The 50,905-nt window shown below is 46.1% G+C and carries 57 protein-coding genes and 1 tRNA gene; 33 read left to right on the plus strand and 25 right to left on the minus strand.

Annotation, left to right across the window (positions count from 1 at the left end):
- Positions 1–187: 187 nt before the first annotated feature.
- From RYZ26_RS16945 to RYZ26_RS16960, 4 genes are all read left to right on the plus strand, one after another.
- Entirely contained in the window at positions 188–1,321 is a 1,134-nt protein-coding gene (locus RYZ26_RS16945; RefSeq protein ID WP_317684435.1) for an OmpA family protein, read from the plus strand.
- Positions 1,322–1,354: 33 nt separating this feature from the next.
- Positions 1,355–2,491, plus strand: a complete 1,137-nt coding sequence (locus tag RYZ26_RS16950) for a flagellar motor protein MotA (RefSeq protein WP_317684436.1) — start codon at positions 1,355–1,357, stop codon at positions 2,489–2,491.
- Between the two features lies 1 nt (position 2,492).
- Complete coding sequence (locus tag RYZ26_RS16955) at positions 2,493–3,665, plus strand: peptidoglycan -binding protein (protein WP_317684437.1); 1,173 nt, start codon at positions 2,493–2,495, stop codon at positions 3,663–3,665.
- Between the two features lie 80 nt (positions 3,666–3,745).
- Entirely contained in the window at positions 3,746–4,942 is a 1,197-nt protein-coding gene (locus tag RYZ26_RS16960; RefSeq protein WP_317684438.1) for an MFS transporter, read from the plus strand.
- Positions 4,943–5,046: 104 nt separating this feature from the next.
- On the opposite strand, the gene RYZ26_RS16965 is transcribed toward RYZ26_RS16960, so the two are convergent.
- Entirely contained in the window at positions 5,047–6,051 is a 1,005-nt protein-coding gene (locus RYZ26_RS16965) for an asparaginase (protein ID WP_317684439.1), read from the minus strand.
- Positions 6,048–6,356, minus strand: a complete 309-nt coding sequence (locus tag RYZ26_RS16970) for a frataxin (RefSeq protein WP_317684440.1) — start codon at positions 6,354–6,356, stop codon at positions 6,048–6,050. The genes RYZ26_RS16965 and RYZ26_RS16970 overlap by 4 nt, the downstream gene beginning before the upstream one ends.
- Before the next feature lie 191 nt (positions 6,357–6,547).
- On the opposite strand from RYZ26_RS16970, the gene rpmE reads away from it, so the two are divergent.
- From rpmE to RYZ26_RS17005, 7 genes are all read left to right on the plus strand, one after another.
- The gene (gene rpmE / locus RYZ26_RS16975) at positions 6,548–6,769 is read left to right on the plus strand and encodes a 50S ribosomal protein L31 (protein WP_317684490.1); all 222 of its coding nucleotides are present in this window, start codon (positions 6,548–6,550) and stop codon (positions 6,767–6,769) included.
- A gap of 163 nt (positions 6,770–6,932) precedes the next feature.
- Positions 6,933–8,180 (plus strand): DUF2336 domain-containing protein, encoded by a 1,248-nt coding sequence (locus RYZ26_RS16980; protein WP_317684441.1) that lies wholly within the window; start codon positions 6,933–6,935, stop codon positions 8,178–8,180.
- Between the two features lie 175 nt (positions 8,181–8,355).
- A complete protein-coding gene (locus RYZ26_RS16985; protein WP_317684442.1) occupies positions 8,356–8,814 on the plus strand; it encodes an Hsp20 family protein in 459 nt (152 codons plus the stop codon).
- Positions 8,815–9,025: 211 nt separating this feature from the next.
- A complete protein-coding gene (locus RYZ26_RS16990; protein ID WP_317684443.1) occupies positions 9,026–10,141 on the plus strand; it encodes a GMP reductase in 1,116 nt (371 codons plus the stop codon).
- A 329-nt stretch (positions 10,142–10,470) separates the two neighbouring features.
- Positions 10,471–10,752, plus strand: a complete 282-nt coding sequence (locus tag RYZ26_RS16995; RefSeq protein ID WP_317684444.1) for a type II toxin-antitoxin system RelE/ParE family toxin — start codon at positions 10,471–10,473, stop codon at positions 10,750–10,752.
- A gap of 8 nt (positions 10,753–10,760) precedes the next feature.
- Entirely contained in the window at positions 10,761–11,054 is a 294-nt protein-coding gene (locus RYZ26_RS17000) for a HigA family addiction module antitoxin (protein WP_317684445.1), read from the plus strand.
- Positions 11,055–11,087: 33 nt separating this feature from the next.
- Positions 11,088–11,321, plus strand: a complete 234-nt coding sequence (locus RYZ26_RS17005) for a hypothetical protein (RefSeq protein ID WP_317684446.1) — start codon at positions 11,088–11,090, stop codon at positions 11,319–11,321.
- A gap of 21 nt (positions 11,322–11,342) precedes the next feature.
- Here the strand turns inward: RYZ26_RS17005 and RYZ26_RS17010 are convergent, their stop codons facing one another.
- Positions 11,343–12,737: an MFS transporter gene (locus RYZ26_RS17010; RefSeq protein WP_317684447.1), complete on the minus strand. Its 1,395-nt coding sequence runs from the start codon at positions 12,735–12,737 to the stop codon at positions 11,343–11,345.
- 95 nt (positions 12,738–12,832) lie between these two features.
- On the opposite strand from RYZ26_RS17010, the gene RYZ26_RS17015 reads away from it, so the two are divergent.
- Complete coding sequence (locus tag RYZ26_RS17015; RefSeq protein ID WP_317684448.1) at positions 12,833–13,258, plus strand: hypothetical protein; 426 nt, start codon at positions 12,833–12,835, stop codon at positions 13,256–13,258.
- On the opposite strand, the gene RYZ26_RS17020 is transcribed toward RYZ26_RS17015, so the two are convergent.
- Positions 13,255–14,190 (minus strand): pseudouridine-5'-phosphate glycosidase, encoded by a 936-nt coding sequence (locus RYZ26_RS17020; RefSeq protein ID WP_317684449.1) that lies wholly within the window; start codon positions 14,188–14,190, stop codon positions 13,255–13,257. The genes RYZ26_RS17015 and RYZ26_RS17020 overlap by 4 nt on opposite strands.
- A 117-nt stretch (positions 14,191–14,307) precedes the next feature.
- On the opposite strand from RYZ26_RS17020, the gene RYZ26_RS17025 reads away from it, so the two are divergent.
- Positions 14,308–15,195 (plus strand): formylglycine-generating enzyme family protein, encoded by an 888-nt coding sequence (locus RYZ26_RS17025; protein WP_317684450.1) that lies wholly within the window; start codon positions 14,308–14,310, stop codon positions 15,193–15,195.
- Between the two features lie 6 nt (positions 15,196–15,201).
- Here the strand turns inward: RYZ26_RS17025 and RYZ26_RS17030 are convergent, their stop codons facing one another.
- From RYZ26_RS17030 to RYZ26_RS17045, 4 genes are all read right to left on the minus strand, one after another.
- Entirely contained in the window at positions 15,202–17,166 is a 1,965-nt protein-coding gene (locus tag RYZ26_RS17030; protein WP_317684451.1) for a methyl-accepting chemotaxis protein, read from the minus strand.
- A 160-nt stretch (positions 17,167–17,326) separates the two neighbouring features.
- Positions 17,327–17,779, minus strand: a complete 453-nt coding sequence (locus RYZ26_RS17035; protein WP_317684452.1) for a (deoxy)nucleoside triphosphate pyrophosphohydrolase — start codon at positions 17,777–17,779, stop codon at positions 17,327–17,329.
- The gene (gene argJ / locus RYZ26_RS17040) at positions 17,776–19,011 is read right to left on the minus strand and encodes a bifunctional glutamate N-acetyltransferase/amino-acid acetyltransferase ArgJ (protein ID WP_317684453.1); all 1,236 of its coding nucleotides are present in this window, start codon (positions 19,009–19,011) and stop codon (positions 17,776–17,778) included. Before argJ ends, RYZ26_RS17035 begins: the two co-directional genes overlap by 4 nt.
- Before the next feature lie 90 nt (positions 19,012–19,101).
- Positions 19,102–19,956: a peptidylprolyl isomerase gene (locus RYZ26_RS17045; RefSeq protein WP_317684454.1), complete on the minus strand. Its 855-nt coding sequence runs from the start codon at positions 19,954–19,956 to the stop codon at positions 19,102–19,104.
- 197 nt (positions 19,957–20,153) lie between these two features.
- Here RYZ26_RS17045 and secA point away from each other — a divergent pair, with 197 nt between their 5' ends.
- From secA to RYZ26_RS17065, 4 genes are all read left to right on the plus strand, one after another.
- Positions 20,154–22,868 carry a preprotein translocase subunit SecA gene (gene secA, locus RYZ26_RS17050; RefSeq protein ID WP_317684455.1) on the plus strand — a complete coding sequence of 905 codons (2,715 nt, stop codon included), beginning with the start codon at positions 20,154–20,156 and terminating at the stop codon, positions 22,866–22,868.
- Positions 22,852–23,202 carry a c-type cytochrome gene (locus RYZ26_RS17055; RefSeq protein ID WP_317684456.1) on the plus strand — a complete coding sequence of 117 codons (351 nt, stop codon included), beginning with the start codon at positions 22,852–22,854 and terminating at the stop codon, positions 23,200–23,202. Before secA ends, RYZ26_RS17055 begins: the two co-directional genes overlap by 17 nt.
- A gap of 105 nt (positions 23,203–23,307) precedes the next feature.
- Positions 23,308–23,703 (plus strand): hypothetical protein, encoded by a 396-nt coding sequence (locus RYZ26_RS17060; protein ID WP_317684457.1) that lies wholly within the window; start codon positions 23,308–23,310, stop codon positions 23,701–23,703.
- A 2-nt stretch (positions 23,704–23,705) separates the two neighbouring features.
- Positions 23,706–24,980 carry a tetratricopeptide repeat protein gene (locus RYZ26_RS17065; protein WP_317684458.1) on the plus strand — a complete coding sequence of 425 codons (1,275 nt, stop codon included), beginning with the start codon at positions 23,706–23,708 and terminating at the stop codon, positions 24,978–24,980.
- A gap of 30 nt (positions 24,981–25,010) precedes the next feature.
- Here RYZ26_RS17065 and RYZ26_RS17070 read toward each other — a convergent pair whose 3' ends face one another.
- Entirely contained in the window at positions 25,011–26,021 is a 1,011-nt protein-coding gene (locus tag RYZ26_RS17070) for an amino acid ABC transporter substrate-binding protein (RefSeq protein ID WP_317684459.1), read from the minus strand.
- A 211-nt stretch (positions 26,022–26,232) separates the two neighbouring features.
- Here RYZ26_RS17070 and RYZ26_RS17075 point away from each other — a divergent pair, with 211 nt between their 5' ends.
- From RYZ26_RS17075 to RYZ26_RS17135, 13 genes are all read left to right on the plus strand, one after another.
- Positions 26,233–26,457: a hypothetical protein gene (locus RYZ26_RS17075; RefSeq protein WP_317684460.1), complete on the plus strand. Its 225-nt coding sequence runs from the start codon at positions 26,233–26,235 to the stop codon at positions 26,455–26,457.
- A 336-nt stretch (positions 26,458–26,793) separates the two neighbouring features.
- A complete protein-coding gene (locus RYZ26_RS17080) occupies positions 26,794–27,003 on the plus strand; it encodes a cold-shock protein (RefSeq protein ID WP_317684461.1) in 210 nt (69 codons plus the stop codon).
- 77 nt (positions 27,004–27,080) lie between these two features.
- Complete coding sequence (locus tag RYZ26_RS17085) at positions 27,081–27,281, plus strand: hypothetical protein (RefSeq protein WP_317684462.1); 201 nt, start codon at positions 27,081–27,083, stop codon at positions 27,279–27,281.
- 22 nt (positions 27,282–27,303) lie between these two features.
- The gene (locus RYZ26_RS17090) at positions 27,304–27,483 is read left to right on the plus strand and encodes a hypothetical protein (RefSeq protein ID WP_317684463.1); all 180 of its coding nucleotides are present in this window, start codon (positions 27,304–27,306) and stop codon (positions 27,481–27,483) included.
- A 162-nt stretch (positions 27,484–27,645) separates the two neighbouring features.
- Positions 27,646–28,125: a UPF0262 family protein gene (locus RYZ26_RS17095; protein ID WP_411576880.1), complete on the plus strand. Its 480-nt coding sequence runs from the start codon at positions 27,646–27,648 to the stop codon at positions 28,123–28,125.
- Positions 28,126–28,135: 10 nt separating this feature from the next.
- Positions 28,136–28,582 (plus strand): arsenate-mycothiol transferase ArsC, encoded by a 447-nt coding sequence (locus RYZ26_RS17100; RefSeq protein WP_317684464.1) that lies wholly within the window; start codon positions 28,136–28,138, stop codon positions 28,580–28,582.
- A gap of 74 nt (positions 28,583–28,656) precedes the next feature.
- Positions 28,657–29,874: an aminotransferase-like domain-containing protein gene (locus tag RYZ26_RS17105; RefSeq protein WP_317684465.1), complete on the plus strand. Its 1,218-nt coding sequence runs from the start codon at positions 28,657–28,659 to the stop codon at positions 29,872–29,874.
- Positions 29,875–29,888: 14 nt separating this feature from the next.
- A complete protein-coding gene (locus RYZ26_RS17110; protein ID WP_317684466.1) occupies positions 29,889–31,340 on the plus strand; it encodes a sensor domain-containing diguanylate cyclase in 1,452 nt (483 codons plus the stop codon).
- Between the two features lie 107 nt (positions 31,341–31,447).
- Complete coding sequence (gene infA, locus RYZ26_RS17115) at positions 31,448–31,666, plus strand: translation initiation factor IF-1 (protein ID WP_317684467.1); 219 nt, start codon at positions 31,448–31,450, stop codon at positions 31,664–31,666.
- Between the two features lie 20 nt (positions 31,667–31,686).
- Positions 31,687–32,256: a Maf family protein gene (locus RYZ26_RS17120; RefSeq protein ID WP_317684468.1), complete on the plus strand. Its 570-nt coding sequence runs from the start codon at positions 31,687–31,689 to the stop codon at positions 32,254–32,256.
- 15 nt (positions 32,257–32,271) lie between these two features.
- Positions 32,272–33,618 (plus strand): ribonuclease E/G, encoded by a 1,347-nt coding sequence (locus RYZ26_RS17125; RefSeq protein WP_317684469.1) that lies wholly within the window; start codon positions 32,272–32,274, stop codon positions 33,616–33,618.
- A gap of 5 nt (positions 33,619–33,623) precedes the next feature.
- The gene (locus RYZ26_RS17130) at positions 33,624–33,824 is read left to right on the plus strand and encodes a DNA gyrase inhibitor YacG (protein ID WP_317684470.1); all 201 of its coding nucleotides are present in this window, start codon (positions 33,624–33,626) and stop codon (positions 33,822–33,824) included.
- 135 nt (positions 33,825–33,959) lie between these two features.
- Positions 33,960–34,035 (plus strand) — tRNA-Phe (locus tag RYZ26_RS17135).
- A 159-nt stretch (positions 34,036–34,194) separates the two neighbouring features.
- On the opposite strand, the gene RYZ26_RS17140 is transcribed toward RYZ26_RS17135, so the two are convergent.
- From RYZ26_RS17140 to RYZ26_RS17180, 9 genes are all read right to left on the minus strand, one after another.
- Positions 34,195–36,015, minus strand: coding sequence for a DUF4365 domain-containing protein (locus tag RYZ26_RS17140; protein ID WP_317684471.1), 1,821 nt, complete (start codon positions 36,013–36,015; stop codon positions 34,195–34,197).
- A 92-nt stretch (positions 36,016–36,107) separates the two neighbouring features.
- The gene (locus RYZ26_RS17145; protein WP_317684472.1) at positions 36,108–36,326 is read right to left on the minus strand and encodes a hypothetical protein; all 219 of its coding nucleotides are present in this window, start codon (positions 36,324–36,326) and stop codon (positions 36,108–36,110) included.
- 32 nt (positions 36,327–36,358) lie between these two features.
- A complete protein-coding gene (locus RYZ26_RS17150; protein ID WP_317684473.1) occupies positions 36,359–36,646 on the minus strand; it encodes a hypothetical protein in 288 nt (95 codons plus the stop codon).
- A 1-nt stretch (position 36,647) separates the two neighbouring features.
- On the minus strand, positions 36,648–36,914 hold the full coding sequence (locus tag RYZ26_RS17155; RefSeq protein ID WP_317684474.1) for a hypothetical protein: 267 nt from the start codon (positions 36,912–36,914) through the stop codon (positions 36,648–36,650).
- 491 nt (positions 36,915–37,405) lie between these two features.
- Positions 37,406–37,885 (minus strand): hypothetical protein, encoded by a 480-nt coding sequence (locus RYZ26_RS17160; protein WP_317684475.1) that lies wholly within the window; start codon positions 37,883–37,885, stop codon positions 37,406–37,408.
- Complete coding sequence (locus RYZ26_RS17165) at positions 37,872–38,390, minus strand: hypothetical protein (RefSeq protein ID WP_317684476.1); 519 nt, start codon at positions 38,388–38,390, stop codon at positions 37,872–37,874. The genes RYZ26_RS17160 and RYZ26_RS17165 overlap by 14 nt, the downstream gene beginning before the upstream one ends.
- A 4-nt stretch (positions 38,391–38,394) precedes the next feature.
- A complete protein-coding gene (locus RYZ26_RS17170; protein WP_317684477.1) occupies positions 38,395–39,774 on the minus strand; it encodes a MobA/MobL family protein in 1,380 nt (459 codons plus the stop codon).
- Positions 39,774–41,861, minus strand: a complete 2,088-nt coding sequence (locus RYZ26_RS17175; protein ID WP_317684478.1) for a DotA/TraY family protein — start codon at positions 41,859–41,861, stop codon at positions 39,774–39,776. Before RYZ26_RS17175 ends, RYZ26_RS17170 begins: the two co-directional genes overlap by 1 nt.
- Positions 41,854–42,435, minus strand: a complete 582-nt coding sequence (locus tag RYZ26_RS17180; protein WP_317684479.1) for a hypothetical protein — start codon at positions 42,433–42,435, stop codon at positions 41,854–41,856. The genes RYZ26_RS17175 and RYZ26_RS17180 overlap by 8 nt, the downstream gene beginning before the upstream one ends.
- Positions 42,436–42,605: 170 nt before the next feature.
- Here RYZ26_RS17180 and RYZ26_RS17185 point away from each other — a divergent pair, with 170 nt between their 5' ends.
- Both RYZ26_RS17185 and RYZ26_RS17190 read left to right on the plus strand, forming a co-directional pair.
- Complete coding sequence (locus tag RYZ26_RS17185) at positions 42,606–42,896, plus strand: hypothetical protein (RefSeq protein ID WP_317684480.1); 291 nt, start codon at positions 42,606–42,608, stop codon at positions 42,894–42,896.
- Complete coding sequence (locus RYZ26_RS17190) at positions 42,893–43,342, plus strand: hypothetical protein (protein ID WP_317684481.1); 450 nt, start codon at positions 42,893–42,895, stop codon at positions 43,340–43,342. The genes RYZ26_RS17185 and RYZ26_RS17190 overlap by 4 nt, the downstream gene beginning before the upstream one ends.
- 11 nt (positions 43,343–43,353) lie before the next feature.
- On the opposite strand, the gene RYZ26_RS17195 is transcribed toward RYZ26_RS17190, so the two are convergent.
- The 7 genes from RYZ26_RS17195 to RYZ26_RS17225 all read right to left on the minus strand — a co-directional run bounded on the left by RYZ26_RS17195 (position 43,354) and on the right by RYZ26_RS17225 (position 49,426).
- On the minus strand, positions 43,354–43,515 hold the full coding sequence (locus RYZ26_RS17195) for a hypothetical protein (protein WP_317684482.1): 162 nt from the start codon (positions 43,513–43,515) through the stop codon (positions 43,354–43,356).
- A gap of 145 nt (positions 43,516–43,660) precedes the next feature.
- Positions 43,661–44,221 carry a hypothetical protein gene (locus RYZ26_RS17200; RefSeq protein ID WP_317684483.1) on the minus strand — a complete coding sequence of 187 codons (561 nt, stop codon included), beginning with the start codon at positions 44,219–44,221 and terminating at the stop codon, positions 43,661–43,663.
- Positions 44,222–44,288: 67 nt separating this feature from the next.
- Positions 44,289–44,978, minus strand: coding sequence for a recombinase family protein (locus tag RYZ26_RS17205; RefSeq protein ID WP_317684484.1), 690 nt, complete (start codon positions 44,976–44,978; stop codon positions 44,289–44,291).
- Positions 44,971–45,309 carry a hypothetical protein gene (locus RYZ26_RS17210; protein ID WP_317684485.1) on the minus strand — a complete coding sequence of 113 codons (339 nt, stop codon included), beginning with the start codon at positions 45,307–45,309 and terminating at the stop codon, positions 44,971–44,973. The genes RYZ26_RS17205 and RYZ26_RS17210 overlap by 8 nt, the downstream gene beginning before the upstream one ends.
- 100 nt (positions 45,310–45,409) lie before the next feature.
- Positions 45,410–45,745: a hypothetical protein gene (locus RYZ26_RS17215; protein ID WP_317684486.1), complete on the minus strand. Its 336-nt coding sequence runs from the start codon at positions 45,743–45,745 to the stop codon at positions 45,410–45,412.
- Positions 45,746–46,064: 319 nt separating this feature from the next.
- On the minus strand, positions 46,065–47,264 hold the full coding sequence (locus RYZ26_RS17220) for a hypothetical protein (protein WP_317684487.1): 1,200 nt from the start codon (positions 47,262–47,264) through the stop codon (positions 46,065–46,067).
- A 527-nt stretch (positions 47,265–47,791) separates the two neighbouring features.
- Positions 47,792–49,426, minus strand: coding sequence for a tyrosine-type recombinase/integrase (locus RYZ26_RS17225; protein ID WP_317684488.1), 1,635 nt, complete (start codon positions 49,424–49,426; stop codon positions 47,792–47,794).
- A 291-nt stretch (positions 49,427–49,717) separates the two neighbouring features.
- Between RYZ26_RS17225 and RYZ26_RS17230 the strand changes: the two genes are divergently transcribed.
- Positions 49,718–50,824: a DUF6538 domain-containing protein gene (locus RYZ26_RS17230; protein ID WP_411576881.1), complete on the plus strand. Its 1,107-nt coding sequence runs from the start codon at positions 49,718–49,720 to the stop codon at positions 50,822–50,824.
- Positions 50,825–50,905 lie beyond the last annotated feature (81 nt).

Genomic DNA, 50,905 nt, shown 5'->3' on the forward strand with positions numbered 1-50,905 from the left:
AACGCCAAACCAAATGCACAGAAAAGCCCGCTGCCAAAAGCAACGGGCTTAACCTAAAACCGTCAACGTATTTTAGGACGGGTCATTCTTTTGTTGTTTGAAAGGCCAAGCTTGGTTATCTTGTTCGCTAACTATATCTATTGGTAAACGGGAGTGCCTCTGAAAGAGGTCTTGATTGATGGTTAAAATGGCTGATTTTCGTAAAGTTCTTATGGGCAGCGCCTGCGCGTTAGGCCTCATGATCACGACACAGGCAGATGCACAAGTTGCAAGCCTCTACGATAACAACGTGATGATCGATCTTTCAGTTCTGGAAGATAACGGGCTGAATACGTCAGGTCCGTCTGCCGCTATGCGCACCCCACAAGCGGTTGGCAAGATGCCACCACTGGCGATGCCAAAATCAACCTTCCACGGCCTGCCAAGCGGGGTTGTGTCCAAACGTTCCGGTGCGGCCCAAATGCCTGTACCGGGTCAGGAACCAACCTCTCGCATCGTGTTACGCAAGCCAACAATGACAGCACCTGCTGCGCCAAGCCTGCCCAGCACGCGCCTTGCCAAAACAAACGACATCAAGCTGAAAAAGCCCGAAGCACCAAAACCAATGGAAAAGAAAGCGGTTGTTGCCAAAGCAGCACCCAAGCCAATGGTCAAGGTCGCGCCAAAGCCGACACCCGTTCCAAAAGTCGCGAAAATCACCAACACACCTGCGCCTAAGCCAGTCATGGCAAAAGCACCGGAAGCACCAAAACCAGTCGCAGCTCCTGTGAAACCAGTGGAAGTGGCAAAGGTTGAACCTGTAAAGGCCCCAACCCCACCAGCGCCGCCTGCACCGAAGAAAATGGAAAAGCGCACACCGCCACCAGCCCCTGCTGCACCCGCCAAAGTGATGGCCGAGGCACCACCGCCCCCACCGCCATCCGCGATTGAGCCGAAAAAAGTCGCTTCCGCGATGAAGAGCGAAACCAAGGATAAACCCCCGACACAAACATCCGCGCTTCCTTCTGTCAGCGAAGCAACTGTGCGCGTGACCTTTAAATCCGGGGCTAGCCAATTGCCAGAATCATCAAAAGACAGCCTGAAGATGCTGGCTGATGAACTGCTGGCCCGCCCGGGTGATCGTGTGCAGTTGCTGGCTTATGCCGGTGGTGAAGATGTTTCTTCGTCCAAAGCACGTCGTCTGTCTTTGTCTCGTGCTCTGGCTGTGCGTTCCCACCTTCGTGACCTGGGGATCAAGAGTACACGCATTGACGTTCGTGCCCTTGGGAACAAAACCAATGAAGAGCCATTTGACCGGGTAGACGTTCAAATCACACCTTAAATATAAATCCATCTTTTTCGGTCTGGAGCTAACATGACCCGTCCACAACGTTACCTCATTCGGATGGTTTTATTTCTTGCCTGTGTTGGCGTTGCAGCCTTTCTGCTGTTTAGTCAACTGCAGGACGCGTTCTTTGCCAACCCGGCCCTGAACGGTTTGATCCTTGGCGTCTTGCTAATCGGGATCATCAACAACTTCCGCCAGGTTCTATTGCTAAACCCGGAAGTCCGCTGGATCGAAGAATTCAAGTCAGACCGTGCGAGCACCAGCAGTTCATCTGCGCCGCGCCTGCTCGCGCCCATGGCCGTGATGCTGGGCGAACGTGAAAGCGGGCAATTTACTCTGTCTGCGCTATCCACCCGTTCCCTGCTGGACGGCATTGCCACACGGCTTGAAGAACATCGTGACCTGTCGCGCTACAATGTCGGCCTTCTTATCTTCCTTGGCCTTTTAGGGACCTTTTGGGGTCTTTTGACCACCGTTGGGTCCGTCGGTGACGTCATCAGCAACCTGACCATCGGCAGCGGCGGTGATCTGGCTGTTGTGTTTAATGACCTGAAACGTGGTCTGGAAGCCCCGATTGAAGGTATGGGAACCGCGTTCAGTTCCTCCCTCTTCGGTCTGGCAGGCTCCCTCGTTCTGGGTTTTCTTGATTTGCAAACCGGGCAATCACAAAACCGTTTTTATACCGACCTTGAAGATTGGCTGTCTGCACAGACCCGCCTGTCAAGCGGTGCATTATCTGATGCCGCAGGTGACCAGTCCGTGCCCGCATACGTTCAGGCCTTGCTGGAACAGACCGCTGACAGCCTTGAAAAACTGCAACGCACCATGACACGATCTGAAGAAAGCAAGGCAGCGTCTAACGCACAGTTTATGGAACTGACATCTAAGCTGGGGGCGCTAACTGACACCATGCACACCGAACAAATGCTGATGCAGAAACTGGCCGAAGGTCAACTTGCGCAAAAAGGATTGTTGGAAAAGATCGCACATGGCAGCGGCGGTGGGGCTGGTTTGGATAACACCAGCAAGACCCATCTTCGCAACATCGATGTCTACACCCAGAAACTGGTGGAAGAAATCGGGGCAGGTCGCGAAGAAAGTATTTCTCAGATCAGGCAGGAAATCCGCCTGTTAGCACGCACCATCGCAGCCAAGGACGCTTAAGATGGCGTTGGGGCGACGCAGACGAATTCATCAGGACAACATCTGGCCGGGCTTTGTAGATGCGCTCGCAACGCTGTTGATGGTGATCATCTTCTTGTTGATGATCTTCGTGCTCGCCCAAATCTTTTTATCAGAAACACTGTCGGGTCGTGAAAACACCCTGGACAGGCTTAACACCCAGATGTCGGAACTGACCGACTTGCTTAATCTGGAACGCAAAGCCAACGAAGACCTGCGCGATAATATGAGCAATCTCTCGACCGAGCTTCAGGCCTCGGTCAAATTGCGCGATGACCTAAGTGGACGGCTGGAAAGTCTGGAAAAAGACAACGCCCAGATTAATGAAAAACTCGCTGATGCCTTCAAGACGATTGAGGCAGATCGGGAAACACTGGAAGTCAAACTGGCTGAACTTGCCAAGATGCGCGAAGATGTCGCAGCCCTTGAAGCCCTGCGTGATGATCTGACCAAAGAGATCAGAGAACAAGCCAGCAAACTGGACCAGAAAGACGGTCAACTAATCGAAGAACGTCAACTGGCAGAGTCAGAGCGTGCCCAAAAGGCCCTGATGAACAAACAACTTGCAGCCCTTCGTCAGCAGCTTGCGGCCATTCAGGAAGCTTTGGATGCTTCTGAAACCCTGAATGAAGAACAGAAAACACAGATTAAATCATTGGGTAAACGCCTGAATGCCGCCCTTGCAACCAAGGTGCAGGAACTAAATAAGTATCGTTCTGAATTTTTCGGCGAACTGCGTAAAGTACTGGGCAAACAATCCGGCGTGCGCATTGTCGGCGACCGTTTTGTCTTCCAATCCGAAGTGTTGTTCCAGTCTGGGCAGGCCAAACTGGGGGCTGAAGGGGTAATCCAGCTGAAACATCTCGCCAAACAGCTTAAAGAAATCTCAGCCAAAATCCCCAACAAGGTAAACTGGATTTTGCGCGTCGATGGCCATACCGATGACATTCCGATCAAGAACATCAAGTTCCCCTCCAACTGGGAACTCTCCACCCAACGTGCCATTTCGGTTGTGAAAGCCCTGATAGAAGAAGGCATAGCACCGGAACGTCTGGCCGCAACAGGCTTTGGGGAATTCCAGCCGATTGATCCCAAGAAAGATGAAATTGCACGCCGTCGCAATCGCCGTATTGAATTAAAGCTGACACAACGCTAAAACATCATTGCCCTTATTCAGCCAAATTTTATGGTCATAAGGCATGCATGCCGTAAACCAGCCTTAGGAAGTCGCCCAACATGTTCGTGTTATTTCTTGTTGTCTTTATCGACCTTGTTGGCTTTGGCATTGTGATCCCTTTGTTGCCATTTTTTGGGGAACATTTTAACGCCTCACCCGATGTGGTGACCCTGTTGCTGGCAACCTATTCCATCACCCAGTTGATCTCAGCCCCTATTTTAGGGCGCATGAGTGATAAATATGGCCGCCGCCCGATCTTGCTGTTTTCGCTGCTGGGTTCAGTCATTACCTATATCTGGCTGGGCTTTGCAGAAACGCTGATGATGCTGTTTATCGCACGCGCCTTTAACGGCCTGATGGCGGGCAATATCGCAACGGCCTTTGCCTATATCGCCGACATCACAACGCCTGAAAACCGTGCCAAGGGCATGGGGGTGATCGGTGCCGCCTTTGGGCTGGGCTTTATCGCAGGTCCGGCAATCGGTGGCATTCTGGCTGGCCCGGACGCGGCCAATGCCAACTTCCAACTCCCCTATCTGGTGGCAGCCGGACTTTCAGGCCTTGCGCTGATCATCGCCATGGTGAAACTGAAAGAATCTCTATCCGAAGAAGCCCGCGCCAAAATTGCAGGCATGCCGCCACGCAAACACTGGCAATCCTTCTTTGAAACACTGATGCGCCCGCGTCTGGGGCTGCTGATCGGTCTTTCTTTCCTGTGCACCTTTGTGTTTGCCGGGATGGAAACCACCTTTGCCATGTGGACACGTCGCGAGTTTAATTGGGGACCGGAACAAAATGGTTACCTCTTCGCCTTCCTGGGTATCATCAGCGCCATGATCCAGGGCGGCATGATCGGTCGGTTGTCCAAGAAATATGGCGAAGGCAAGCTCGTGATTATTGGTAGTTTGCTCTTAGGCCTTGGCATCGGCATGATCCCCTTCAGCCATAATTTGCCGCTTCTGTTGGTCGCAACCACTATCCTTGCCATCGGCTTCGCGCTTTCCACCCCATCGCTGAACAGCCTGATTTCTTTTGAGGCAGGCGAAACCGAACGCGGCGGGGTTATGGGCGCCAGCCGATCTGCTGCAACGCTTGCACGCGTGCTGGGACCGATCCTTGCAGGTATCCTGTTTGCCAATATCAGCCGTGATGCGCCTTACTTTACAGGTATGGTGGTGATGTTTATTGTGACAGCCATTGCGCTTGTAAAACTAAGTTCTGAACGTGCACCCAAGGTAGCTGAGGCTTCTGAGTAAGCTACCCTGTCATCCCGACACACTCTTTCGTCATCCCTGCGAAGGCAGGGATCTACTAAACGCTTGACATAAATTCCTGCCTTCGCAGGGATGACAAGGTCTAGTTAAAAGGCGCGGCGCACAACACCGACCTCTGTGCCATTGCGATTTAGCAGCGGTTTTTCATATAAATCCGCCACACCAGCGCGATCAAAGTCTTCTTTGCTAAAGACACCCAGCTCAACCAGAATCGCACTGACAATCATTTCAGCCCCGCGGTAGGTGCCGTCATCGCACTTGACCGCAAAACCATACCCCTTTTCAGGAACGAAAGCTGTAAAGACCCCCTCTGCGCCAAGCTTGATAAATACCTTTTCAGGAAAAGCCGTCATCATCCGGGTGCAATAACGATCCGTCCCTGCCACCATAAACGGTGCGGCAAAGATGGCCTTGGTCAGTTTCTTCATGGCTGCTTCACGATCCGCACTCACCCGACCAGCCGGATTAGCGAACTTTGAAAAACCAAGTGCCAGGTTCTTTAACGGAAAAGCCCATGTTGGGATGGCGCATCCATCAATCCCCACTGGCGCATCGCTTAAATCCACTTCACATAAGTCTTCCAGTGTCTCACGGATTAGAACCTGTAAAGGATGGTCCGGTTCGGTATAGCCAACCGGGGAAACCTTATTGTGTTTCAAGTAAGCCAGAAACCCTGCGTGCTTGCCGGAACAGTTGTTATGCAACACAGAAGGTGTTTCACCTTCCATGGCAAGGCTGCGCCCGGCTGCTTCATTCATAGGCCAGTGTGAACCACATTTTAAAAGTTCTTTAGACAGCCCCATCTTGTTCAGCATGGACGTCACCGCCCCCACATGCTGCACTTCCCCGCCGTGGGATGAACAGGCAAGGGCCAGTTCTTCGTCGCTAAAGCCAAAGGCATCAGCGGCCCCGCTTTCCACAAAGGCAAGCGCCTGGATAGCCTTGATGCTGGAACGGCCAAAGACGTCCTGATCGATATCGCCCTTGTTCAAGACGACATCACCGTTCGGATCGATCACACAAAAAGCCCCGCGATGGCGGCTTTCCACAATCCCCCCACGGGTGACTTCGACCAGAACAGGGTTACTCATGACAAAGGCGCATTCAGTTCAGCCGACAGACGCTCAAGGAAGTTTGCGTCATCACGTGTACCGATCCACTGACCATCTTTATAATCATAATGGGTCGCCCCGCTTTTAGGCGATGCCATCCAGATTTGTTTGTTGGGCGCATGCTTGTTGATGATGTAGGTTCCGCCTGCATCCAGTTCAATCTCAAGAATCCCGTCCTGCAAATCAACGTCCGCAGCATCGCCAATGGCGTCTTCCAGCTGATCAAACAGACCGTCCAAAAGTTCATCAGCAATTTCGTGGAACTGGCTTTCATCAAAAGACATGCGTTTTTTCCTTTAATTCGTCTAAAGTTTCATGGGATATAGCAATGCAGTGGTTGATCCACAAGGTCAATTACAGAAATATGAAAAGAAGGTCTTGCACAGTCTTTGCAATCTCGTTATATAAGCGCCTCGTTTTCCCGACAACTTAAGTCGTGGGCCCATTATTGCGACTAGATTTATTGAGACGAAAAATGCAAAAAGATATCCATCCTGACTACCACGAAATTACCGTTCAAATGACTGACGGCAGCACGTTCACAACCCGTTCCACATGGGGTAAACCGGGCGACGTGATGAAACTCGACATCGATCCTAAATCTCACCCAGCTTGGACAGGCGTTCACCGTCTGCTCGACTCTGGTGGGCAGCTGGCGAAATTCAACAAGCGTTTCTCCAACTTCGGCATCAAATAAGGCGCGAGCTCTCTCGCTCCCTTGTCGGGATAAACAGTTCAAAGGCGACAAACCTTCAGGGTTCTGTCGCCTTTTTCTGTTACGGTATATTACGTGGTTGAACTTACCGCCAAGGCGTTGCACAATTAATCTAACTTGAAGTTTTTAAAATAAGAAATCGGCAATGAGCAACGCAGATAAACGACTCGTCACCAAAGACACCCTCTCTTACGCAGAGATGCAAAAACTCGCCTCCCACGAGAATTTAGCGATTCGGTGTCAATTGGCAGAACGTCAGGATTTGAAACCGGAAATCCTCTATTTCCTTGCCGAAGACGACAATATGGAAGTGCGCCGCCGGATCGCGGTGAACCCGACGACTCCGCGTCAAGCTGACCTTTTGCTGGCGCGCGACAAAGATGAAGCTGTCCGTCTTGAATTGACCGAAAAGATTGCCAACCTCGCGCCCGATGTCAGTGCAGCCGAACAAAGTAAAATCCAGACCCTGACCTATGACGCCTTAAAGCTCCTGTCACAAGACCAGGCAACCAAAGTTCGTCAGATTCTGTCTGAAACTTTAAAAGATGTGGTGGATGCGCCCGGCGATATCATCAAGCATCTGGCACGTGATATGGAAGTGGTGGTTGCAGGCCCTGTGCTACAATTCTCCCCGGTGCTGACCGATGATGACCTGCTTGAAATCATCGACTCCACCCATGCCAAGGGCGCGCTAAATGCGATTTCCAAGCGTGAGAGTGTTTCTGAAAGCATTTCTGAGGCCGTGATCGCCACCAATGTGGAAAGCGCGATTGCAGACCTTCTCTCCAACAACAGTGCCCAAATTCGTGAAGACACGCTGGACATGCTGGCAGAGAGTGCTGAAAGCGTTGAAGCATGGCATGCCCCCCTGACCCAACGCCCCAAACTCAGCGCCAAAGCCGCCAACCGCATGGCCCATTATCTGGCCGATAACCTGCTAACAACCTTGCAGGAACGAAAAGACCTGCCCGACGAAGTTCTTGATACCGTCAAAGAAGTGGTAAAGCAGCGCATTGATGCAGATGAGGCCGAAGAAGAAGAAACCGTCGATCCCATTGATGAGGTTCGAGAACTCAAAGAAAAGGGCGAACTGACAGAAGAACGTCTGGGGGATTGGCTGGATAACAGTGAATGGCTTTATGCCACATCTGCTTTGGCCGTTATGGCCGATATGCGCCGGGTGACGATTAAAAAAGTCCTAGCTTCCCAAAGCGGCAAAGGGCTGATGGCTTTGGCATGGAAAGCCGGGTTAAGCGCCCAAATGGGGGAAAGCATCCAGTTTAAACTGGCAAAGGTTCCCGTCAAAAACCTGCTCAAGGCAACCGAAGACGGCAACTATCCGCTGGATGAGGATGAACTTTCCTGGCATCTGGAACTTTTCGGCGACAGTTAATTTTTTTCAAATCGCCCCCTTGCGTGTCAAAAAACACCTTCCTATTTCCTGTGCATGCTTGATGACAACAGGCGCCGCCAAGCGGGTCTGACTTTGTATCAAACATATGAACATAGCCTGGCCCATGTTGGGGAGGCTGCATTTTAAATCATGTTGCTCATAGGAGAATATGAACATGTCCAATTTTGACTTATCGCCACTTTTCCGTTCCTCTGTTGGTTTTGAACGTATGCAACGCGCACTGGATGCCGCTGCACATCTGGATAACGCCGCAAACTCTTATCCGCCTTACGATATTGAAGTTTCCGGTGAAGACAGCTACCGCATCACGCTGGCCGTTGCAGGCTTTGCAGAAAATGAACTGGATATCACGGCGAAAGAAAACTTCCTTGTCGTTTCAGCAGAAGCCAAAACCGATGAAACACAGGAAAAAGAATACCTCCATCGTGGCATTGCCCGCCGTGCATTTGAGCGCCGCTTCCAGCTGGCCGATCATGTGAAAGTCACGGGTGCAAGCCTTGATAACGGTCTTTTGAATATTGATCTTGTGCGTGAAGTGCCACAAGCCCTGAAACCCCGGAAAATTGAAATTTCCACAACAGACGTCAAAACACTAGAATCGAAAGCAGCCTAACCTGCGCAAACACTCCCCCTCCCTGTTCTAGTGTAAACTCGGGAGCTCGCTAAAGGCTCCCACGGTGTGTCATCAGTCACTCCCCCCCATTACCCCGGATTGATGACACACCTTTTCTTTTTTCCAATTTCTTTAAAAAACTTGTCCAATCAGTCAAGTCAGTGATAGTCTTTGAAATCGGTGCCATTATCAAAGGAAGGGCTTAGGCCGCATGCGTATCGATACCGAAGTCAAACTTGACTATAAAAACGTTCTTATCCGTCCCAAACGATCTGATCTTTTGTCACGTTCCGAAGTTGATATGGAACGCGAATTCCGTTTTCCCCATGCATCCGGAACCTGGAAAGGCGTGCCCATCATCGCCGCCAACATGGATACCGTCGGCACATTCGAGATGGCAAAGGCGCTCGCCAACCACGGGGCCATGACCGCCCTTCACAAATTCTATCAGCTTGATGATTATCAGCGCTATTTCATGGAAGATGCGCCTGCAGCCAACATCAATCCATGGACACGCACCTTCCTGTCTTTTGGCATTACAGAAACAGATGTGGAAAAGCTGGATCACGCCCTGACGATGGCAGAACAACGCCCGGGCGATGAACCCGTCTTTGTCTGTCTCGACGTCGCCAACGGCTATAGCGAGCGTTTTGCCCGCATCGTTGAAAAAATCCGCAAAACTCACAAGGACGCCGTCATTATGGCGGGCAATGTGGTCACAGGCGAGATGACCGAACAGCTGATCATCTCCGGTGCCGATATCGTCAAGGTCGGCATTGGCCCCGGCTCCGTCTGTACCACCCGAAAAATGACTGGCGTGGGCTTCCCGCAGCTTTCTGCCGTTATCGAATGTGCAGATGCTGCCCACGGCCTGAAAGGCCTTGTCTGCGCCGATGGGGGCTGCACGGTCCCCGGTGATGTCGCCAAAGCCTTTGCAGGCGGGGCAGACTTCGTCATGCTCGGCGGGATGCTCGCAGGCCATGATGAATGTACCGGACAGGTGATCACCCGACGTTACCTCACCAACGAACTGGATGAAAACGACAAACAGATCGTGCGCGAAGAAAAGTTCCACGAATTCTACGGCATGTCTTCCGACACCGCCATGAACAAACACTACGGCGGTGTCGCCAAATACCGCGCCAGCGAAGGCAAACGCGTCGAAATCCCCTATCGCGGAGCTGTCGATGGCACGCTCATGGAAATCCTCGGCGGCGTGCGCTCGACTTGTACGTATGTCGGGGCACAGAGTTTGAAAGAACTATCCAAACGCACGACGTTTGTGACGGTGAGCCAGCAGATTAATGAAGTTTTTGGGAAGTTTTAATTTCATTTGCTTCCCTTGGCACAATACTGATATCAACTACGATTGTAAGACGAACGTGAGGCTATTTAGCATTTAACCGCTAAAGGTTATCATCGAACGTCCACTAATTGGAATATTAGCAGGGACATTGTTCATGCCTATCGGCCTAATGATCATTATCGTTCTCGGAATGCTTTTTCTGTGTATCGCAAAAAGCTGTTGGCGATATTTCTCATATAGAAGAAAACAAAAAAGACTCAAAAAACACTCATAAACCTCGTCGCAACAATCTGTATCCATACGTCATACATTTATTGACACCTGTATCCCTAATGGATACAATGCTTAAGATGATTAAGAACTTTGGAAATAAAGAAACCGAATACCTTTTTGAAAGTGGTAAAAGTAGGAAAATTCCTTCCACCATTTTAAAGGTTGCCAGACGTAAGCTGGATATGATTGACGCGGCAAAAGAACTTGCTGATTTAAGAATTCCACCTGCTAATCGTTTGGAGGCACTGGTCGGTGATTTAATCGGTTTCCATAGTATTCGCATCAACAAACAATGGCGTGTCATTTTTGAATGGAAAGAGGATGGCGCGCATAATGTTGAAATTGTGGACTATCACTAGGAGGTAATATGTCTCGCATTAGAACACATCCCGGCGAAGTATTGCGCGAAGAGTTTATGGAACCTCTCAATATGTCTGCTGGAAAAATTGCAAAAGCCATTGGTGTCCCCCGTGACAGAATTGAAAAATTGTCTCGGGAGCAAAAGGGCATGAGCGCTGATACCGCTTTGCGCTTGAGTAAACTGTTTGGAACAACGCCTGATTTCTGGATGAATTTACAGTCTTCATATGAGTTGTCTGTTGTGAAATCTCAGAACAATTTTGATGACATTCACATGCTGGACTCTTTGCAGGTCCAATAATAATTTTTAGGTAAGCCTACAAAGGAAATGAATGTGTCAGATAAAAATGATTTTTCAGATTTAACAGACCATGAATTAGTTCAAGCATATTGCCAAACGGGCGACCCTTGGGTTTTTGAAATGCTTAAAGCAGAAGAAAGACGCCGAACAGCAGAGAAAGCCATTAAACAGGCTACGACATCAAACAAGATTGCTATTGCGTCTTTGATCGTAGCTACAGGCAGTTTAGGCGTGGCCGTTTTGACAATGTTGTCCGTTTTTGAATAAGTTTTTCGTAAAACAATACCCTCACCGCTCCGGCCCCGGCCAGTGCACGTGATGCGCATCAATGGCGAAGGGATGCGCGTGACGGACTTCTTTATGGCGATGTTCGTGGATGTGGGGTTCGGGGCCTTCCCAGCCTTCGTGGTCGTGATCGTGGTGGTTGTCATCATGGGTGTGGGGATGGTCGTGGTGATGGGCGTAGTGGGTATGGGCCACCACCACCGGATCATTTGTCGGCCAGAGCTTTAGGGCCCAGAGCGTCATCAAGAACGCGATGGCCGCCATGATGGTGAAGGTTTGAGCGAGACCAAGGCTTGCCCCCAGCCATCCGGCCAGCGCATAACCCAAGAACCATGCCCCATGCGATAAAGCGAAGTTGGCACTGAAATAGGCCGCACGGTCGCCGTCCGTTGTGGAACGGGTCACCACGCGCGCGGCTGGCGTCTGGATGCAGGACCAGCCGACACCGAGTAAAAACCAGATACAGGCGACACCGAACAATCCCGGCAGGGTCATGCCCCACAACAGGGCAGAGGCTATGATACTGCCGCCTGCGACCATCAAGGGGCGATCCGGCAGACGTTCCAGCAGTTTGGGCAGAAAGAGTGCGACCAGCATAGAGCCACAACCCGACGCCATCATGATATAGGCGGTTTCTGTTTCCCCAAGGCCCAGATGGGCACGCACATAGACCACACTGTTGACAATCACCATCGCTCCGCCCGCGGCCACACAGGCATGAAGCGCCAGAAGCCCACGCAAGCGTGGGGTTTTAAGGTATGCCACCACCCCGAAGGTGATATTTTTGATGATGGAGGCTTCACGTTGAGCGATGGCTGATTTTGGCAGGACCGTGATCAACACCAAAAGGGCAGAGACAAGGAACGTCACCCCATTGACCATAAACAACAGATCAAACGACCAGATGGTCAGTAAAAGCGCCGCCAATGTGGGGCTGAGCAGATTTTCCAGATCGTAGGCCAGTCGCGAATAAGACAGCGCCTTGGTGTAGCGTTGCTCGTTCGGCAGAATATCCGGGATGATGGATTGAAACAGCGGGGTAAAACAGGCTGAACAGACATTCACCCCAAAGATCACCCCGTATAGCTGCCACGGTTCGGACAGAAACGGCAGGGTGAGGATCAATCCGGCACGCACCAAATCAAGTACGATCAAGGTGGCTTTTCTGGGCAGCAAATGTGCAAAACCGCCTGCGATGGGGGCCACACAAACGTAAGCCACCATCTTGATGGCGAGCGCGGTGCCCAAGACCTGCCCGGCATTATCTCCTGCCATATCGAAGGCCAGCAGGGCCAGCGCAATGGTGGTCAGGCCTGTACCGACAAGGGAGGTGACTTGCGCCAGAAAAAGGTGGCGGTAAGCAGCATTCTTAAGGGGGGAAGCGACAGATTGGCTCATGAAAATGATTTTAAATTGTTGAAATCGGCTATTTGGTTCAAATATATCTGCAAATAAGATATGGTCAAACGATTGAAGTCTAAAACCTTATTCACATGCAGTTACTTTTTATCATCGCTTTTGGTTTAACGGTTCTCGCCTCCCTCTTTATCGGGAGTGCCATGTCCAATGGCTATGCGCCTTACAGTGCGGCTGTCGGCGCGTTATTTTCCTTGTTGGGGCTGTTTATGCCGTTTATGAGCGAATATAGCGTGCTTCACCGCGGTTTTTCCAAAATTGGTGATAATTTCAAAAGTCTGATGGGCACGGAAGCCCCGGTCAAGGGCGAGGTGGAAATCATCATGCCCGGCCAATCACGCGCACCTGCCGAACAATATAATCTGCAGAAAAAGACCCAGTCGCGCTTTGGCATTGTCTTTGTGCTGGTCATCGCCTTTGGTCTGATTTCCTATGATGCCGTCAGTTTTTATATTCTGGGCGATGGGCTTGAATCCAATAACGGGCCGATCAGTAACTTCTAGAGTTTCTCTGCCAAATCAGCCGCGATTTTTGCCGACAAGGCCGCATTATTTTTAATCAGGGCCATATTGCTGAGCTTGCTTTTGCCTTCAGATAATTCTCCTACTCGCTTTAACAGATAGGGCGTGACGTCCTTACCCGTTACCGTCATTTCATCCAACGCCTGTGTGATAAAGGCTTCGATTTCTGCACGTGGGATTTCATCTTCTGCCGGGATGGGATTGGCAACCAGCACGCCGCCTGCAAATTCCATACTGTCGGGCCAGCGGGTCAGGTTCCATTTATGCAGAAGAACTTCACTGATCTGATCCACCTCATCCAGTCGCACCGTATTGGATAGCCCGCTGTTTCGATAATAAAAGGCAGGAAACTCATCACAGCCATAGCCAATGACCGGAACCCCTTTTGTTTCCAGCACTTCCAATGTCTTGGGCAGATCCAGAACGGCTTTTGCGCCTGCGGAAACCACACAGACGGACGTGCGCCCCAACTCTTCCAGATCAGCGGAGATATCAAAAGTTTCCTCACCGCCACGGTGCACGCCACCGACCCCGCCTGTTGCAAAGATACGAATACCTGCGTGATGGGCGATGATCATGGTGGTGGCAACTGTTGTGCCGCCCGTTTGTTTAAGCGCTAATGCCAAGGGAAGATCACGGCGGCTGAGTTTCTTTGCGCCCTGATCCTTTGCCAGCCGTTCCAACTCGTCCCGGTTTAAGCCCACCCGGATTAACCCGTCGATCACAGCAATGGTTGCTGGGACCGCGCCATTTTCTCGCACGGTTTCTTCCAGTTCCAGGGCGGTCTGTAGATTTTCAGGATAGGGAAGCCCATGGGTGATAACGGTACTTTCCAGCGCCACAACGCCTTTTCGCGTACTAAAAGCCTCGCGGACCTCGTCAGAGAGAACCTGTCTGCGATAAGTCTTTCTCATGACCCCATATCCTTATCTAAAACCAGCGGTGGAACAGCCTAACAAAAGATTTAAGCTTGCGTCTATCTCAATCCTAAGAGATTGTAGAAGAAAGCGTTTCAAAGGGGATAAAGACACATGGCTTTTCATCGCTTCAAAGGAATTTCAATCGGGCTTTGCCTGTTGCTGCTGTCGGCTTGTGCCAATCAGCCAACACCACAGGAAGCCGCCCAACTAAAAGAAATGCCTGATCTTGTCCCCATTCCGGCCTCTATCTTTTTTATGGGATCGGGCGATCCGGAACGTGAAACGGCATATCGTGCAGATGAAGCCGCGTATCATACGGCAGTGACGCGAAATCAGGGCTGGTATGAATATGAATTGCCCTCTTTCAAGACACGCCTGCCCAGATTCTTTATCACCAAATATCCCATCACCAATTATCAATATGCCGCCTTTATTCGCGAAACCCGCCGCGAAGCCCCGGATGTGGATGTAGTGGACTGGAATAGCTATGGGCTGAACCATCCGTTTGAAAGCACACGCAAGTATGCCTGGGATGAAGATGGCTTCCCCCAGGGGCGCGAAGACCATCCGGTCGTTCTGGTCGATTATAATGATGCCCGGGCCTATGCGGAATGGCTGAGCCTGAAGACCGGACGATATTGGCGCCTGCCAACGGAAAGTGAATGGGAACTGGCGGCACGTGGTCTGGATGGTCGGGCCTATCCCTGGGGACAGAACTTTAATCCGGCCAAAGCCAACACCGCCGACCTTGGCCCACACGATACCATGCCCGTCGGGTCTTTCCCACGTGGGGCCAGCCCGTTTGGCGTCATGGATATGGCAGGCCAGGTCTATGAATGGACCAGTACACCGGGGGAACGCGGCCGCATGACCGTCAAGGGCGGGGCCTGGGATGATCGCGGCTGTGGCGTCTGTCGGGCAGCCGCGCGTCATCACCGCCGTGCCGATATGAAGCATACCCTGATCGGTTTCCGCCTGGTGCAAGAATTCGCGAAATAGCGCCCGCTAGACCGCACGGATTTTTTCGATAAACCCGTGGATAAAGCTACTCATACTCTCTGCCTGTGATTTCACGTCACCGGAGGCCTGATGGACGTTGTCAGCGGCACCTTCCGTATCAGTGGCAAGTGTGCTGACGCCTTCTATATTTTGCGTCACATCACTGGTCCCGCTGGAGGCCTGTTCCACATTGCGGGCAATTTCCTGCGTTGCCGCCATTTGTTCTTCTACAGCAGCGGCTATGATGGAGGCAATTTCATCCATCTGATTGATCACACCGGAAATCCCGCCAATGGCTTCCACCGCATTGTCGGTTGAGCTCTGTACATCCCCGATCTGGGCAGAAATTTCTTCAGTCGCTTTAGCCGTTTGGGTCGCAAGATTTTTAACCTCGCTTGCCACAACTGCAAACCCTTTGCCTGCTTCACCTGCGCGTGCTGCTTCAATCGTTGCATTCAGGGCCAAAAGGTTGGTCTGATCGGCAATGTCATTAATCAGATTGATCGCATCACCAATGCGTTGCGCGGCCTGAGACAGGCTTTTCACCGTGTCATTGGTCTCTTGCGCCTTGATCACAGCCTGGCCTGCAATTTTAGTGGAATTTGCCGCCTGTGTGCCAATCTCCTTAATGGACGCCGCCAGTTCTTCAGACGCAGACGCCACGGTCTGCACATTGCTGGAGGCTTCGGTGGCCGCTGTTGAAACTGCACTTGATCGCTGGTTCAACTGGTCGGCTGCGGATTTCATCTGATCGGCGGTCGAACTCATCTGTGAGATTGAGGCATGAACCGTGGTCAGCACCTGATCTGAATCTTCTTCAAACCCTTTGGTCAACAGGATGATCTGACGGGCACGTTCCTGCTGGACTTCCTGTTCTGCAGCCTGTTCTTCGGCAAGTTGGTCCGCACGGATCATATTTTCTTTAAAGACCAGAACACTGCGGCCCATATCACCCAGTTCGTTGCGCCGTTTGGTAATGGGGATATCAATGGTCTTATCCCCACCTGCCAAAGTGGTCATTACATTAGTCAGGGTATGAATAGGGCGCACGATCTGGCGGGCAACATAGGTCGCTACGACAAAAACAACGATTACCGTCAGGACAATGGTCCAGATGATGGAGCTGGATGTTTGCGCAAGGGTCGTCTGCATAGATTGATTGGCTTTGATCGTGCGCTCTTCAATCTGATGCAGCAGCTTATCAAAAGGATTTTGCGCCTTGGCAAACACAGCAGACAGGGTTTTACTATTTTCCTGAACTGACAGGCGTTTCGCCGCCAACAGTTTGAAATCAGCATGATAGGACTTCATCAAAGACATGATCTGATCCTGATCGCCCTTCGGAATATCACTCTGGATCAGGTCGGCTGAAAATTCTGCCATCCGTTTATCCATGCGATCAATATATTTGGGCGCAAGACGCAGCAAAAAATCTTTTTCATGACGGCGCATCATCAACATGGTCACTGTCAGTCGATCTTTTTCAAATTCCTTAAGCTTGGTCTCAACCGCATGGACCGATCCACGCAACCGTCCGCGCAGACCTTCTTTTTCATTCAGGCCAATCTCCTGCCAAGCATCTGAAACACTGACAAAGGTCTTTTCATACTCCTTCAACATAGCTGTGATATTGTCCAGCACAGCGCGTTCCCCGGATAAAATGGGGTTCTGGACCAGTTGCTTCATCTGGCTGTCAATCAACGCCATAACTTCAGCATGTTTCTGGATATATTTTTCATCAAAACGCAGCAGAAAATCTTTTTCCCGCCGCCGGGCATTCAAAAATTCATAATGGACATTATCGGCCACTTCCATCGCCTTCAGGTCATGATTCATTTCTTCCTGAAGCTCTTCAATGTGTTTTTCTCCGAAAAGAAAGCTCACACCAATAACCAGAAATCCGACAAGCGCGATCAGGCCAATCAGATTAATCTGAACAGCCACTTTTGCATTCTTAAACCAGTTCAACATAGGGATCAGTCCCTTAATTATGTTTCCTCGACACAAGAAATATAATCATTCAGCCCCGGCTTTTTAACCTCTAAGATATTTCTAATTCTTTCCCATCACCCATTAGTTGAAACAGCAGGAAATACTGCAGAAACATTTCGAACCAGAAAGGTGATTTAAACTAAATCAAATCTCGCAAGAGCGAAATAAGCGGGATATCAGCTTCCGGCATGGGCAGTTCACGCATCTTCATCGGATAGACCCATTTCAGCTTCTGCCCCTCTGCCCCATGAGGTTCACCCTTCCAGACACGACAGGCAAACAGGGGCATGAACAGATGGAATTTTTCGTAAGAATGGGACGCAAAGGTTAATGGGGCAAGGCAACTTTCCGTGATATCCACGCCCAGTTCTTCTTTAAGTTCGCGCACTAGTGCGGTTTCCGGTGTTTCACCGTCTTCCACCTTGCCACCTGGGAATTCCCACAGCCCGGCCATGGATTTCCCTTCCGGGCGTTGTGCCATCAGGATACGACCGTCCGTGTCAACCATGGCAACGGCAGAAACAAAAACAACGGGCAGGCCCGGCTTGATGATTTGCTGGCCAAAACAGCCCTGATCTTCTTCGATGTTCATGAACGATAATCCGCGTTGATGGTGATATAACCATGGGTAAGATCACAGGTCCAGACGGTTGCAGAACCATTGGCAATCCCGACATGCACATCAATGTCGATATTTTCACCCTTCATATGGGCCGCCACCGGGGCTTCGTCATAGCCTTCTACAGCTTCGCCTTCACCCGCAATCACCGTGCCGCCAATGGCGATCTGCAGCTTATCACGGTCCGCCTTTTCCCCTGCTTTACCAACCGCCATGACAATCCGACCCCAATTGGCATCTTCGCCTGCAATAGCCGTTTTTACCAACGGAGAATTGGCAATCGCCAACGCAATAGTCTTTGCTGCCTGATCGGTTTCTGCGCCCTTCACCGTAATGCTGACAAATTTAGTTGCCCCTTCGCCATCACGCACGATCTGCTGAGCAAGATCAATCATCAGGGCCTCAAACGCTTCTTTGAACGCAACAAGATCAGCATCTGACAAAGAGGTAATTTCATCATTGCCCGCCTGCCCTGTTGCAGCCAAAAGAACCGTATCACTGGTCGAGGTATCACTATCCACCGTAATGGCGTTAAATGATTTATCGGTTGCGTCCTTCAACAAAGCCTGCAGCACATCCGAAGAAATCGCCGCATCGGTAAAGACAAAAGACAGCATGGTCGCCATATTTGGTGCAATCATGCCGGACCCTTTGGCAATGCCGGAAATGGTCACATCCACATCACCGATCTTTACCTGAGCGCTTGCCGCTTTCGGGAACGTATCGGTGGTCATGATGGCACGCGCGGCATCTTCAAAGCTGCCATTGCCCAGATCGTTTTTCATACCCGCCAGCGCACCTGTGATTTTTTCATCCGGCAGCGCTTCGCCGATCACCCCTGTGGAAGCGGTGAAAATCTCATGTTTGGAACAGTCAAAAATTTTGGTGGATTCCGCAACGATATTTTCAACCGAAGCAATGCCCTTTTTACCGTTAAAGGCATTGGCATTGCCAGAATTCACAATAATGCATTTGGCCTTACCATGACCTTCAACCAAAGCTTCGCGACAGGCATCTACCGGGGCAGAAGCCGTCAACGATTGGGTAAAAACCCCTGCAATGTTTGAACCTTCGGCCAGATCACAAACCATCAGGTCGGTGCGATCCGCGTATTTCACCCCAACGCCACGGGTGGCAAATCGCACGCCCTTTACCGGATGGACATCGGGAAATTTTGCGGGTGCCAGAGGGGAAAGATCAGTCATGGTTTTCTCTTCATTCAAAAAAAAATCGTCATCTGCATCACTTAAGACGCAGATGACGATATAACGCTTAAATATGGATCAGGTAAATCCTTATTTATCCATCTTCATTTCTTTGCCGTCTTTGTCCAGCAAAACGATCTTTGCGTCTTTGCGCAGTGTCTCAACATACGCCCCCACAGATTCATTGCCAATCTGGCTTTCAAGTTCGTGTCTGATGGCATCCAGTTTTGGTGGCTGTGTATCACGGATATCTTCAACCTTGATCACATGATAGCCAAACTGTGTTTGCACTGGTTCTTTTGAAATCTCACCTTTTTTCAGGCTAAAGACAGCTTTATCAAAGGGTGGAACCATCGCCCCTGGGCCAAAATACCCCAGATCACCACCGTCGCGGCCACTCGGACCTGTTGATTTGGCTTTCGCCAGCTCTGCAAAATCAGCACCGCCTTCAAGTTCCTTGATGATCGCTTTTGCTTCTGCTTCTTCTTTCACCAGAATGTGACGGGCATTCACTTCCTGCGAGGGTTTAAAACCCTTGATATGTTCTTGATATGCAGCATTCACACGTTCATCCGTCATCTGCTTTTTGGCATAATCTGAAATAAAGTCACGGGCCAAAACCTGCGCTTCAATGTCTTTCATACGTTTTTTGAACGCGTCTGTTTTATCAAACCCAGCCTTGCGTGCGGCTTGCGACACTATGATACGGTCTGCAATTGTGTTGATCAACATGCCCTGAATACGTTCCAGCGGCATCTGCATTGCCTGCTGACCCATCGCACGTTGCGCTTCAGCAACTTCTGAAAGATAAATCTTTTCCCCATTCACGGTCGCAACAACGTGATCTTCGGCAACCTCGCTTTTGCCATGGTCGTGGGCAATTGCCGCAGTGGAAATAGACAAAGCACCAGCCAGTGCAAGCGCGCGAAATGTGGTTTTGAACATTGTTATAAGACCTCTAAATGGGTGTCGTAAAAATTTGCTAATAGCATAATGCACATCCTTATAGGTGCGTCTATATCTTTTAGGTAACAGCACTGTAACTGTTATGTGCAATTGACATAACAGGCTAACCATTCTATCTCTGTCCGGTTCGTGAATTGTCACGCACCACGAGTGACTAAAATACCTAGGGGATTACCATGTTTGGCGCTATTGCCCGTAAGCTTTTCGGCACAGCTAATGATCGATATATCAAAGGCCTGCAAAAATACGTTGATGCCATTAATGCACTGGAAGCCGAGATCGAGCCGTTAAGCGACGACGATCTGCGTGCACGCACTGACTGGTTGAAAAAGCGTGTTGCTGAGGGTGAAACCCTGGACGATGTACTGGTAGATGCCTTCGCCACCGTTCGCGAAGCCGCCAAACGTTCCCTCGGCCAGCGCCATTACGATGTGCAGCTGCTGGGTGGGATCGTTCTGCACCGAGGACAAATTGCCGAGATGGCAACAGGTGAAGGTAAAACCCTGGTGGCCACATTGGCAGCCTACCTCAACGCCTTGGAAGGCAAAGGCGTGCATGTGGTGACCGTCAACGATTATCTGGCCAAGCGTGACAGCGAATGGATGGCCAAGGTCTATAACTTCCTGGGCATGTCCACCTCCTGTATCCTCAATCAAATGAGCGACCCGGAACGTCAGGAAGCTTACGCGTGCGATATTACATATGCGACCAACAACGAACTTGGTTTTGATTATCTGCGCGATAACATGAAATTCAGTCTGGAAACCATGGTCCAGCGCCCCTTCAACTTTGCCATCGTGGATGAGGTCGACTCCATCCTGATCGATGAAGCGCGTACCCCACTGATTATTTCCGGCCCCAGTGATGACAGTTCCGAACTTTACGGCGTTGTGGACAGCATCATTCCAAATCTGACGGAAGCTGACTATGAAATGGATGAAAAAGTAAAATCCGTTTCTCTGACAGATGTCGGTGTGGAACATGCCGAAGACTTGCTGCGCGAGGCAGGTATTCTGGAAAATGGCGGGATCTATGATCTAGCGAACGTATCACTGTTACACCACGTAAACTCGGCCCTTCGTGCGCACCATATCTTCACCAACGGTGTGGATTATCTGGTCAAAGACGGCAAGGTCATGATCGTGGATGAATTCACAGGCCGTGTGATGGAAGGGCGACGTTATTCTGATGGTCTGCATCAAGCCCTTGAAGCCAAGGAAAAAGTGGCGGTTCAGCAGGAAAACCAGACGCTGGCGTCTGTGACCTTCCAAAACTACTTCCGCCTCTATCCAAAACTGTCCGGCATGACAGGTACAGCCATGACCGAAGCGGGCGAATTTGCCGAAATTTATAAGTTAGAAGTGGTCGACATGCCGACCAATCGCGTCATTGCCCGTATCGATTCAGATGACGAAGTTTATCGGACACGCGTTGAAAAGACTGATGCTATCATCAAACAAATTATTGAATGTAGCAAACGCGGCCAGCCAACACTGGTGGGTACCGTTTCCATCGAACAATCCGAAGAACTGTCGCGCGCTTTGAAAAAGGCCAAAGTCAAACACGAAGTTCTGAACGCCAAGCAACATGAACGCGAAGCCTATATCGTTGCCCAAGCCGGTGTCCCCGGTGCTGTAACCATCGCCACCAACATGGCTGGTCGTGGTACAGACATTCAGCTGGGTGGTAACCTGGACATGCGTGTCTCCACCGAACTGGGTGACAATCCAAGCGAAGATCAGATCAAAAAGATCGAGGCAGAGATCGCAGAAAACAAGAAAACTGCATTGGAAGCAGGTGGCCTGTTTGTTCTGGGTACCGAACGTCACGAAAGCCGCCGCATTGATAACCAGCTGCGTGGTCGTTCCGGTCGTCAAGGTGATGTGGGTGCATCCAAATTCTTCCTGTCGCTGGAAGATGACCTGATGCGTATCTTCGGTTCTGAACGTATGGACGGTATGCTGCAAAAGCTTGGTCTTGAAGAAGGCGAAGCCATCGTTCACCCGTGGATCAACAAAGCTTTGGAAAAAGCCCAGCAGAAAGTGGAAGCGCGTAACTTTGATATGCGTAAACAGCTGCTGAAATTTGACGATGTGATGAACGATCAGCGTAAGGTGATCTTCGAACAACGTCGTGAAATGATGTCCACCGAAGATGTGTCTGATCTGATCAAAGACATGCGCGCCGAAGTCATCGACGATATCGTTGACAAATGCATCCCTGAAAAAGCCTATGCTGAACAATGGGATATGGACACACTGCATGAAGAAGTCCTGCGCGTCTTTAACCTGGACCTGCCTGTGCAGGAATGGGCGAAAGAAGAAGGTGTGGCGGATGAAGAAATCCGCGAACGTCTGATGGATGAAGCGGACCGCAAGATGGCCGCGAAGGTTGCCAACTATGGTGAGGAAGTCTGGCGTTCTGTGGAAAAGAGCGTGCTTCTGCAATTACTCGACACCATCTGGAAAGAACACCTCTTGTCGCTTGACCATCTGCGTCAGGGCATTGGCCTGCGTGCCTATGCACAGCGCGATCCGCTGAATGAATATAAGCGTGAAGCCTTCAACCTGTTTGAAGAGATGATTTCCATCCTGCGTGACCGTGTGATCACCCTGTTGGCGCATGTTGAACTGCAACTGGAAAATGCCGAAGAAGAACTGGAAGCTTACAACCGTCATGAAGAACAGGAAATGACGGCAACGCATGAAAATGCTTCTGCGTTGGCGAAAGATCAGTCTCAGGAATACGGTTCCGCCACTGTTCGTACCAACAAGCCGGCTGATCATATCGATCCGAACGACCCAAGCACCTGGGGCAAAGTGTCACGTAACGAGCCTTGCCCCTGCGGATCCGGCAAGAAATACAAGCACTGCCATGGTAAAGCTTCTTAATCTGAGCGCAGGCTTCCTGCTTTTCAGCACAGCTGCATTTGCCGATGGGCATTTGGTGGAAGAAGGCAAAGAGCTTTATCTCACCCATTGCGCCAACTGCCATGGGACAGATGGTTCCGGGAATGGGACGGCGGGTCAAAACCTGACCCCGCCGCCTGCTGACCTGACTGAAGCCCTTAAGAAGAAGATCATTTCAGATGAGTATCTTCTCTGGACCATCAAAGAAGGCGGACGCAACGTCCACACCCAAATGCCGTCTTTCGAGGAAAGTGGCGAGATTGACCAGAATGATGCCAAAGCCATCATCAACTATCTCTGGTCTGCGTTTAAATAAGCCCCTTACTTCAGCTTATGGAAATTCATTTAACATTTTAAAAATAAATGCTAATACTACTCTGAGATTTTTTCTAGCTCAATAGCTTACGCAGGAACATTCTGAATGCCCAAGAAGCTTACCAAGTGGTTATTTTTTAGTGTTCTTGTTTCACTTACTCCCCTGCTATTCAATGTACTGATACTAGTTTCAAAAAATAAAACATTTGATCTAAACGCCATACTAGGTAGTGGTGAATTGCTTTTGATCGTCGCAGCAATGTGTGCTGCCTCTATTGGCGAAGTTATTGGGTCGGGAAACAGACTCCAAATAGTAAAAATCATCGCAGGTGGCGCCAGTGTTATTGTTCTAATGGTCTCAGCCCTCTACTTCTCATCAATTGCAGAAGCTAAGTTGTCCCAACAGCCCATGGATGCTGATATTGTCAGCTCAACATCTATAAGTCTTTTTTTAATATCGTGCATTACTTCTTCAATCTGTATAGCTATTTCGGAGACATAATCATGGACCCCTTGTTTATTTCGAAATTTGCTATTTGGGTTTCAGCGTTTGCGGGTGTAATTAGCGCAATTGTAGCTGGCTTGTTCTATGTACGGACCCACAAAGAACAAAAGAAAAAAAAAGCTTCACTCCTAAGAGCCAATATACCTTCAGACATTTTTGATATTTATTTGTCTCCCATGTATAAGGCCATTGCATCCTACGAAAAAACAGGTGACAAGGAATCGAAGGCCTCAACACTTGGTCAAATTGCTGATGTACTTCAACAACAAGGGCAAATTGAAGAAGCTCTGCACATTTTACAAGAGGAGCAACTTCCTTTATATGAAGAACAAAATAATCTCAAATTAAAAGCTCAAACTTTTGGCCAAATTGCCAAACTTCTTTTCAAAAAGGGTCAAATTGAAGAGGCCTTGCGTATCAGATATGAGGAACAGATCCCCATTTTTGAGCGGCTCAATGACGTTAGATCAAAAGCCCTCACAATGGGCAAAATTGCTGACATTCTGGAGCAACAAGGACAAATTGAAGAAGCCCTGCGTATCCGATATGAAGAGCAGCTTCCAATTTTTGATCAACTTGGTGACCTCAGGTCAAAAGCAGCAACATTAGATCAAATAAGCAAATTACTTCTAACTATGGGTAATTACGAAGAGGCTTTGCGAGTTTTGAGGAATGAACAACTTCCTATTTTCGAATACATTGGAGATATAAGATCCAAAGCTATTGCTATGGGAAGCATTGCGAAAGCGCTTCAACAGCAAGGCGACCTTGATGAAGCTTTGCATATTATCCTAGAAGAACAAATTCCAGCATTTGAACAACTCGCCGATGAACGAGACAAAATCTCCTCACTACAACAAGTTGCAGAAATTAAAATGCAGCAGGGAAGGTGTGACGAGGCTTTGGCACTTCAAACAGAACAAATCTTACCTAGTTTGCGTAAAATCCAGGATGCTCCAAATACAGGTATGATACTGTTTTCGATCGCACAAAATCGTTTAACGAATGGCGGCCTAGAAAAAGGAGAAGCACAATTAATCTATGATGAATTATCTGAGAGTTTTCAAATCAACCTTCAACTTAATCATGCAGAAGGCATTGCTGCTTCCGGTGCGTTATTAGGACAGTTGTTGACCATGGGCGGTAACTTTAATAAGGCCCTGGAAGTACTAGAAATATCAAAAAAAGCAGCCTCAAATTTAGAATACTCTAATATAATGCAGCAAATAAAAAAACTTGAAAACCAAATACATCAAATTCAAAACAATGAATAAATCAACACTATGAAATGTAAATAAGTGCATTCACCGGATCGGCATACTGTACATCAGCCCGCCGTTGCGCCACAGCGCGTTGAGGCCACGCTCCATCTTGATCGTACTGGACATCCCCAGATGGCGTTCAAAGATTTCACCATAGTTCCCGACTGCGCCGATCACATCAGCGAGCCAGCTATCCTGTAGTCCAAGTTTGCGACCAAATCCGGGCGTCACCCCCAGCATGAATTTGACGGACCGCAACTGGCTGCGTTTCATGGCTTCCACATTCAATTTGGAAATGCCGCGTTCTTCCGCTTCGATCATGCCGAAGATCATCCATTTAACCAGTTCGTACCATTCCCGGTCGTCTTCGCGCACTACAGGACCCAGCGGTTCTTTGGACAAAGATGTTTCCAGGAAATAATAGTTGTCCGGCTTGGGGGCCGTGCCCATCACGATGGATTTAAGGGCAGAATGGTCCGCCGCATAGAGGTCGCACTGGCCTGAAAAAAAGAAATTATTCAACCCCTCGCGCGAATTAAACACCTTGATGCGGATCGGTTTGCCTGTGCTTTCCACATACTCACGCACAGTCTCTTCCGTCGTTGTGGAATTTGCCACACAAAGCGACGCCTCAATCACATCATCCAATCTCTTCACTCCAACCGATTTGTGGGCGAGAATAGCGAGATGGTCATAGAAAGTCACACTGGGGAAATCAAACCCAAGAGTTGCATCGCGGGTATAAGTCCAAGTCGTCGATCGCAACAGTACATCGATTTGTCTATTCTTCAGCGCAGTAAAACGAGTCTGCGCATTCAGTGGAACAAAGAAAACTTTGTTGGCATCCTGAAAAATCGCAGCCGCCAAGGCCCGGCAAAATTCCACTTCAAACCCGGTCCATTCACCAAATTCATCCAGATAGGCAAAGCCATAATGCTGTTCATCCACACCGCAATTGACCACACCACGCGCACGCACATCTTCCAGCGTTGTCGCCGAAGCGGAGGCAGCTATAAAAACAGATAAACAAAAAGCAACTAAAAACTTAACCATCGATTTCCAAAGGCCAACAAAACGAAACACGTACCTGACAGTATAGAAGTCAGCCAAGGTTGCAAATATACATTCTGACAATATTCGGTAATTTTTGCATATTGTGAAAACACAAAATTCAATTATTGATACTATTTTTCCACAACCTACAAATAACAAAGGTTGATTTAACAGGAAAGAAATAACCATAGCTCTTGAGTGGCGCGATCAGATGTCAGTTGGTTCAGAAATCATCGACAATGACCATAAAAACCTCCTGAACCTGATTGCGGAATATGAGAAAACCATTCAGCTGAAAAGTATCAAGCGTCTGAACATTGTCTTTCGCGAGCTGGAACACTATGCCGAAGAACATTTCAAACGAAGACCTGCAATTCAAAGCCTATGTAGATGGTTCGAAAAAATAAATTGTTGCTTTGCAGCATTTTCGCGATAGAGTCTTAAACATTCCTGAAATTCAAACCTGAATGCCAAAATGAATAAAAAATTTATCGCAGGTGTCGTTCTGCTTGTCGCTCAAATTGCAATCGTCGCCTATTTTTTTGTTGTGAACAACTGACATCGGCGCAGCCTCCATCCTCTTTTTCTCGAATCAATTGACTTTTGTCGGTTCGCAGGTTATATGGTGGGTTCAATATTTCGCACAGTTCGCGTTTCTATAGTTTCGGCGTAGCCGATTTTCCAAGTTTCTCTGTACATTGTGATTTTAATTGAACGTGTCACCGCACGTTGCGGGATGCGTAGTTTCTCTTTCCAATCAAAGGACAATGTTATGGCTGTTGGAAATGTAAAATGGTTTAACTCAACTAAGGGCTACGGTTTTATCGAGCCTGAAGACGGCGCACAGGACGTATTCGTCCATATCTCTGCTGTAGAACGTGCTGGTCTGCAAGGCCTGAATGATGGTCAAAAAGTTCAATACGAACTGGAAACAGGTCGCAACGGCAAGACATCTGCCACGGACCTGTCTCTCGCTGGCTAATTCGCACTGGTTTGACTGTCCCTGTGGAATAACCATAGGGACAGCATACTCTTTGAACAGATACGTCAGGAAGACCAATGCGCAAAACCACCCTGTCACGTGCCGAAGAACTGGCACGGATCAGCCAGGAAGAAACAGATCAGTTTCTTGAAGATAAAGTCTCGGCTGAAAATGAACGCAGTGCTCAAATTGCTAACCTGAAAGCCTTGCGCCTTGCCAAAGAGGCAAAAGAACGCAAAGCGACAAAAAAGCTGGCGAGGGCTGTGCTTAACAAATAGATAAACAAAAATAAGGAATAATATGACACAAACACAAGAATTTCTAATTAGATACGGGATCCACAACTTTGTAAGTTGCCAGAACACTGGCCCCACCCCGGTCTTTTCCATCAAATCATCGGTCCATCACAAAATGGCCCGCCATGCAAAGAAACTGATTAAAGGCGCCTATGGCGACGCCACCGACATTCGATTTGAATAGCAGGCTCACAAGTTTCTTTTCTTTAAATGCAAGATGCCCCCTGGTTTTGCCTCGGGGCTTTTTTAATGGTTTGCCTTCAACAACGATTCACATTGTAACGCCCCCATTGATATGCTTTTATGGGGCAAATCGAAGTGCCGTATCTTTGAGGGGGATAAGCCCGTGCATCAACTGCAGAAAATAGCAAACATCAATATTGAAGGGCTTGATGCCATTCGTTTGAAACCCGAGATCGAACATGAACGCAAAGTCGCCATTTTTGATCTGCTGGAAGAAAACTATTTTGCCCCCGTCGGTGACGAAATAGGCCCCTATGACGTCAATCTCTCCATCGAAGACGGCAAACGTCTGGTGCTGGATGTCTCCAAAGAAGGTGAAAAAGAAGTCTTCACCCAGATCAAGGTGCCCTTGATGCCTGTGCGCAAAATCGTGAAAGATTACTTTCTCGTTTGTGACAGCTATTTTCAGGCGATCAAAACCGCATCGCCTGCGCAGATCGAAGCCATTGATATGGGCCGTCGCGGCCTGCATAACGAAGGGTCTGTCATCCTGCGAGAACGTCTGGAAGAAAAGGTTCAGATTGACCACGATACGGCCCGACGCCTCTTTACCCTTGTTTGTGTCCTGCACATCCGCCAGTGAGGGATAAAGGGTGAGCGAGCTACCTTCTGCGATTCTGTTTTGCTGTACTATGAATGCCATCCGCTCTCCCATGGCGGAAGGGATCATGAAGCTAATCCACGGCCGCCGCATCTATGTTGATTCCTGCGGCGTACGCCTGGGTCAGGAAACGGACGGCTTTGTCATCGAAGTCATGGATGAAATTGGCGTGGATGTCACAGCCCACGAACCCAAGACCTTTGATATGCTGGAAGACAGTTTCTACGACAAAATCATCACGCTGTCGCCAGAAGCCCAGCACCATGCCATGGATATGACCGCCTATATGGATTGCGAAGTTAATTTCTGGAACACCTTTGACCCCAGCCTTGCCAGCGGCAGCCGGGATCAGCGTCTGGATGCCTATCGCGCCATCCGCGATCAACTGATGATGAAAATCAAGCGGGAATTCCCGCGCCACGGTTTGTCCGACGTCTAATTTGTTACATTTGTGAATTGACGCCACGCCCAAGAAAGGTCAATATCTCTGACCTTAAAAATCTGGGGACGACTATGACTTGGGACGATAAATTTTCAGCCGATGCAGGCTCTATTGATGCTTCGGAAATCCGTGAGCTACTAAAAATTCTGGCTGATCCGGAAATTCTGTCTTTTGCAGGCGGCATCCCCGACCCTGCCCTTTTCCCCATGGAACAGGTCCGACATTTTCGCGAACGTATGATTGATCAGCCCGATCAGGACCGCCAATTGATGCAATATTCCCAGACCGAAGGCTATGCCCCTTTGCGTGACTGGGTGGCAGAAACCTGTTCCTGTGCTGATAACACACTAAGCCGCGACAACATCCTCATCACCAATGGCGCGCAGCAGTCGCTTACCTTGCTGGCTTCTGCGCTGATTGATGCCGACACACCCATCGCGGTTGCCAATCCGACCTATCTGGGGGCCTTGCAGGTCTTTGGCTGTCGTCGCCCCAACTACATCACCATTGAAACCGATAACAACGGTTTGATGCTGGATGGTGTGGAAGCGGCTTTCAAGCAAGGCGTGAAATTCCTCTATACCGTTCCTGACTTCCAGAACCCGGGCGGCATGACCATCCCGCTGGAACGTCGCCAGAAAATCATTGAACTGGCCCATGAATATGACGTGATCATTCTGGAAGATACGGCGTACCGTGCCCTTTATTATGATGCACCACCGCCTGCGTCTTTGCTGGAAGTGGAAAGTACGTTCCTGGGTAAAGATAACTGGAACGACAAAGGTCTGGTTATTCAGCTGGGCACAGCGTCCAAGACATTGATGCCTGCCCTTCGTGTTGGCTGGACCATCGCCCCAACAGGCGTGCTGGATAAACTGGTTCTGCTGAAACAGGCAAATGATCTTCATACATCGACCGTGAACCAGACCCTCACATTCGAACTTGCCAACGCCATCATGGAACCCCATCTGGAAGAATTGCGCAACGTCTATGGGGAACGCTGCAAAGCCATGATTGATGCTTTGACCCAGAACCTGCCCAACAGTGTGAACTTCACACCTGTTACGGGTGGCATGTTCGTCTGGCTTGACCTGCCAGAAGGCATGAATGCGCGCAAACTGCTGGAAAAATCACTGGCCGAAGAAAAGATCGCCTTTGTTCCAGGAGCCGCGTTCCACGCAAACGGTGGCGGGGATAACACGCTTCGCCTGTCATTCTCCACCTGCACACCAGAAGTCATTCATGACGGGATGAAACGTCTGGCCAATCTGATCCGAAGCGAACTGTAAGGACTAAACCGAGTATGAAGCAAAACAAGCTGCGTTTTATCATCGTTCTGGCTGCACTCATGATCTTTGGGTTCATGATGACCAGCCTGACCAGCTATTACGCAGCCCATGATTCGCTCTCAGAACAAATCTCGGAAACCGCCCTGCCGCTGACCAGCAACAATATCTATAGCGAAATTCAGCGCGACCTGTTGCAGCCGATCTTTATCTCATCCCTGATGGCCCAGGACACCTTTGTGCGTGACTGGACATTACAGGGCGAGAACGACCCAGGCAGACTGGTCAAATATCTGCGTGAAATCCAGAACCGATATAACACGGTCACCAGCTTCTTTGTGTCTGAACAGACCAAAAAATATTATCATTCCACGGGTATTCTAAAAACCATCAGCGACATCGATCCGCTGGATGACTGGTATTATAAATTCGTTAATTCCGGTGAGGAATATGAAATCAATCTGGATTTTGATACGGCAAACCCCAGCAGTCTGACCGTATTCATCAATTACCGGGTCTATGATTACGCAGGCAACTTCATCGGAGTAACGGGCGTCGGCCTGTCGGTCAGCAAGGTGCAGCAACGTATCGTCACCTATCAGAAACGTTATGGTCGCCGGGTCAGTTTTATTGACCGCGACGGCACCATCATGCTGTCCAACACTGATGATTATCGCGGCAGTTCTATCCGCAAAACACCGGGCCTTGATAAAATCGCGACCAACATCCTGTCCCAACCCAGCGGGTCCTTCAGTTATGAACGCGACGGCAAACTGATCTATCTGAATTCCCGCCTGGTGGACGAGTTCCAGTGGTATTTGCTGGTAGAACAGGAAGAAGACAGCGTTAAAGCCAAAATTACCGACAATCTGATGGTCAATCTATTCGTCAGTCTGGTGATTTCCATCGTGGTCATTTTAATCGCCAACCTGACCATCAGCCGCTATCAGCGTAAACTGGAAGATATGGCAACAACGGATAAACTGACTGGTGTGCCCAACCGCAATGTATTTGACCCGATTTTTGATCAGATCAGCAAATCCGCCAAACGCCATCATCATCCGGTCTCTGTCGCCATGCTGGATGTGGATCATTTCAAAAAAATCAACGACACCCACGGCCATCTGTGCGGCGATGTGGTTTTGAAAGATATCGCCAAAATCATTCAGGAACGACTGCGCGAATCTGATACCGTCTGTCGCTGGGGCGGCGAAGAATTCCTCATCCTGCTACCGGAATGTGATGATGCGCGTGCCATAAAGATCGCCGAAGACATCCGCAAATCGATTGAAAATCGAACCATCATGCATGGGAATCTGGATTTAAAAGTCACAGCATCGCTCGGCGTAACCCAGATGATGCCTGAAGAAGCCGCCCTGCCGCTGATCAACCGGGCCGATCAGGCACTGTATCAGTCCAAACGCACAGGGCGCAATAAAGTGTCTATCACCTACCCGTCACCATCCTGATCATTGCCTAAAGACAACGCAGATGCAAAAAACTCTTGACCTGAAAGGGATTCACGACCATTTTGCCTGCCAAATCAAGCTTGTTTTATATTTAAAAGGATATATCCGTGGCCAAAGAGGACATGATTGAATTTTCGGGCGTTGTAACCGAACTTCTTCCTAACGCTATGTTTCGTGTAAAACTGGAAAATGATCACGAAATTCTGGCTCATACTTCCGGTAAAATGCGCAAGAACCGTATCCGCGTTCTCGCAGGTGACAAAGTTACTGTTGAAATGACGCCATACGACCTGTCCAAGGGTCGCATTACTTTCCGTTTCAAATAAGATCGGTTGGGACTTTTCTTTTGAGTCTCGTACTTGCATCGGCCTCTCCCAGAAGAGTCTCTCTTCTGGCGCAAATCGGCATCACGCCCGATGAGATTGTGCCTGCCCATATTGATGAGACGCCCTTAAAAAACGAATTGCCGCGAAAACTCGCACTGCGTTTGGCCATTGGTAAGGCACAGGCCATTGCCAATGATCACCCGGGCAAATTCGTCATTGGCGCTGACACGGTCGTAGGTCTTGGTCGGCGCAACCTGCCCAAACCTGAAAATGCCACACAGGCGCGCAAGTTTCTGGAAATGCTGTCGGGTCGTCGCCATCATGTTTATGGCGGCATCTGCGTTGTGGCACCTGACGGGTCCGTCAATACCCGCCTGATTGACACCGCCGTCAAATTCAAACGCCTGTCTTCTGAAGAGCTCAGCGACTATATCGCAACAGATGAATGGGACGGCAAGGCTGGCGCTTATGCCATACAGGGCTTTGCCGGCGCGTTTGTTGAAAAGATCATCGGATCTTACAGCAATGTGGTTGGCCTTTCCCTTTTCGAAGTAAAAAGCTTATTATCCGGACTTGGCTATCGTCCCTGACCCATAGGAATGACCATGTCGGACAGCGCTTACACCTTACTGATCGACCATATCCCCGGCGAAACCCGCTGGGCTGTTTTGCGTGACGATATCCTGACGAACCTGCATATCGATCGCGCAGGCACCACACAGGCCCGTGCGAACGTGCAGATCGGTGATATCTATAAAGGCCGCGTCGTCAATATCGTTGCCTCCCTGCAAGCAGCCTTTGTCGATATTGGCGGGGATCAAAACGCCTTCCTGCCCGTCAGTGCCACTTTTGCCGACGACATCAGCAAGGCCTTTCATCAGGGTGAACAAATCCTCGTTCAAGTTCGCCAAACTCCTCAAGGCGATAAAGGGGCCGTGCTGACCTGCAAGATTGATCTGAATGCCGACGATTGCGTCCTCACCCCCAACCGCCCCGGCATCAATGTCTCGCGCAAATTCAAAGACACAGACAAACGATCGGCTTTCAAGGCCCTTCTCACGGATCATCTGCCAGATGACTGCGGATTAATCGTACGCACAAGTGCTGAAAATCAGGAACCTGACGCCATCTTGCATCAAGCCCAGAGCCTGATCTCACAATGGGCTTCCATTGAAAGTTCTCAAGACAAAGCCCCCAGTCTGTTGTTAGCTGCACAAGGTTTTCTGGAAAGCCAATGGGACCGCTATAAGCACCTCTGTTTTGACCGCATTATCGTTGAAGGTCTCAGTGCCTATCAAGAAATGCAGCGCCTGACTGAACAGACTGAATTTCATAATGATGCCAGACTGCTGTTTGAAGCCGAAGGGGTGGAAAGCCAGATTGAAGAAGCTGCCCACAAAACCGTCGCGCTGCCCGGTGGCGGCAATATTGTGATTGAGCCCACAACCGCCCTTATTGCGGTCGATGTGAATATGGCGGAACGCACAGATAACCGGAACCTGGATGAAAACCACCTGCGCACCAATCTTGCAGCCCTTGATGTTCTGGCAGATCAAATGGTTTTGCGAAACCTCAGCGGGCAGATTCTCATTGATTTCATTTCGCTTAAAAACAAGAACCATAAACACAAGCTGGAACAGGCGGTCCATCAGAAACTTAAAGACAAACGCACCACCTTTCACGGCTTGACCAAACTGGGCTTGGGAGAAGTTTCGCGCAAACGGAAAGGCACAGACCTGCCAAGCCTGCTCAATGCCCCTGAAAACACCTTCTACGCCCTGTTGCGCCAGCTTTCCAAAGGCACCACACACAGGCGTGTCTCACTAGGCTCACACCTTTATGCCATTTGGATGGCCCATCCACCCACATGGCTTTCCGACCGCCTTGGCTTTGACTTGAAGCCGATAGAAGACAAAACCCTCAAGCCCCTTGCCTATCGCCTGGAGGAATAAACAAAATGACCGTCGATAAAACCGTCACCACCATGGCCCTGACCAAAGGTGCAAAATGTCCGACCTGCGGCAAGCCCAGCACGATGAAATACCGCCCGTTCTGTTCCAAACGCTGCGCAGATATCGACCTGGGCCAATGGCTGAACGAGGGCTATAAGATCGAGTCTGACGAAGAAAGTGACTTCGACGAATACGAGCCAGGCTAAGGCTGAACAGCCAGTCAATGAAGCGCTTGTTTTATTGTGACAATTTTTTTTAAAAAAGAGTCTAGACAGGCCCGTATCAAAGCTCTATAACCCCTCCCACGCAGCGGGTACCGATGCTGTGTCACATACTGGTAAGCCCGGGTAGCTCAGTCGGTAGAGCAGCGGATTGAAAATCCGCGTGTCGGTGGTTCAAGTCCGCCCCCGGGCACCATTTTCTCCAAGAAAATCAATTACTTATAAATAAAAACAAGCCTCCATCTTTGGGGGATTTTTTTTGTTTCGTTAATTGCAACGTTGCACATATTTTTTAAAGTGCTTTATCGTGCCTTTTGAAAGGTAGAAAAATCCAAGTTTTGATCAGCAGGAAGCGTTAAAACTTATATCTACCCAAAAGCTCTTTATTTTCTTCTACCGCCTCTTGATACCACATAAGGCTCCATACCCAATCTTTCTCTCTAGGCTGACAATCCAAGCAACTCTCACAATGGTATTGCTTGAAGCCTCGCAAAAATTCTTGATCGCTATGACGGTCATACAATTCAGATAAGAGATTTCCAGTTCCTTGAGCATGTCCATGCTTTAAGCAAATCAGAAGGTGCATCCCCCCAGCTGAATGCATACCAAGAGATTGAGCTATTATTCCACCAGGTCTATAATGGACAAATAAGCTCTCGCAATTCTTCATAATATCGGTTGGATCGTAATTCTTTAGTCCAGTTTCGATAATGTGGCCATACTCTGCCTCTGGATCATCAGGGTCCATTCCTAGATTTTTAGCCTTTATGGTAAAAAGAGCTTTTTGTTCTTCAATTGGTAGGCTGAAAAAGTCTCTGTTTTCTATAGTCTCTTTGACGGATTTTTCGATATGATCCAAATAGCTCTTAAATTCCGGCAAGCTTGATAAGATATAATTTCGAGCCTTTTGTCGCAGGGCATTATTTTCATGAAACTTCAAACTAATTTCCAGATAAAGCTTTTTAAGTTTGAAAACATCTTTAGTGATTAGACAATATGATAATACAAGAAACAGCGTGCTTTCATGCCAACCCTCTAAAAATTCAACAGATTCTTTTGCACCTCTAGCGGTGTGAACGCTTTGAAAAGTACCAATTAATCCACAGATATCAGCATACACCCCAGCAAGAATATCGAACTGATCATTAAGCGTTAGACGGTTACATAGATGAATGATTTTTTGCAGTGATAAACAGCAGTCTTTGTACATTTCATGAGTTTGGCTGTTAAAGATGAAGTGCTCTAAGCTGTTTTTTTCAAAATGATTAATTGAGTGATGTGTTGCATAAAGCTGATCTAATTGAAATTTGAATTTCATGCTTCGTGACTTGCCAATCGCAATAAGCCTATGAGCCTTGCTTTTCTGCTCTCGTGCAAGATGGATCAAGAGATTGCAAATCCCAAAATTCTCTTCAAGAATGTCTTTAGTCGCCTGCTTGAATGGGGCGATCTGGAATGCTTGCCAGTAATATAAAAGTGCAATGAACCTATCACTGGCGGGAACGATTGGTGATTTGAGAATCTCTGATGCAGTTTGATACAGGTCCTCAAATTTCTTATCAGATAGCAAGTTATTCAGTTTTTGATGATGTGCTTTGTAGAGTGCATCACCTGTGCTCTGGATGCGGTCCTCAAGTTTTGAAGGACTCAGTGTTGGGTATCGCTTCACTTCATTTTCGAGCCCTTTAATGGCGAGGTATCCCCAACAATCACTAACGACTTGAATTAGATTGTTCGCTAATGCCTCGTTTCTTCTCTCTAATATGTTTTCAACAGGAAGATGTATTTGGATTGTGCGATTTTGATTAGATATATTTGCTTTGCGTCTTAATTCTTCATTATTGGTCAGAGGTAGCCAGTAAACTTTCTCAGAAGAAACTTCCACCACAATTAGAATAACAGGGATATTGAACTCAAAATAATAGTTCAGTTTTTCCACTTTTAAAGTGAAAGAAAGGACCTTGCCATTATTAATGTAGTTTGAGTTCTCTTCACCCTTTATTTGAATTTTAAAAACACTATCACTGCCTAAAGCCTTGCCAATCTCATTTTTCAGCTCAATTTCACCATCAATACCAAAATCATCTTGATCTTCTTGGCTGCGGTAAATCCAGTTGTTGGGCAGGTTATATTGAAAAATCCGTCCTGCTTCTATTCCAATTTCAGTAGCATTCATTTTGATTCAGAGACCTGTTATTACATTTTGCTTTAGATGGAGAGTTTCTCAAAACGTTACACACTCTATCCTTTTATAAACTTACCTAGAAATTAGTCAGCTTTGTTATTCTTCTCTTTCCAATCCGCAATTTGCTGATCGGTGAGTTTGTGAGAGCGAGGAAAGCCGGATGTCATCGGCCTGCTATACAGAGTACCGCAGTAGGGACAATGAAGTTCTTCACGCATTTTATTACCAGGAGCGACTTCACCCAAACCTGAAACTTCAAACGGTTTTTGACAATCTACATTTTTACAAACACGTATATCCATATTTACAATTCCTTATCATTAAAATTTTCTGCTTACCTAGATTGCAGTTCTTTCTCAAGTTCAGCAGTCTTTAATTTGATCAATTCCTCAAGATTTGAGAGGTCTTGGGGGTTATCTGGTAATTGACCTCCATATCTAAGATTTTTTTTATGCTTAGATATATAAGCAATAGAACTAGCAATGTGTTCATCTGTCATTTTTGATATTGCTTCTGGCGTGTCTATCGGCCCCCATTTACCTTTGCGGTGACATAAGAATGGCCAATATTCCTCTAAATATTCATCAAACTCTTCATCACTCATACGTTTTTGATTACCCATTTTACATATTCCCTTCTTCAAACAAAACTTCGATCATATTTAGAAAATTTGTATGCTCAGTGCCATGATGTCCCTGTTGTAAAAACTCAGGAATGGTCAAAGTAGAGCTTCCTTTGCTAGCTTTACCGCCTCCGAGGGGCACACAATCCCACTCATATTCAATGTAAAACTTGCGATTTTCTTTATCTAGAACCAGATACCACCAGTATTCATTTTGCCCCATACTACCTTTCTGCCTGTAGTATATTTCTTTTCGCTGGACTGCCATTTCCTGTCTTTTCCATTCATCTAAACCTGAAGGCAATCACTGTCGGGAATCGACTTTTGATCGCCTTTACAGTTACTCAAGCTACGATTGATTTTACAAAATACACAAATTGCACTCTCTTTTCCATAAACAATGATTAGTAAGCAACAACACCCCACCTTGAAAAATCTATTCCACCCCTCAAGGGGTTCCATAGAGTTCGTTTCACTCACATTTTATAAGAATAACTCCCCCTAAATATATCGGGGAAAGGATCATCTTTTGAACTAAGCCCCTGAGCAAAAGAAAAACAGTTAGCAACGCTAACTGCTTATATGGTTCTCTGCTTAAATCATCTTCGTCACGTCGCCCTTCGCAATGTGTCGGAAAAGCCAATAAATGGAAGAAAATCAATATTCCTCACGGTCCTGAAAGGAGTGGTGCGGAGGATATATTTATTTTATGGAATGCTTGGCTAGACACAAAAAAGAAGGGCAGAGTGTCGAAGATGATTAAATGAAATCATTCATTCTCTTGAATAATTCACCTTTTTCTACCATCTGAAACAAATCTTTATATTCAAGATAACCCTTGCTTTTAGGGTCTTGAAAATAGGTTGCTAGTGATTCTTCATCATCTTGCAAAAAGCTTTGTTCTTCTGGTGTTAGAGCACCGAAAACCGAATGGAAAAGTTCATGCCTCAAGATTTCTATAGGGCTGTAAGCACTGCAAAAAGAAACAAGGATTTGATTTCTGCCAATGCAACCTCCCCCCATTCTTTGACCTTTGAAAATCAGTTTCGGTCCAAATCTGACTACCGCAGAAGGATTGATTTGATCTATTAAAAGCTGAACTCTGTCACAGAATTTTTCATCAAAAGAATAAACGGATTGCCCGATTTGCCATTCAACGCCTTTGAAACCGTTTGAATGAATAGATTGTTTAATCCAATCCCCTTGGTGATAGGTTGTTAGGTCTTTAATGAATTGCATCTTCACCCCCTAAGAAATCATCAACATCGGTCATAATTTCATCTAAATCCATATCCCCGAAATCATCACCAAAGCCAGAAGCCTTAGAAAGCATCTTAGATTCATCTTGTCTGATTTCTGGGGGTTCGGGGTCAGAAAGTAGGATACCAGCCCCAGAAGCCCCTAAAACAGCTTCTAAGAGTGACATTTGAGCTATCCAAGCGGGGATTTGATCGTCGATCTTCCAACGATCAAGCCTATCGAATGTAAGCCACGGTTCAGCACCTATATCAATTATTGTGTTTTCATCAGCTTCTAAGACTTCTTTTTCATAGTCTTTTTGCTTTTGCATGATGAAATCAAAAAAGGCTGAAAGGTGAGGATTGAAGGTTTCAATCCTTTGCCTTAGTTTGCCTTGAAGCTCCCTATCCTTGATGACTTTTAGGCAATCAAGCTGAACTCTAAGAGGTGTTTTATCTCTGATAATGCAAGACTTTTGATCGGGTGAGTTTCTGATGATCGGCATATCATTACATCCCCATTTTAGGTGTAGGGGCTTCGATTTCTTCCCTTTTGTCATTATCATTAGAAGGGTCTGGGGCTTCGGGTTTCTGTGTAAACTCTGGCTTTTTTGCTTCCCTAACTTCTCCTAAAATCTCAAGCTGTTTAGCGACTTCCTTTGGTGGCTGGTAGCTGTCGGGGTCTACTTCAACGCCTCTTAGTCTCAGCTCAAGCCACATCCTCGCTTTAAAGTCTTCTGTCCCTGACAATTCAACGGGTTCCCAGCCCTTTGCTTGAATCGCATCAGCCATTAAATTCATGCTGGCATCGTTGATATTACCATTTAAGACTATGCTGTCTTTATCTGCAAAGTCTCTAATCCAAGTGTTATCATTCATCTGGATACGAGTAGGTTCACCCTTACGGAATTGCTTAAGATTTGGGGCGTGGTGTCCCATATCTGTATCAAAATAGTCTGACAGTAACTTGGCTTTGAAGTTCTGCTTTTCTTCATCAGAATATTGATTTTTCTTAGGCTTTCTTTGTGGAGTGCCTTGCCCCTTTTTCTTAACGTAGCCTGTTGTTTTCGGCATTTCGTCTTCTTTGATTTCCTGATGCTGAACATTATTAAACTGCTTTAGATTTGCCATTTTAGAAATCTCCTTATCTAGATGGTTTGAATATTTTGTAAGTTTCTCAATAAGGACTTCTGCCTTACTGTTCTTATTGGCTGTTGCTTCGTGCAAAGCCCTGATTTCGTCTTCTTTTGCGTAGTAGGTTTCTATATCGATCTCATGCAGAGGAAGCTTTGCAACCTCCTGTCTTTCATAAGATCGCATATCAATAGAAGAAGAAATTCCTTCAAGCTTTAGCTGACGATTCACCATTTGTTCCCATTGATTTCGCCATGCTTCAACGTGTTCTTTAGAGCTAGGTTTTACATCAAGTTCGCGGGTCTTCTTGCCAAGCCCATCAGCTTCAACAACTCGCGTTGTCAACATAATATGAGCATGGATATTGCCAGATTTTGTTTTGTCATTTTCATCATGTAGAGCAAAGTCAACGGCGACTTTATGACGCTCAGAAATGAATTGAGAGAACTCCCTGACAACATTGATTTGCCCTTCTTGAGAAAGTTCTTTTGGAAGTCCTGCAAGCCACTCTCTAGCAGTTGTCGAATTGCGTCTTTGATCCTTATTTCCGGCTTCATCCCAAAGCTTTTGACGGTCATAGCACCATTCATAAGGAGCTATGATTTCACTATGCAGCACTCCCTTTTTCTTTGTGTAGTCATGAATAGAACCGTCTAAGCTATCAACCAATCGGGTGCCGGAACGGTAGGCAGAAGCCCCTTGAGGACTCCTGCCGGATTTTCTGTTGATAGATTTTAGAGCACCGAAAGCAATCATTATTCTTTAGCTCCTTCGTCTTTAGGAGCTGATAAAGAAACAGCGTTTTCTTCTGCTTTTTCAGGTGCTTTAGGACCGCTATTTTTAGGTCCCCTAGGGCTGATTTTATGCGATGCAGATTGCATAGAGTTGGTAACAACTGCATTGATTTGTTTATTGTCTTCTTGCTCCCCAAGAGAATCAGGAGTAGCCCCAAACCAACGGGTGATGCGATCGGGGAATGTCGTAGCTAGCAACATGCATTTAACTACTACGAACCAGTGCAAATATGATAGCAAGCAAAGCATGACGACAAGAACAACAGGACCAGCGAAAAAGCCTGCTGTTGAGCCTCGGACAGCATAGTAAAAGGTTTCATTTATGAAGCCATAAACAACCCCTAAAATTGCCATTCCAAAGATCAAGCCAAAGATGATTAATGATGGTCTTAGGAATAAAGAAAATAGGATTTGGTAGCCTGTTTTCTGCGGTTGGTCGATCATGTTTTGACCATCTAAACGGCAATGGACGAAAGCCCAAATTGGTCCCGCTATCAAAGCTTCTAATACCAAGACCACATAAGCTAAAGAAGCTGTCAACATAGTGATATAAGGGAGCATTGGCAGGATCAGGGCATGAAGTATCCCTACTATCCAAATCGCACCAACTAAGAACCAGAGGACAGGAAGGATAAACATAAGCCCTCCAAGCCCTCCAACGGTTGCAGAAGCAAGATTACCGGCGAGCATTCCCGCCAAGATACCGCCAGCCGTTAAGCCTTCTGCAAGCACAATTACATTGTGCCCAAAATTAGCCATAGACCCAACTGGGTTGGTGGTGTCAATTTTAGCCCATTCATAGATTTTTTCGAGCTTGCCGAACTCTAGAAACTCAAGAGCTTTAGACATTATTCCTGTGTCTGCTGGCTCATTTCTTCCAGCTTCAAGATTTGAATAATTCCCTACAAGAGCTAAATCATTTTCACTTCTCCACCAAGTTTCAAACCCTGAAAGTGATTTAGATAAAGGTCTATAGTAAGTGTGTTTTTGATCAACGAGGATTGATAAATCCGGCGTTGTCGTTGTTGGTTTCGTCGATGCACTAGCAGTAATATCACCGACAATATTAGATACTGTCAGATACCACATTCCGGCACTCATCCAGCCAGACTTTTCGGCTTGCTGTGCAAAATGGTATTTGCTTTTAGTCTGCGTTTCACTAGAAAGCTTGTTTGCAATTTCGACCATTGCAGAATCGTATTTAGATTTTATTTGCTTAATGAAAGCATTTGAAGGCATAGAGGAATAGCCTTTTTGAGCAATCAAAATTGATTGTGCTACCCCTTCAATCTCAGGAAGTAGATTGTTGATAACTTCGATTTGCTTTTCTTGGATTTTGGAAGTTTCAGCTACAGTGTAGTAGCCTTTTTCATCTTGAAGAATTCCAACCCTGATAGATACCTTTCCGCAAATTCCATTATCAAAATTATGTAGCTTTGCTGAAACATTGTACTGAGTTGATTGAATGTCTGTGACGTTTCTTTTTGTCTGACTTGGAATGATCGGATAATCAATTTCTTTAGAAAAGGGGCTATTCGTAATCCCCCCGATTTGGATACCTTCATCAAGCTCAACCGCTTTTAATCTGCATAACTCCATCTTTACTAGGTCATGAATTATGTCATCAGAAGTTTGCAAATTCGGGGTAGTGATATGTCCAACCTGGGCGATATCTTTTGCAAAGGTTGACCAGACTTTATCACCTAAATCTATTCCCCATAATGCAACTTGCATCACGGCTAATTGAGCCATACAGAAACCATTAAAGACGGGAGCAAGAGAACCAATTCCAAGAACTGCTCTAACTGGTGCCCAAATCTGGTGCCACTGCTTTCCAAGAACTTGACCTTCTTGAGCTGTGTTCACGATGCCAAGCAAAACGTGAAAGCCAATCATAAAAGAAGCGGCAATCAAGATCGTAGAATTGAAAGTCTGAAAAGCACCACTAAGTGCTGTCGTTTCATTCATTGGAACAATGGCTTCAAGCATGGTCACAGCTAGATTATTTATTGAGCTTGCTGAATCGAATACACCTCCAAAATTATTCATGTTTTGTTCCTCCTGATTTTGGAGGCAAGCCGATAATTTTTCGCTGTGTTTCTCTTGCTTGTTTTAAATTTGTTACCGCTGGGTTTTCATCATCAGAGTAGCTAGAAGATGAATTTATTACGGGGTTAAAAGTAATAGGCTTGCCAGCTTGAAAACCTGCTGGTGAAAAATCCGGTTTTATAAGATCGGTTGCACCATTTTGTGCAAAGAAATTTGCAGAAACAAACATGACAGCTAACATCAAAGCGATACCGTCAATTGAACGTGAGCGATATGTCCATTTTGCCTTTATGAAGTCTGCTTTTGAGACTCCTGCAACATTGATAAATTCGGCAATGTCAGTGCTTAATTTAAAAAGGGCTTCTCTGATTGTAACGGCGTGAAAAGCTGTAAGTCCTTGGGGTAATCTTCTATCGAAAAACGATAGCCAGATAGCTCCCTTTATCTTCTTATTTTTTAAAACTTGGACTAGCTCTTTTATCGAACCGCATTCGCATAAAAGCTCGCCCTGTATTCTTACATTCCAAAGATCAGAAATCCCGTTTTGTTCGATTTCAATAATGGTTTTTTTCATTATTCATTCCCCCAAGTTTAGTGCTTCGCAGAACACAGACGCAAACCAACGCAGTGCCAGTTTGCTAAGTCGTGTACTTCCCTATTAAGGTAACTAAAGCTTTGATTCTTGCAAATATCAAGTTTTTAATATTCAATAGTTAGATAATATTAACTATAAGGATTCAAATAATGACAAATAATGTTGACAAACGATTGCAAGATGCACTTCAAAAAAAGAGGAAAGCTGTTATGAATCTTAAAAGAATTCAGCAACAAGTTTCTAAAGAACAGCGTGCGAAGGACACACAGAAGAAAGTTTTATTAGGATTTTGCGTTCTTGAAGCAATGAAATATGATGAAAACTTAAAAAGATATATGGGAAAGCTATTAGATAAGCATCTCACAAGAGATAGAGATAGAAAGGTTTTCGATCTTGAGCCTTTGAACGGCAATGAACCTCAAAATGGGGTGGCACAATGATACAGAAAAATGAAAAAAGGTCACTGAAACGGCTTAAAACGTACACTATTTTTGCAATAGCAATGTTTGCCGCATTAAATCCTGTTTATGCTGCTTCTTTTGATTACGAAAAGCCGATGCCGATAAAAGCAAAGATCGTGCAAATCGGGGCAGGAAATGAAATTCGAATTCATGCCCTAACATGGCTCAATGATGTTAAAGTTACTGATATCTATATCAGAGAACTTGATAACAAACTTTGTGTTCGATCAGCTCTAAAACATGCAATAAGTGATAATAAGCTTGGTGATATTATTCTTTTGACAGACTTAGAGCCGAATTTGAAAAAAGGTGGATTCTATGCAACCGTTTTTAGATATAAAGATCATATAGATTTCAAAGAAATCTATGATGATTTCATGAAAAACAACTCAAAAGAATGTAAATTGAAGCTCCCGAAAAATTAGGGAGCTTTTTATTAGTCTTCAATCAGAATCATATTGTTTTGATCTGCTTGCATCAAATCATGCATAAGATCAATAATCCTTTTTTCGATACCAGTTCCTCGTAATTTTGATGTTACGTTAATCAAAGTTTGAATTGATTCCATCTCTTTACTAGATAAGACAATTTTTTTCATTTTAAGATACTCCATGATTAAATATGATTCCGTAGATATATAGATTTAAATACTTCGATTTCTATATGTCTTTAGATATATGCTGCTGCATAAAAAGTATGAAAAGAAAACCCCACCTTCGAAAAGATGGGGTTCCTTGTTGGCTTTATTCTTCTTCAAGCTCTTTGAGCTTAACTTCGTTCTCTTTGCCGTATTCCTTGAATACTTTTTCCATCAGAACAAACAGAGCTTCCTTATGTTCATTGAATGCAAATTCGAATTTGAATGCTGCTTGTTTTTCTTCTTCAAACCATTTGATGCCGAGCCGTGTTGAAAATCCGGCGTGTAAAGCGAAGTAAGTCACGGCTTTGTCAAACTCATTTTGAATTGCATCTAAAAGCTTGAGTGAGATACTTTCTAGCTCAGCTAAAGACAATTCGTAGAATGAGAGCGTGAGTGTAGTATCTACGTTTCTTCTCTTCGCTTCTGAAAAGCTGGCGTAGTATTCAATCACTCGCTCTCCGCTGTTCTTTTGAAGCTTTCCTGAGTCTTGCATACCTTTTTCGAACACTCGAAAATGCCATGTTCGTTTTCGAGAGGGGAGAGTAAAAGGATTTTCCACACCTTCTGATGCATCAACAGCTTCTTGATAAAGTGCTTCTGCATCAGAAAGATACTTCTTTGGAACTTCAATGCCTTGATATAAGACGGTTTCGAGATTTGTCATTAGATTGTATTTCCTTTTTCTAATGTTGTTTATAAAAGAAGGTGCCCGAAATTGACACCTTCCTGGGTTAGCTGGCTTTCATTGCGGGATGCACATGATCGCCAGTGAAATCTTCCAAATCACTTTGTTCTGGAAGATTATTCTTGCTTGCAAGATTAGCTCTTGCTTCTCGTTCTTCATCTGCAACTTGCTTAGAAATTCGATTAACAATCCTGACAACGGATTGCCTTGAAATGCCGTAATATTCCGCGATTTCTTTGGTGGTCTTAACTCGTTCCGGGTCTGTGTATTCATGAAAGAGTTTACGCTCTTGAATATCAGTTAAAGATTTTCGGCGACCGCCAAAATTACCCTTGGCTCTAGCTCTTTCAAGCCCCGCTCGCGTTCTTTCACGAATGTTATTAAGCTCCATTTCTGCCACTGCTGAAAGCATCGTGAACAAGAGCATTCCTTGACTTGTGCTTGTGTCCATGTCTTGCGTGATGCAACGGAAATAAGCACCTTTTTGGTGGATTTCATCAATAGTTTGATGCAGTTGCAGACTCTTACGACCTAAGCGGTCAAGCTTCCAAACTGTGACGATATCGCCCTTTCTTAGAACGCTAAGCATCTCTTCAAATTTTGGTCTATGACCCATAGATGAAGCTTTTTCTGTGATTATCTTATCGCAACCAGCATCTTCCAATGCCTTGATTTGCAAGTCTAAATTTTGATTTGGACCAGAAACACGGGCGTAACCCAAATTTAAATTAGTCATTGTCACAACCTCTATTAATTGGAGTTGTAAACAATCTGATTATTGCTTCTGCGTCTGCTTCGATCTGCTGTGCGATCTCATAAGATTGGGCAAGACTAAGAGAGCCATCATACTCGAAATCGAAAGACACTCTTAGAGATTCATGGAACTCGTCAAAATCATTGAAGATATAGAAGTTTGATAGGACAGCTTCTTCTTTTCCGTTAGTGATCGTCACTAGCAGATTGTATCTATCATCAGTTCTCATCTGAAACGATATGCCATCTGAATATTCGTAAGCTTCAGAAACTGCTTCGATGATTTCGATTGATTTTATAAGTAGTAAAGACATTATCGCCTCTCCTTAAATAGAGTTTTTAACGATAGTCTTTCCCTGCTGTTTCCTGTGTTGGATTGCCCCGTTTTTAAGCCAACGGGGAGGCTTGGAAGCTTTACGAAGCTTCTTCAAAGACTGTTGCTCTTGCAAACTTCAAAACTGCATCAGCATCAATTTCTTTAAGCATCTTATGAAAAATATCTTTTGCTTCGCTTATATCTTCTACAAGCCCTGCTTTTACAATGTCGCTAGCGACATAATCCCACCAAGCGTCTTGAGATTTCACTTTTGTAATTTTGTCATCGCCCGTTTGGACATAACCGCCAAACTCAAAAACCTTACCTTCGATTGAAAAGACACCTTCGAAAGCGTGCTGTTCAATGTCATCTTCTTTAGAGATGTAAGTTTCTGTGATTTCTAAGATCGCAACATTTTCGATTTTAATACTCATAACTTTTTTCCTTTTGCCATCAGATTTCCTGATTCCTCGTTTCACACCCAAACAGTGACACATAAATGTGGAACTCTTGGTAACTCTAATGTGTCATAGTTATGAGTCACAATCAAGTAAAAAATAGCATAAAAACAATATTGACTCAAAAACGGTCGTTTATGTGACAATAATATCACAATGTTATTATGCGTTATTACATGTAAGATGTTTATTATTACTTGATATTTGCTTTAGCAAGTAATGAAAGAATACTTGTGGAATCCTTCATCTTTTATTTTAGCTGCTTAAATTTTATTTTTAGATAACCTGTTTGAGGTTAGAACGGGATTTCATCCCATATTTCACTAATTGGGATAGCTGGATTTGATGTTTTATAGTCTTCTTGATTATTATCTAGGGTATTACCAGTATCTATTGCCTTGTAATCCACATCAGGAAGATTAAAAGCTCGGCGTATTTTGTTGACAAGCTTTCTGTTGTGTTCGCATTCAAGGAACTCAGCAACAGACGTAAATTTATCAACGATAAGGCAAGGGAACCTCTTGTAATCAGTTCCGCAATATGTAGGGCGGGATATCCTAAGAATTCGATTAGCTGAATCCTTGCTCTTTTTATGAGGGTTTCTAGTGCGTTCGTAACGCTTCAACTTTTCCAAGCGTTCGCCAACTTTGGCAACTCTTTCATTATCCCTATTAAGTTCACTTACATACTTGCGAAAACTTCCAACCGGGAAAGAAAACTTTAGGTTTTCGATCTGCTTTGCAAACTCTGCTAAATCAACGCTTGGCATATCGACATGATTTTCGGTCTTAGTTACGTATCTGATAGTTTTGGTGATCTCAGAAGATTTTACATTTTCAATGTCACCGAAAAAACGAAAGTGCTTTCGGACGTACTTATTAATTGCTTCAAAATTTGGCTTTGAAATCACCTGACCTATTAAATGTGCATGAAGATTAATCGCACAATTACCATCTTTTTTCTTAAAGTCCGGTGTTTCAATTCGTTGATATAGGTATTCGATACCATTATTTTTTGCAAATTCACGAAATTTTGACAGCTTTTTTGTAAAAACTCTATGGTGGTCATAGTAATCTGACGGATTCAGCACTTCAAAACTAATCATATGTTGCTTTAATTGCTTGATTCCATGCTCAATAACGAACAATTCAAGCTTATTTCTTATATCTGCGTTATGTCTGTAAGCAATTTCCGGCAAAATCATTAGATTTCTGTAGGAAAACTTTGTTTCTGTCTCAAGAGTTACAGGATTTACCTTTGTTTTTGGCTCTCCGTAATAGGGATTATAGCCAGCTAACTGCAATTTCCTTGCAATTTCTTGAGTATCTTTTTCTAATTTACGGTGCTTATCTCTATATTCTAACTGCTTTGCTATATCTAAATCGCTATTGACAGCATTATTTACGTCAATAAATTTCCAATATAATTCTTTTGAAATTATTTGATTTTTTTTCTTGCAGTAGTCTGATTCTTTAAGTATATTATTACTTGTCATTAGAAAAGATTCCTCGATATTTTGATTGTAGACTTGACAACTCAACAGAATATCGGGGATTTTTCTTTTAATCAAGATCAAAGTTGTTGACATATAAATAAATATACTTGCCAGAGTGCAATTATTACTTTGATTCAGGGGCGAAAAAGACCCCGCCTCCCGTTAAGGAAGCGGGGCTAGTACCATCTAAATTTTTCATATTCACTATAGTAAAGAGCAAAACAGCACCCTGTCTTGGGATGCCTTATTTTTGCATACTACTATAAATTTAAGTGCTTGTCAACTTTTTTCGTTCTCTCGAATCATGAAAATGTCAATATCTTTTTTATTACTTGATAAGAGAATAGCTAATTTAATGCACTGGTGCACAAAATGTGTGATATATTTACAACACTATAGAGACATTTGCCTGCGGCCGCTGGTCTTTTGCAAAAAATGAGGTAGCATAGATTTATGAGGATTCGGACCCTCTAACCTGTGAAATGTGGTGCCCCCTTAGGCGAGAAAGAAACCTAAGGGGGTTTTTCTTATTCAAATTCGATTGTCTCTCGATTATCTAGCTTTTCAATGCCTGAGAGTTTGTCATATGAAAGCAAATGACTAGCCTTGTCATAATAGCTTTGAATGACTTTTACGGAAGTAAGACAGTTTTTAGCAATTTCTGTTAAGTCATTCTTTTCAATGATCTTTTGAGTAATATAGTAGTGCCGAATGCTATAGATTGATCTATCTTCTACGAAATCATGACCTAACTTTGAACTTGGCTCTGCCAGTGCTCTTTTGAAAGCTGTATTCAATGAATGGCTTGAAATCCCCTCAATTAGTGGTCTTTCAGGGTCTTCTAAGCCGATATAGTCAAGATATCGCTCTAGATGCTCGTTTAGAAAGATGTCAGGTACGATCTCAACGTATCTTTCAGCACCGCCTTTATGAGTGCTGCCGCCGAATACATATCTTGAAGCTTTCCCGTCATGAAAATAAGCCTCATGATCCCTGTAACTCTTCATGAGTTTACTGCCTACTGCCATGTGCTTGAGACCTGGGACTTTCTTAGTCCTAATTCCAGTTTTATAAACTGGAACTAAATCACCATTTTCTAGCCTTTTTGAAACGTGCTTTACTTTTAATGAAAGCATCGTTTGAGTTCTCATACCTGTTGCAATCAATAAATTAACTGCAAAATACAAGCGATAAGACGCTAAAACTTTATCATCCCTGTCCCATTGAGAGCTTAATTCAGATTCATCGTAAGCTTCTCTAATTGCCTTACATTTCTTAGAACCTGAATGCTTTAGAGCATGAATATAGGCATTCTTCTTATCTCTATAACGCCTTCTTAGATGATCCTGGATAAGTTTAATTTCAGAATGATTAAAAGCAGGTCGAGAATTTAATTCCCTAGTAACAATTATATTAGCTTGGACTTCTTCTTTATCAGGCATTCCGATAGTTGGAATATCCCCCTTTTTCATTACTGCATTCTTACCGCCACATGCGAATTTAAAAACCCTTTTTAGGGGTGCATTCTCACTTGCAATAGATGATGCAGGGAAAGATGTTTTGCCTTTGAATGGGGGCTTATAAGGCGGTTTGCTGAATCGTTCAGGCTTGAAAAGAACGCCTTCTTCTTTCTTGCGTCTTTCTTCTTTTCGATCAAAAGAACGCTTAGCTTCATCACATCTTGCCTCATATTTTTTGTTATACTCTGCAATCTGTCTTTTTCTTACGTCAACACGCCAATCCCAGAACTCTGTTATATGAACATCTTTGATTTTTGTAATGTCCATCTCCCCAAAAAAAGGGATTAGATAGTTATGAATTTTCTGACTGTAATCTTTGTACCTGCTCTCAGGTTCCCCATATTTTACAAAGTCTAAAAGCTCTAAAGCGACTTGCTCAAAAGTCTTTGTGTGCACAGATTTTTTATCATCAATCTTTCTCCAGATTTCTTTGTAAGCATCGTATGCAACACGCTTTGCTTTCTCAAAATCCTTTGTCTTGCATGATTTCTTGATTGTGTTGTGCCTACCGTTGGCAACATCTACGGGGATGCCTACACAATATTGCCAAGGTCCCTGAGGGGTTCTTTTATAGATAAAACAGGACGTATCAACGCCAGAAATGTCATGCTTATCAAGAAATGTTTTAGTTGACTCTGACATGCAAAATTCACCTTATAGAAAAGTGTAACGTAGGACTGTAACGTAACGCATTTTGTAACGTTTAACAGTATTATAACTACGCAATATCAATGACTTAAGAAACACTATTGACAAAACAGCTTTAAAAAAAGTATAAATAATACAAAGAGTTGTCAACATGTTTGTGGATTGAAAATCCGCGTGTCGGTGGTTCAAGTCCGCCCCCGGGCACCATTTCCCCCCATTAAAAAACGATTAATCTACTGTTTTCGCAGCACTTTTTCATGTTGTGCGCATTTAACGGTAGACCAAATGGGTGACCAAACCTCCGAATACATCTTCAAAAAACGTAATGTCTTCTACTTCACACGTAGGATTCCGAAGGACGTTCGTGACCACTACAATCGTGATCGGATTGTCTTATCTTTACGTACCTGTTCAAAGTCGCTTGCACGGTCAGAAGCAGCCTCACTCGCTGCGCAGTTGGATGAGGATTGGTTGATCCTGCGTCGCAAGATTTATGGCGACCCTTTTGAACGCTTTCTTCAATCTCGTAATGCCGTCGATCTGGCACGTTCAGATGCTCCTTTATTTTCAGAAGCAAAATCCATCTATCTGAAAGCCAAGAGCGCAGGTCGTCCTCGAACCTTCGTCACTGCCATTGATCGTGCAGAAAAGAACCTGATCACAGCATTGGGTGACAAACCCATTGATACGTACACCAGAGCCGATGCAAACAGATTGCGTGATGCGTATGCCAAGAGGGGATTGAGCAAGGCTACCATCCACCGTGCCTTCAATGTCATCAGAGCCATCCTTAACTTCGTGTCCCGTGAAGAAGACCTTCCAGAGATCAGATGCTTCTCAGGTGTGTTCTTGGGTGACGACATTGTAAACGCCCCGCAAGAGCGTAAACCAGTTCCATTGAACATCATTCGTAAGGTTCAGCGACAATGCAAAGATGCTGATACAGATACGACCAGATTGATTGCCGCCATCAGTGATACGGGGATGCGCCTGAGTGAAGCTGCTGGCTTGGTAAAATCTGACATCGTGTTTGATCAGAAGCATCCGCACATTGTTCTGAAACCTCACAAGTGGCGGCGGCTCAAGAACAAGAACAGCGAACGTATCATCCCACTTGTTGGTGCTGCATATTGGGCGGTTACACGGGCATCTTTGACATCCAGAAACGATTTCTTGTTTCCACAGTATTGCAACACGGTGGAATGTAAAGGCGGTGTTGCCAGCACTTATCTCAATAAGTGGATGGCAAAGCGCGTTCCGAAGGGCTGTGTGATCCATAGTTTCCGCCACAGTCTTCGGGACCGTTTACGCGCGATTCAATGTCCACCAGACATTGTTGACCGTCTTGGCGGGTGGACTGTTGGCGGCGTTGGAGAAGGTTATGTGGAGTAGCCCCCATTTGGACCGGACACCCTGACATAGCCTAAGGAGGCTTAAGGCTATGCCTTAAGCATATGCTTATGTCTTATGAAA

The sequence above is a fragment of the Terasakiella sediminum genome (assembly GCF_033100395.1).
Classification (GTDB): Bacteria; Pseudomonadota; Alphaproteobacteria; order Rhodospirillales; family Terasakiellaceae; genus Terasakiella.

Coding starts and splice junctions, on each gene's coding strand:
- RYZ26_RS17175 (WP_317684478.1), bottom strand. CDS start 41,861: ATGAATAATTTTGGAGGTGTATTCGATTCAGCAAGCTCAATAAATAAT.
- RYZ26_RS16950 (WP_317684436.1), top strand. CDS start 1,355: ATGACCCGTCCACAACGTTACCTCATTCGGATGGTTTTATTTCTTGCC.
- RYZ26_RS17140 (WP_317684471.1), bottom strand. CDS start 36,015: ATGAATGCTACTGAAATTGGAATAGAAGCAGGACGGATTTTTCAATAT.
- RYZ26_RS17025 (WP_317684450.1), top strand. CDS start 14,308: ATGGCTTTTCATCGCTTCAAAGGAATTTCAATCGGGCTTTGCCTGTTG.
- RYZ26_RS17060 (WP_317684457.1), top strand. CDS start 23,308: ATGCCCAAGAAGCTTACCAAGTGGTTATTTTTTAGTGTTCTTGTTTCA.
- RYZ26_RS17190 (WP_317684481.1), top strand. CDS start 42,893: ATGATACAGAAAAATGAAAAAAGGTCACTGAAACGGCTTAAAACGTAC.
- RYZ26_RS17130 (WP_317684470.1), top strand. CDS start 33,624: ATGACCGTCGATAAAACCGTCACCACCATGGCCCTGACCAAAGGTGCA.
- RYZ26_RS17145 (WP_317684472.1), bottom strand. CDS start 36,326: ATGGATATACGTGTTTGTAAAAATGTAGATTGTCAAAAACCGTTTGAA.
- RYZ26_RS16990 (WP_317684443.1), top strand. CDS start 9,026: ATGCGTATCGATACCGAAGTCAAACTTGACTATAAAAACGTTCTTATC.
- RYZ26_RS17075 (WP_317684460.1), top strand. CDS start 26,233: ATGTCAGTTGGTTCAGAAATCATCGACAATGACCATAAAAACCTCCTG.
- RYZ26_RS16985 (WP_317684442.1), top strand. CDS start 8,356: ATGTCCAATTTTGACTTATCGCCACTTTTCCGTTCCTCTGTTGGTTTT.
- RYZ26_RS17015 (WP_317684448.1), top strand. CDS start 12,833: ATGCAGTTACTTTTTATCATCGCTTTTGGTTTAACGGTTCTCGCCTCC.
- RYZ26_RS17010 (WP_317684447.1), bottom strand. CDS start 12,737: ATGAGCCAATCTGTCGCTTCCCCCCTTAAGAATGCTGCTTACCGCCAC.
- secA (WP_317684455.1), top strand. CDS start 20,154: ATGTTTGGCGCTATTGCCCGTAAGCTTTTCGGCACAGCTAATGATCGA.
- RYZ26_RS17090 (WP_317684463.1), top strand. CDS start 27,304: ATGACACAAACACAAGAATTTCTAATTAGATACGGGATCCACAACTTT.
- RYZ26_RS17205 (WP_317684484.1), bottom strand. CDS start 44,978: ATGACTAATTTAAATTTGGGTTACGCCCGTGTTTCTGGTCCAAATCAA.
- RYZ26_RS17110 (WP_317684466.1), top strand. CDS start 29,889: ATGAAGCAAAACAAGCTGCGTTTTATCATCGTTCTGGCTGCACTCATG.
- RYZ26_RS17185 (WP_317684480.1), top strand. CDS start 42,606: ATGACAAATAATGTTGACAAACGATTGCAAGATGCACTTCAAAAAAAG.
- RYZ26_RS17085 (WP_317684462.1), top strand. CDS start 27,081: ATGCGCAAAACCACCCTGTCACGTGCCGAAGAACTGGCACGGATCAGC.
- RYZ26_RS17150 (WP_317684473.1), bottom strand. CDS start 36,646: ATGGGTAATCAAAAACGTATGAGTGATGAAGAGTTTGATGAATATTTA.
- RYZ26_RS16970 (WP_317684440.1), bottom strand. CDS start 6,356: ATGTCTTTTGATGAAAGCCAGTTCCACGAAATTGCTGATGAACTTTTG.
- RYZ26_RS17195 (WP_317684482.1), bottom strand. CDS start 43,515: ATGAAAAAAATTGTCTTATCTAGTAAAGAGATGGAATCAATTCAAACT.
- RYZ26_RS17125 (WP_317684469.1), top strand. CDS start 32,272: ATGTCGGACAGCGCTTACACCTTACTGATCGACCATATCCCCGGCGAA.
- RYZ26_RS16980 (WP_317684441.1), top strand. CDS start 6,933: ATGAGCAACGCAGATAAACGACTCGTCACCAAAGACACCCTCTCTTAC.
- RYZ26_RS16965 (WP_317684439.1), bottom strand. CDS start 6,051: ATGAGTAACCCTGTTCTGGTCGAAGTCACCCGTGGGGGGATTGTGGAA.
- RYZ26_RS17225 (WP_317684488.1), bottom strand. CDS start 49,426: ATGTCAGAGTCAACTAAAACATTTCTTGATAAGCATGACATTTCTGGC.
- RYZ26_RS17055 (WP_317684456.1), top strand. CDS start 22,852: ATGGTAAAGCTTCTTAATCTGAGCGCAGGCTTCCTGCTTTTCAGCACA.
- RYZ26_RS17210 (WP_317684485.1), bottom strand. CDS start 45,309: ATGTCTTTACTACTTATAAAATCAATCGAAATCATCGAAGCAGTTTCT.
- RYZ26_RS17160 (WP_317684475.1), bottom strand. CDS start 37,885: ATGCAATTCATTAAAGACCTAACAACCTATCACCAAGGGGATTGGATT.
- RYZ26_RS17035 (WP_317684452.1), bottom strand. CDS start 17,779: ATGAACATCGAAGAAGATCAGGGCTGTTTTGGCCAGCAAATCATCAAG.
- RYZ26_RS17155 (WP_317684474.1), bottom strand. CDS start 36,914: ATGGCAGTCCAGCGAAAAGAAATATACTACAGGCAGAAAGGTAGTATG.
- RYZ26_RS17030 (WP_317684451.1), bottom strand. CDS start 17,166: ATGTTGAACTGGTTTAAGAATGCAAAAGTGGCTGTTCAGATTAATCTG.
- RYZ26_RS17230 (WP_411576881.1), top strand. CDS start 49,718: ATGGGTGACCAAACCTCCGAATACATCTTCAAAAAACGTAATGTCTTC.
- RYZ26_RS16960 (WP_317684438.1), top strand. CDS start 3,746: ATGTTCGTGTTATTTCTTGTTGTCTTTATCGACCTTGTTGGCTTTGGC.
- RYZ26_RS17220 (WP_317684487.1), bottom strand. CDS start 47,264: ATGACAAGTAATAATATACTTAAAGAATCAGACTACTGCAAGAAAAAA.
- RYZ26_RS16945 (WP_317684435.1), top strand. CDS start 188: ATGGCTGATTTTCGTAAAGTTCTTATGGGCAGCGCCTGCGCGTTAGGC.
- RYZ26_RS17170 (WP_317684477.1), bottom strand. CDS start 39,774: ATGATTGCTTTCGGTGCTCTAAAATCTATCAACAGAAAATCCGGCAGG.
- RYZ26_RS17215 (WP_317684486.1), bottom strand. CDS start 45,745: ATGAGTATTAAAATCGAAAATGTTGCGATCTTAGAAATCACAGAAACT.
- RYZ26_RS16995 (WP_317684444.1), top strand. CDS start 10,471: ATGATTAAGAACTTTGGAAATAAAGAAACCGAATACCTTTTTGAAAGT.
- RYZ26_RS17020 (WP_317684449.1), bottom strand. CDS start 14,190: ATGAGAAAGACTTATCGCAGACAGGTTCTCTCTGACGAGGTCCGCGAG.
- RYZ26_RS17165 (WP_317684476.1), bottom strand. CDS start 38,390: ATGCCGATCATCAGAAACTCACCCGATCAAAAGTCTTGCATTATCAGA.
- RYZ26_RS17080 (WP_317684461.1), top strand. CDS start 26,794: ATGGCTGTTGGAAATGTAAAATGGTTTAACTCAACTAAGGGCTACGGT.
- rpmE (WP_317684490.1), top strand. CDS start 6,548: ATGCAAAAAGATATCCATCCTGACTACCACGAAATTACCGTTCAAATG.
- RYZ26_RS17070 (WP_317684459.1), bottom strand. CDS start 26,021: ATGGTTAAGTTTTTAGTTGCTTTTTGTTTATCTGTTTTTATAGCTGCC.
- RYZ26_RS17000 (WP_317684445.1), top strand. CDS start 10,761: ATGTCTCGCATTAGAACACATCCCGGCGAAGTATTGCGCGAAGAGTTT.
- RYZ26_RS17105 (WP_317684465.1), top strand. CDS start 28,657: ATGACTTGGGACGATAAATTTTCAGCCGATGCAGGCTCTATTGATGCT.
- RYZ26_RS17200 (WP_317684483.1), bottom strand. CDS start 44,221: ATGACAAATCTCGAAACCGTCTTATATCAAGGCATTGAAGTTCCAAAG.
- RYZ26_RS17045 (WP_317684454.1), bottom strand. CDS start 19,956: ATGTTCAAAACCACATTTCGCGCGCTTGCACTGGCTGGTGCTTTGTCT.
- RYZ26_RS17065 (WP_317684458.1), top strand. CDS start 23,706: ATGGACCCCTTGTTTATTTCGAAATTTGCTATTTGGGTTTCAGCGTTT.
- RYZ26_RS16955 (WP_317684437.1), top strand. CDS start 2,493: ATGGCGTTGGGGCGACGCAGACGAATTCATCAGGACAACATCTGGCCG.
- argJ (WP_317684453.1), bottom strand. CDS start 19,011: ATGACTGATCTTTCCCCTCTGGCACCCGCAAAATTTCCCGATGTCCAT.
- RYZ26_RS17180 (WP_317684479.1), bottom strand. CDS start 42,435: ATGAAAAAAACCATTATTGAAATCGAACAAAACGGGATTTCTGATCTT.